This is a genomic window from Micromonospora sp. NPDC048986 (assembly GCF_040649335.1).
In the GTDB taxonomy this organism is placed as follows: domain Bacteria; phylum Actinomycetota; class Actinomycetes; order Mycobacteriales; family Micromonosporaceae; genus Micromonospora; species Micromonospora alfalfae.
On record NZ_JBEZFJ010000011.1, the window covers coordinates 229086 to 286756 of the forward strand.

The 57671-nt window shown below is 71.5% G+C and carries 41 protein-coding genes (1 of these 41 only partly in view); 13 read left to right on the forward strand and 28 right to left on the reverse strand.

What is annotated here, in order from left to right; all coding sequences use genetic code 11:
• Positions 1-553 carry the 5' portion of a peroxide stress protein YaaA gene (gene yaaA, locus AB0B94_RS23015; RefSeq protein ID WP_238669357.1) on the reverse strand. It extends 245 nt beyond the left edge of the window, so only the first 553 of its 798 coding nucleotides appear in the window; its start codon is at positions 551-553; the stop codon falls past the left edge of the window.
• Positions 554-618: 65 nt separating this feature from the next.
• Positions 619-2274, reverse strand: coding sequence for a hypothetical protein (locus AB0B94_RS23020; protein ID WP_357283568.1), 1656 nt, complete (start codon positions 2272-2274; stop codon positions 619-621).
• A 174-nt stretch (positions 2275-2448) separates the two neighbouring features.
• On the opposite strand from AB0B94_RS23020, the gene AB0B94_RS23025 reads away from it, so the two are divergent.
• The gene (locus AB0B94_RS23025; RefSeq protein WP_238669359.1) at positions 2449-3489 is read left to right on the forward strand and encodes a phosphatase domain-containing protein; all 1041 of its coding nucleotides are present in this window, start codon (positions 2449-2451) and stop codon (positions 3487-3489) included.
• A gap of 13 nt (positions 3490-3502) precedes the next feature.
• On the opposite strand, the gene glgB is transcribed toward AB0B94_RS23025, so the two are convergent.
• Positions 3503-5605, reverse strand: coding sequence for a 1,4-alpha-glucan branching protein GlgB (gene glgB / locus AB0B94_RS23030; protein ID WP_357283573.1), 2103 nt, complete (start codon positions 5603-5605; stop codon positions 3503-3505).
• Positions 5593-7773: a maltotransferase domain-containing protein gene (locus AB0B94_RS23035; protein WP_357283576.1), complete on the reverse strand. Its 2181-nt coding sequence runs from the start codon at positions 7771-7773 to the stop codon at positions 5593-5595. Before AB0B94_RS23035 ends, glgB begins: the two co-directional genes overlap by 13 nt.
• Before the next feature lie 390 nt (positions 7774-8163).
• Between AB0B94_RS23035 and AB0B94_RS23040 the strand changes: the two genes are divergently transcribed.
• On the forward strand, positions 8164-9108 hold the full coding sequence (locus tag AB0B94_RS23040; protein WP_357283580.1) for an inositol-3-phosphate synthase: 945 nt from the start codon (positions 8164-8166) through the stop codon (positions 9106-9108).
• A 12-nt stretch (positions 9109-9120) separates the two neighbouring features.
• Here AB0B94_RS23040 and glgA read toward each other — a convergent pair whose 3' ends face one another.
• Positions 9121-10338 (reverse strand): glycogen synthase, encoded by a 1218-nt coding sequence (gene glgA, locus AB0B94_RS23045; RefSeq protein WP_357283584.1) that lies wholly within the window; start codon positions 10336-10338, stop codon positions 9121-9123.
• 70 nt (positions 10339-10408) lie between these two features.
• On the opposite strand from glgA, the gene glgC reads away from it, so the two are divergent.
• The gene (gene glgC / locus AB0B94_RS23050) at positions 10409-11641 is read left to right on the forward strand and encodes a glucose-1-phosphate adenylyltransferase (protein ID WP_357283587.1); all 1233 of its coding nucleotides are present in this window, start codon (positions 10409-10411) and stop codon (positions 11639-11641) included.
• 31 nt (positions 11642-11672) lie between these two features.
• Positions 11673-13316, forward strand: a complete 1644-nt coding sequence (pgm, locus tag AB0B94_RS23055; protein WP_357283593.1) for a phosphoglucomutase (alpha-D-glucose-1,6-bisphosphate-dependent) — start codon at positions 11673-11675, stop codon at positions 13314-13316.
• A 134-nt stretch (positions 13317-13450) separates the two neighbouring features.
• Here pgm and AB0B94_RS23060 read toward each other — a convergent pair whose 3' ends face one another.
• From AB0B94_RS23060 to AB0B94_RS23105, 10 genes are all read right to left on the reverse strand, one after another.
• Positions 13451-14383 carry an NAD(+)/NADH kinase gene (locus tag AB0B94_RS23060; RefSeq protein WP_357283596.1) on the reverse strand — a complete coding sequence of 311 codons (933 nt, stop codon included), beginning with the start codon at positions 14381-14383 and terminating at the stop codon, positions 13451-13453.
• Positions 14384-14474: 91 nt separating this feature from the next.
• Positions 14475-17582, reverse strand: a complete 3108-nt coding sequence (locus tag AB0B94_RS23065; RefSeq protein WP_357283599.1) for a M14 family zinc carboxypeptidase — start codon at positions 17580-17582, stop codon at positions 14475-14477.
• A 254-nt stretch (positions 17583-17836) separates the two neighbouring features.
• A complete protein-coding gene (locus tag AB0B94_RS23070) occupies positions 17837-19720 on the reverse strand; it encodes a nucleoside-diphosphate sugar epimerase/dehydratase (protein ID WP_357283602.1) in 1884 nt (627 codons plus the stop codon).
• A gap of 105 nt (positions 19721-19825) precedes the next feature.
• Positions 19826-21076: a glycosyltransferase family 4 protein gene (locus AB0B94_RS23075; protein WP_357283606.1), complete on the reverse strand. Its 1251-nt coding sequence runs from the start codon at positions 21074-21076 to the stop codon at positions 19826-19828.
• A complete protein-coding gene (locus AB0B94_RS23080) occupies positions 21073-22341 on the reverse strand; it encodes a glycosyltransferase family 4 protein (RefSeq protein WP_357283609.1) in 1269 nt (422 codons plus the stop codon). The genes AB0B94_RS23075 and AB0B94_RS23080 overlap by 4 nt, the downstream gene beginning before the upstream one ends.
• 17 nt (positions 22342-22358) lie before the next feature.
• Positions 22359-25232 (reverse strand): O-antigen ligase family protein, encoded by a 2874-nt coding sequence (locus AB0B94_RS23085; RefSeq protein ID WP_357283613.1) that lies wholly within the window; start codon positions 25230-25232, stop codon positions 22359-22361.
• Positions 25229-26452 carry a glycosyltransferase family 4 protein gene (locus AB0B94_RS23090; protein WP_357283617.1) on the reverse strand — a complete coding sequence of 408 codons (1224 nt, stop codon included), beginning with the start codon at positions 26450-26452 and terminating at the stop codon, positions 25229-25231. The genes AB0B94_RS23085 and AB0B94_RS23090 overlap by 4 nt, the downstream gene beginning before the upstream one ends.
• Positions 26453-26526: 74 nt before the next feature.
• Positions 26527-27171: an acetyltransferase gene (locus AB0B94_RS23095; RefSeq protein ID WP_357283620.1), complete on the reverse strand. Its 645-nt coding sequence runs from the start codon at positions 27169-27171 to the stop codon at positions 26527-26529.
• On the reverse strand, positions 27168-28316 hold the full coding sequence (locus AB0B94_RS23100; protein ID WP_357283624.1) for an aminotransferase class I/II-fold pyridoxal phosphate-dependent enzyme: 1149 nt from the start codon (positions 28314-28316) through the stop codon (positions 27168-27170). Before AB0B94_RS23100 ends, AB0B94_RS23095 begins: the two co-directional genes overlap by 4 nt.
• The gene (locus tag AB0B94_RS23105) at positions 28313-29023 is read right to left on the reverse strand and encodes a sugar transferase (protein WP_357283627.1); all 711 of its coding nucleotides are present in this window, start codon (positions 29021-29023) and stop codon (positions 28313-28315) included. The genes AB0B94_RS23100 and AB0B94_RS23105 overlap by 4 nt, the downstream gene beginning before the upstream one ends.
• Before the next feature lie 238 nt (positions 29024-29261).
• Here AB0B94_RS23105 and AB0B94_RS23110 point away from each other — a divergent pair, with 238 nt between their 5' ends.
• Positions 29262-30209: a DUF389 domain-containing protein gene (locus AB0B94_RS23110; protein ID WP_357283631.1), complete on the forward strand. Its 948-nt coding sequence runs from the start codon at positions 29262-29264 to the stop codon at positions 30207-30209.
• Here the strand turns inward: AB0B94_RS23110 and AB0B94_RS23115 are convergent.
• The 3 genes from AB0B94_RS23115 to AB0B94_RS23125 all read right to left on the reverse strand — a co-directional run bounded on the left by AB0B94_RS23115 (position 30139) and on the right by AB0B94_RS23125 (position 34233).
• The gene (locus AB0B94_RS23115) at positions 30139-30606 is read right to left on the reverse strand and encodes a hypothetical protein (RefSeq protein WP_357283634.1); all 468 of its coding nucleotides are present in this window, start codon (positions 30604-30606) and stop codon (positions 30139-30141) included. The two genes, AB0B94_RS23110 and AB0B94_RS23115, sit on opposite strands and share 71 nt — an antisense overlap.
• Positions 30607-30630: 24 nt before the next feature.
• Positions 30631-31515 carry an aminoglycoside phosphotransferase family protein gene (locus tag AB0B94_RS23120; protein WP_357283719.1) on the reverse strand — a complete coding sequence of 295 codons (885 nt, stop codon included), beginning with the start codon at positions 31513-31515 and terminating at the stop codon, positions 30631-30633.
• 264 nt (positions 31516-31779) lie between these two features.
• On the reverse strand, positions 31780-34233 hold the full coding sequence (locus AB0B94_RS23125; protein ID WP_357283637.1) for a Tex family protein: 2454 nt from the start codon (positions 34231-34233) through the stop codon (positions 31780-31782).
• 172 nt (positions 34234-34405) lie between these two features.
• On the opposite strand from AB0B94_RS23125, the gene dgt reads away from it, so the two are divergent.
• Positions 34406-35917 carry a dGTP triphosphohydrolase gene (dgt, locus tag AB0B94_RS23130; RefSeq protein ID WP_357283642.1) on the forward strand — a complete coding sequence of 504 codons (1512 nt, stop codon included), beginning with the start codon at positions 34406-34408 and terminating at the stop codon, positions 35915-35917.
• A 54-nt stretch (positions 35918-35971) separates the two neighbouring features.
• On the opposite strand, the gene AB0B94_RS23135 is transcribed toward dgt, so the two are convergent.
• The 7 genes from AB0B94_RS23135 to AB0B94_RS23165 form a co-directional block, all read right to left on the reverse strand.
• On the reverse strand, positions 35972-37120 hold the full coding sequence (locus AB0B94_RS23135; protein ID WP_357283645.1) for an MBL fold metallo-hydrolase: 1149 nt from the start codon (positions 37118-37120) through the stop codon (positions 35972-35974).
• A 124-nt stretch (positions 37121-37244) separates the two neighbouring features.
• The gene (locus AB0B94_RS23140; protein WP_357283648.1) at positions 37245-38249 is read right to left on the reverse strand and encodes a serine hydrolase; all 1005 of its coding nucleotides are present in this window, start codon (positions 38247-38249) and stop codon (positions 37245-37247) included.
• A gap of 112 nt (positions 38250-38361) precedes the next feature.
• Entirely contained in the window at positions 38362-39291 is a 930-nt protein-coding gene (locus tag AB0B94_RS23145; RefSeq protein WP_357283653.1) for an SDR family NAD(P)-dependent oxidoreductase, read from the reverse strand.
• A 55-nt stretch (positions 39292-39346) separates the two neighbouring features.
• Positions 39347-40531 (reverse strand): zinc-dependent alcohol dehydrogenase, encoded by a 1185-nt coding sequence (locus AB0B94_RS23150; RefSeq protein ID WP_357283656.1) that lies wholly within the window; start codon positions 40529-40531, stop codon positions 39347-39349.
• 330 nt (positions 40532-40861) lie between these two features.
• Positions 40862-41626 carry a succinate dehydrogenase/fumarate reductase iron-sulfur subunit gene (locus tag AB0B94_RS23155; RefSeq protein WP_238672004.1) on the reverse strand — a complete coding sequence of 255 codons (765 nt, stop codon included), beginning with the start codon at positions 41624-41626 and terminating at the stop codon, positions 40862-40864.
• Entirely contained in the window at positions 41623-43560 is a 1938-nt protein-coding gene (locus tag AB0B94_RS23160; protein ID WP_238672005.1) for a fumarate reductase/succinate dehydrogenase flavoprotein subunit, read from the reverse strand. The genes AB0B94_RS23155 and AB0B94_RS23160 overlap by 4 nt, the downstream gene beginning before the upstream one ends.
• A 1-nt stretch (position 43561) precedes the next feature.
• On the reverse strand, positions 43562-44245 hold the full coding sequence (locus tag AB0B94_RS23165; protein WP_308193583.1) for a succinate dehydrogenase cytochrome b subunit: 684 nt from the start codon (positions 44243-44245) through the stop codon (positions 43562-43564).
• 83 nt (positions 44246-44328) lie between these two features.
• Between AB0B94_RS23165 and AB0B94_RS23170 the strand changes: the two genes are divergently transcribed.
• On the forward strand, positions 44329-45261 hold the full coding sequence (locus AB0B94_RS23170) for a LysR family transcriptional regulator (protein ID WP_357283662.1): 933 nt from the start codon (positions 44329-44331) through the stop codon (positions 45259-45261).
• A 51-nt stretch (positions 45262-45312) separates the two neighbouring features.
• Here the strand turns inward: AB0B94_RS23170 and hrpA are convergent, their stop codons facing one another.
• The gene (hrpA, locus tag AB0B94_RS23175) at positions 45313-49377 is read right to left on the reverse strand and encodes an ATP-dependent RNA helicase HrpA (protein ID WP_357283668.1); all 4065 of its coding nucleotides are present in this window, start codon (positions 49375-49377) and stop codon (positions 45313-45315) included.
• Positions 49378-49520: 143 nt separating this feature from the next.
• Here hrpA and AB0B94_RS23180 point away from each other — a divergent pair, with 143 nt between their 5' ends.
• Complete coding sequence (locus tag AB0B94_RS23180; RefSeq protein ID WP_357283672.1) at positions 49521-49913, forward strand: cytidine deaminase; 393 nt, start codon at positions 49521-49523, stop codon at positions 49911-49913.
• Positions 49914-49917: 4 nt separating this feature from the next.
• Here AB0B94_RS23180 and AB0B94_RS23185 read toward each other — a convergent pair whose 3' ends face one another.
• Positions 49918-50277: a YciI family protein gene (locus AB0B94_RS23185; RefSeq protein WP_357283676.1), complete on the reverse strand. Its 360-nt coding sequence runs from the start codon at positions 50275-50277 to the stop codon at positions 49918-49920.
• 118 nt (positions 50278-50395) lie between these two features.
• Here AB0B94_RS23185 and AB0B94_RS23190 point away from each other — a divergent pair, with 118 nt between their 5' ends.
• The 5 genes from AB0B94_RS23190 to AB0B94_RS23210 are packed head-to-tail and all read left to right on the forward strand — an operon-like array spanning position 50396 to position 56499.
• Positions 50396-52354 (forward strand): multicopper oxidase domain-containing protein, encoded by a 1959-nt coding sequence (locus tag AB0B94_RS23190; protein WP_357283680.1) that lies wholly within the window; start codon positions 50396-50398, stop codon positions 52352-52354.
• Positions 52355-52414: 60 nt separating this feature from the next.
• Positions 52415-53461: an iron ABC transporter permease gene (locus AB0B94_RS23195; protein ID WP_238672011.1), complete on the forward strand. Its 1047-nt coding sequence runs from the start codon at positions 52415-52417 to the stop codon at positions 53459-53461.
• Positions 53458-54630 (forward strand): iron ABC transporter permease, encoded by a 1173-nt coding sequence (locus tag AB0B94_RS23200; RefSeq protein ID WP_357283686.1) that lies wholly within the window; start codon positions 53458-53460, stop codon positions 54628-54630. Before AB0B94_RS23195 ends, AB0B94_RS23200 begins: the two co-directional genes overlap by 4 nt.
• 19 nt (positions 54631-54649) lie before the next feature.
• A complete protein-coding gene (locus tag AB0B94_RS23205; protein WP_357283689.1) occupies positions 54650-55552 on the forward strand; it encodes an ABC transporter ATP-binding protein in 903 nt (300 codons plus the stop codon).
• The gene (locus AB0B94_RS23210) at positions 55552-56499 is read left to right on the forward strand and encodes an iron-siderophore ABC transporter substrate-binding protein (RefSeq protein ID WP_357283692.1); all 948 of its coding nucleotides are present in this window, start codon (positions 55552-55554) and stop codon (positions 56497-56499) included. The genes AB0B94_RS23205 and AB0B94_RS23210 overlap by 1 nt, the downstream gene beginning before the upstream one ends.
• Before the next feature lie 225 nt (positions 56500-56724).
• On the opposite strand, the gene AB0B94_RS23215 is transcribed toward AB0B94_RS23210, so the two are convergent.
• The gene (locus AB0B94_RS23215) at positions 56725-57627 is read right to left on the reverse strand and encodes a hypothetical protein (RefSeq protein WP_357283695.1); all 903 of its coding nucleotides are present in this window, start codon (positions 57625-57627) and stop codon (positions 56725-56727) included.
• Positions 57628-57671 lie beyond the last annotated feature (44 nt).

Consider the following 57671-nt stretch of genomic DNA (forward strand, 5'->3'; position numbering starts at 1 on the left):
GCTCGGCCGCTTCACCGCGCGGCGTCCAGGTGGCCGCGTACGCGCCGGAGCGAAGGTCCAGCACCGGGCCGCGCCCCGCGGCGGCGTCCACCGCCGGCGTCAGCTCCCTGCGCCAGTACGTCGACAGCGCCCCGACGTCGGGCAGGCGGGCGCCGATCGGGCAGCGGTACGGCGGGATCCGGTCGGCCAGTCGGACCGCGCCCCACAACCCGGAGCTGATCAGGATCGACCGGCGGGCCGCCCGTTGCGCAGTGGGCGGCAACGAGGCCAGGTCCAACGCCTCGTAGAGCACCCCGGTGTAGAGCCGCTCGGCCGGCGCGGTGGCCGCCTCCCGCAGGCGGGCGTTGCGCCGCAGCTCGCCCCGCTGGCCCTCGCTGAGGCCGAGCGCCGCTCGCGCGGCCTCCTCGTCCGGCCCGGCGCACAGCGCCACCAGGGCGTCCAGAACCCGTTGGCGGGCCGGGTTCAGCTCGGGCAGCGAGAGCCGGTCCGGGGCCCAGCGCCGTCCGGTGCCGGCGTCGGCTTTCCCCTCCGAGGGCGGCAACAGGATGAGCATGGGTCTCCTCGACTGGCGCAGCGGCGGCGCCCCACGCGCCGGCCCGGCCAGCGTACGACCAGCCCCTACCGCCAGGGCCGCACCGGGGTGTCGGGGTGGTACACGCGATAGCCGCCGACCTCCCGCACCGGCGCGGCGTCGGCCCGGTCGGCGAGCAGCCTGCGCAACCGCCGGTCCATCGGCGAGTCGATCTCCACCACGTAGCCCGGCCGGTCGGCCCGCCCCACCTGCCGCCAGTACGGCCGGTAGCGGTTCTGCCCCGGCGACAGGTCACCGTCGAGCACCCCGCAGACCACCGACTCATCCGTGTTGAAGATCAACCGATTGCAGGTCCAGTAGTCCCCGTACACCTCGTGGGGTCCGTCGGCGCGCAGCGCGGCGGCCAACTCCCGGGCCTGGCGCTCCTCGGTCCGCGACGCCGCGGTGCCGGTGGCCGCGAACAGCACGGTGATCACCAGGGTGGTCACTGTCAGCGCGGCCAGGACGGCGGCGGACAGCGCGCCGGTGAACCGCCCCAGCACGCTGCTGGTGCCCCGCCAGGCGGTCAGCGCCGCCACCCAGAGCGGCCAGAGCACCGCCGGCAGCGACAGTTGCAGCACCGACAGGTAGCGGGCGTTGTCCAGCGGGCTGGTCGCGGCGAGCGGACTGCGCACGTACGACAGCAGTGTCAACGCCGCGCCGGCGATCAGCGCGAGCTGCACGACCGGCCCGACCCGCTCGCCGCGCAGCCCTCCGGCCCCGCGTCCGGCCCGCTCCCCGCGAGGTGCCCCGGCGGCGCGACGGTACGCGAGCACAGCGAGTGCGGCGCCGGCCAGCAGCACCACCGGGTACAGCACGCCGAACCACTGTTGCCAGCGTCCGCAGCCGTCCACCGGACAGAGCCCGTGCGCCAGCGGCACCCCCTCCAGCAGGCCGCCCCGGATCCGGTCGGACCACTGCGGTTGCGGCCCGGCCTTGGTGCTGACCTCCCGGAACACCGACAGCGAGTCCTCACCGGGCCCGGCCCGCAGGTTGTCGACGATCATCGGGGCCACACCGACGACCACCCCCGCCGCCAGCAGCAGACCGGACCATCCGAGCAGTTCCCGCCGTACCGCCCAGACCAGTGCCAACCCGGCCACCGCGAGGTACGGCAGGATCAGCCAGTCCGACCAGACGGCAAGTCCGACGAGCAGCCCGAACAGGCCGATCGCGAGCCGACGGCGGTGCACGGTGCCGGTCGCCAGTCCCACGGTGATCAGCAGCATCAGCAGCACCGCCGGCTTCACCTCCGGCCTCCCGCCGACGACGGTGAGCTGGTCGCGCACCACCCGCTCCGGTCCGAGCGCGAGCAGACCCACCACGAAGGCGGCGAACCACGGGGTGCCGAGTCGGCGGGTCAGCCGGTGGATCAGGTAGAGGAAGATCGCGTACAGCGCGAGCATCGGCAGGCGCAGCACCGGCCAGCTCGGCCCGGTCAGCGCCACCAGGGGAGCGGCCAGGTACGACTCCAACATCCCCATGTAGTGCTGGCCGTAGAGAAAGACCGGGTGTTCCCGGCCCTGCCCGATGTGCAGGGCCGCGAGGCCGAAGGTCGCCTCGTCGCTGTTCGACACCGGCACCGTGAACAGCGTCAGGACCAGCCGGTAGACGACACCGGCGAGCCCGAACAGCAGCGCGACGAGCGCTGGCCGATCGAGTCGCGGGCGCCATCGCCCACTGTGCTGCTCTGGATGCGACACGACCAGCGCCCCCGTCGTCGTCCCGACCGGAGTGTTTCACGTTCGGCCGGGTCGCCGAGGTGGATCGGCGCAGCCGGGGTGGGGCTGTACCGACTCCACGGCGGCCGGGCCGCGGCGGCGCGGCCGGGGTCGGCTCGCGTGGCCGTGGCTGTCGACGTGTGGCAGGGTTGGCGCGTGCCACCCACTCCCGCCGGCCAACTGGCCGTTCCGAACCTGCACCGGGCTGCGCGGATCGAGGACGCCGTGCACCAGCTCGTCGAGCGCCGGCTGCGGCGCACCGGCTGGCGGGTCAACATCGTCGCGTACACCGGCTACGGCGCGCCGGGTTGGGTGCGGGTGATGTGTCGGGTGCTGCTGGGCCGTCCGGACACCCGCCAACGGGGTCGGCTGGACAAGGTCCGTGGCTGGCGCAGCTTCACAACGCTGCCGAACAAGCACGTCACGGTGACCATCGAGGCCGGCGGGGTGCGGCACGAGACGCGGGCCGACCGCAGCGGCTTCGTCGACACGCTGGTCGAGGCGGACCTGCCGCCCGGTTGGGGCACGGTCCGGCTCAGTGTCCCGGACGCCGAGCCGGTCGACGCCCCGGTGCGCATCCTCGACCCGGAGGTCAAGTTCGGCATCATCTCCGACATCGACGACACGGTGATGGTGACCGCGCTGCCCCGGCCGCTGCTCGCCGCATGGAACACGTTCGTGCTCGACGAGCACGCCCGCAACGCGGTGCCCGGCATGGCGGTGCTCTACGAGCGGCTGGTCACCGCGCACCCCGGCGCACCGGTCTTCTACCTCTCCACCGGGGCCTGGAACGTCGCGCCCACGCTGACCCGCTTCCTGTCCCGGCACCTCTACCCGGCCGGGCCGCTGCTGCTCACCGACTGGGGCCCGACCGCCGACCGCTGGTTCCGCAGCGGCATGGAACACAAGCGGGTCACCCTCGCACGGTTGGCGAAGGAGTTCCCCGACGTGCGCTGGCTGCTCGTCGGCGACGACGGCCAGCACGACCAGGAGATCTACCGGGAGTTCGCCGCCGCCCACCCGGAGAACGTCGCCGGGGTGGCGATCCGCAGGCTCTCCCCGACCCAGTCGGTGCTGGCCGGCACCCTGCCCGCCCCAGCCGGCCGCCCGTCGTCGGGGCCGGTGGGGCAGAAGTGGCTGTCCGCCCCCGACGGCGCCGGCTTGTGGCAGTTGCTGCGCGACGCCGGCCTGGTCTGACGGTCCGGCCGCGTCAGCTTCGGCGCAGCCAGATCGCGCCCAGTGGCGGGACCTGGAGGGCCGCCGAGGCGACCATCCCGTGCCACGGCACGTCCTCGGCGCGTACCTCGCCGAGGTTGCCCACCCCGGAGCCGCCGTAGTGCTGCGCGTCGGTGTTGAGCACCTCCTGCCAGGTCCCGCCGGCCGGCAGGCCGATCCGGTAGTCGTGCAGCGGCTGGGCGGAGAAGTTCGCCACGCAGACCAGCGTCGAGCCGTCCGGGGCGATCCGGACGAACGACACGGTGTTGTTGGCGACGTCGTCGCCGGCGATCCAGCGGAACCCGGCCGGTTCGGTGTCCTGTGCCCAGAGCGCCGGGGTGTCCCGGTAGACCCGGTTGAGGTCACCGACGAGTCGTTGCACTCCGGCGCGGGCCGGGTCGTGCAGCAGGTACCAGTCGAGGCCGCGCTCCTCGCTCCACTCCCTGTCGTCGGCCAGTTCGGAGCCCATGAAGAGCAGTTGCTTGCCGGGGTGCGCCCACATGTACGCCAGCAGCGCCCGTACGTTCGCCAGCCGCTGCCAGGTGTCGCCGGGCATCTTGCCGGCCAGTGAGCCCTTGCCGTGCACCACCTCGTCGTGGCTGATCGGCAGCACGTAGTTCTCGCTCCAGGCGTACGCCAGGGAGAAGGTGAGCTGGTGGTGGTGGTGTTGGCGGTAGATCGGGTCCTTCGAGGTGTAGAGCAGGGTGTCGTGCATCCAGCCCATGTTCCACTTGAAGCCGAAGCCCAGCCCGCCGTCGGCGGTGGGGCGGGTGACCCCCGGCCAGGCGGTGGACTCCTCGGCGATCATGACGACGCCGGCGTGGTGCTTGTAGACGGTGGCGTTCACCTCCTGCATGAACGCGATGGCCTCCAGGTTCTCCCGGCCGCCGTACTTGTTCGGGGCCCACTCGCCATGGTTGCGGGAGTAGTCCAGGTAGAGCATCGAGGCGACAGCGTCGACCCGCAGCCCGTCGACGTGGAACTGGTCGCACCAGTAGAGCGCGTTGGCGACCAGGAAGTTGCGGACCTCGTTGCGGCCGAAGTCGAAGACGTACGTGCCCCAGTCGGGGTGCTCGCCGCGCCGCGGGTCGGGGTGCTCGTAGAGCGGGGTGCCGTCGAAGCGCGCGAGGGCCCACTCGTCCTTGGGGAAGTGCGCGGGCACCCAGTCCAGGAGTACGCCGATGCCGGCGGCGTGCAGTTGGTCGACGAGGTGGCGGAACTCGTCAGGGTCGCCGAACCGGGAGGTCGGCGCGTAGTAGCCGGTGACCTGGTAGCCCCAGGAACCGCCGAACGGGTGCTCCATCACCGGCAGGAACTCCACGTGCGTGAAGCCCAGCTCGGCGACGTACGCGGTGAGCTGTTCGGCCAGTTCGCGGTAGCCCAGGCCGGGCCGCCACGAACCGAGGTGCACCTCGTAGACGCTCATCGGCTCCTGGTGCGGCTGCCGTTCGGCCCGCCGGGCCAGCCAGTCCGCGTCGTTCCACCGGTACGTCGAGTGGTGCACCACCGAGGCGGTGGCCGGCGGCACCTCGGCGTACGCCGCGAGCGGGTCGGCCTTGTCTCGCCACTGCCCGTCGGCGCCCAGCACCCGGTACTTGTAGCGGGCCCCGACCCGGGCGTTGGGGACGAACAGCTCCCACACCCCGCTGGAGCCGAGCGACCGCATCGGCCAGCCGTCGTCGGGGCCCCAGCCGGTGAAGTCGCCGATCACCCGAACCCCACTGGCGTTGGGCGCCCAGACGCTGAACGCCACGCCCTCGTCGAAGACCCGGGCGCCGAGCGCTTCCCACAGCCGCTCGTGGCGGCCCTCGCGGATCAGGTGCAGGTCCAGTTCACCGAGGGTCGGCGGGTAGCGGTACGGGTCGTCGTGGGTGGTGCCGTCGACCTCCACCCGGTAGTCGAGCACCGTGCCGTCGACCTGCGCCTCGAAGACGCCCACGTCGTGCACCCGCTTCATGGGGTGCCGCTCGTCGCCGACGAGCAGCGCGACGTCGCCGGCGCCCCGGCGCATCGTGCGGATCGTCGTCGAGCCGTCGGCGGGGTGCGCGCCGAGCAGCGCGTGCGGGTCGTGCGTCGCGCCGGAGATCAGCTGGTCCATCGGTCGTCCTTCGGGGCGGGAGCGGTCGGCGCGGAACGGGACGAGCGGGCGGCAGCCGAACGGGCGGCGGTCAGCCGGGACGCCACGGTGGCCGGGGTCGTCGCGGCAGCGGTCGTCGCGGTCGGGGTCGTCGGCGCGGTGCCGCCGGAGAGGTCGTCCGGCACCTCGGCGACCGTGAGGTCGGCCGGCTCGGCGCCCGCCGGCTGCGGCGCGGTCGGCGGGGTCGGGCGACGCACTGTCAACACGTGCGCGGGTTGCAGGTACGGGTCGAGCCGTACCGCGTTGCGCTGACCCCAGTCGTAACTGGTGCCGGTCAGCTCGTCGTGCACAGTGAACCGTTCGTGCCAGTCGAAGCCCAGCGCCGGCATGTCGAGCGTGGTGTTGCCCCACTGCACGATGCGCGGGTCGAACGAGCAGATCACGATGACGGTGTTGCCGGTCTCCGGGTCGTGCTTGGACCAGCAGAGCAACGCCGGGTTGTCGATCTCGTGGAAGCGCAGGTTGCGAAGCTGGTGCAGGGCCGGGTTGTCCCGGCGTACCCGGTTGAGGGTGGTCAGGAACGGCGCCAGCGAGCGGCCCTGCGCCTCGGCGCCGGCCCAGTCCCGCGGTCGCAGCTCGTACTTCTCGTTGTCCAGGTACTCCTCGGCGCCCGGTCGGGCCACGTGCTCGAACAGCTCGTAGCCCGCGTAAAGGCCCCAGGAGGGGGAGAGCAGCGCGGCCAGCACCGCCCGGATCTTGAACATCGGCGGGCCGCCGTGCTGCAACGACTCGTGCAGGATGTCCGGGGTGTTCGGCCAGAAGTTCGGCCGCATGTAGTCGGCCGCCTCGATCAGCTCCTCGCAGTACGCCCGCATCTCGGCGGCCGTCGTGCGCCAGGTGAAATAGGTGTACGACTGGGTGAAGCCGATCTTGCCGAGGCCGTGCATGATGGCCGGCCGGGTGAACGCCTCGGCCAGGAACAGCACGTCCTCATCGACCGCCTTCACCTCCGCGATCAGCCAGTGCCAGAAGTCGAACGGCTTGGTGTGCGGGTTGTCCACCCGGAAGATCCGGATGCCCTCGCCGACCCAGTGCAGCACCACCCGCAGCACCTCGGCCCGGATGCCCTCCGGGTCGTTGTCGAAGTTGACCGGGTAGATGTCCTGGTACTTCTTCGGCGGGTTCTCCGCGTACGCGATGCTGCCGTCGGCCCGGGTGGTGAACCACTCCGGGTGCTCGGTGACCCACGGGTGGTCCGGTGCGCACTGCAACGCCAGGTCCATCGCCACTTCCAGGCCCTGTGCCGCCGCCGCCTGGATGAAGGCCCGGAAGTCCGCCGGCGTACCCAGGTCGGGGTGGATGGTGTCGTGGCCGCCCTCGGCGGCGCCGATCGCCCACGGCGAGCCCACGTCGGTCGGCCCGGCGCTCAGCGCGTTGTTCGGACCCTTGCGGTTGACCCGGCCGATCGGGTGGATCGGCGGCAGGTAGAGCACGTCGAAGCCCATCGCGGCCACCCCTGGCAGCCGCTCGGTGGCGGTCGCGAAGGTGCCGGACCGCCCGCCCTCCGCTCCTTCGGAGCGGGGGAAGAACTCGTACCAGGCCGAGTAGAGCGCCCGCTTGCGGTCAACCCAGATCGAGTACGTGTCACCGGCGGTGACCAGCTCCCGTACCGGGTGCTCCCAGAGCAGGTCGGCCAGGGCCAACGCCCTGTCGACCCGCTGCGCCAGCGGCAGGTCGGTGTCGACGAGAGCGGTGAGCGCGTCGGCGACCCGGGGCCGGTCGGCGCTCGGGACGAGCTCCCGGGCGGCGGCGAGCACCCGGGCGCCCTCGGCCAGGTCGTTGGCCAGGTCCTCCGGCCCCTGCCCGGCGGCGATCTTCTTGGTCACCGCGTTCTGCCAGGTCAGGTACGGGTCCTGGAACGCCTCGACGGAGAAGGTCCACGAGCCGACGGCGTCCGGTGCGATGGTGGCGTGCCAGCGGTCCTGGCCGGGCTCGCCGGGGCGCATCCGGGTGAACGGCCGGCTCGCGCCGTCCGGACCAGCCCACACCACGTTGCAGCCCAGCGCGTCGTGCCCCTCCCGGTAGGCGCGCGCCGACACCGGAACCGGTTCGTCGATCACCGCCTTGGCCGGGTATCGCCCGCACGAGACGACGGGGGAGACGTCTTCGATCGGGAACCGTCCAGTCACCCCGCCAACCTACTGCGCGAGATCCGTTCGCGCGCGGCCAAGCCGTCAAGATCCACACGGGTTCCCGGAATGGGCGGGTCCGCGGCCGTCCTGGTTCATGCCCGGACCGCCTGCGCGGCGGCGGCCCGGTGGCGGCCCGGTGGCGGCCCGGCGGCGGCCCGGCACGATTGGCTGGTGGCCGGTGAGGAATGGCGGTCGGACTCTCCCTGAACCAGGCTCGTTGCTCGCTTCGGCGGGTCGAGCCCTGGGGACGGACGTTGCGGTGAGCGTGATGACACAGAGGCATATTGATGACTCAGGGGCATCACGCTCGCCGTGGTGTTCCCTCGCGCGGAGATCACCCACCGTTCCGCACCGCCGCAACGCGCGGACGTGACGTAGCCTCCGGCCATGATCGAACGGGTGAGAGTCGCGGTTGTCGGCGTCGGTAACAACACCTCGGCACTGGTGCAGGGGCTTGCTCTCTACCGCCAGAGCGGCAGCCTGGTCGGCATCCGCAGGCCGACGATCGACGGGCTCGGGGTGGGGGACATCGACATCGTGGCAGCCTTCGCCACCTCCGCGGAGAAGATCGGTCAGGACCTGACCGAGGCGATCTTCCTGCCGCCCAACAACTTCCCTCGGCTGAACTGCGATCTGCCCCGGGCGGGTGTGCCGGTCACGAAGGGCCTCATCGACGCGAGCGGGGTACAGCGGGTGGCGGCGGCGCTGGCAGGGGCGGAGGTGCTGCTCTACTCGGCACCCAGTGGCCGGCCGGAGACCGCCCAGGCGTACGCCGAGGCGGCCCACACCGCTGGCGTCGCCTTCATCAACACGACCTCCGACCCGGTCGCCCGCGACTCACGGCTGCTGGGCAGGTTCGAGTCAGCCGGGCTGCCGTTGCTCGGTGACGACCTGGCCAGCCAGTTCGGCACCTCGGTGCTGCACAACGCGCTGCTGCGGCTGCTCCAGGAGCGGGGCCTCACCCTGGTCAGCTCCTACCAGGTCAACCTGGGCGGCACCGAAGACTTCCGCAACCTGGTCGAGAACCCCGACAGCAAGAAGCAGTCCAAGCTCAACGCCCTGTCGGCCGGTGGCGACGTCGAGGTGGCCCCGCTCGGGTACCTGCCGCATCTCGCGTCGCAGAAGGTGGCTCACCTCAACCTTGAGGCGCAGGGCTGGGGTGAGACAGCGGTGAGCCTCGACGTGAAGCTGAAGGTGCACGATCCGAGCGGTGCCGCCGGCGTCAACATCGACCTGATCCGCATCGCGGCCAGCGCGCTACGCAACGGGCGTGGTGGTCACGCTGCCGAGGCGACGTCGTTGCTCAAGTCGCCACCGGGAACGGCGATCTGAAATCCGTCCCGCTCAGGCCGCGCCGACGGAGCGGTAGACCTCCACTGTCTGTCGGGCGATCGCGTCCCAGGAGAAGTGCTGCACCGCGCGCCGCCGGCCGGCCAGCCCGAACCGCTCGGTGCGCGCCGGGTCGGCGAGCAGCGTGTTGATCGCGGCCGCCAGGTCGGCCACGAAGCGGTCCGGGTCCAGTGGGGTGCCGGAGCCGTCGGTGGCCTGCGCGATCGGCACCAGCAGGCCGGTCTCGTCGTCGGCCACGACCTCGGGGATGCCGCCGGTAGCGGTCGCCACCACTGCCGTCTCGCAGGCCATCGCCTCCAGGTTGACGATGCCCATCGGTTCGTAGACCGACGGGCAGACGAAGACCGTGGCGTGCGTGAGCACCTGGATCACCTCGGGCTTGGGCAGCATCTCGGCCACCCAGACCACGCCGGAGCGGTTGGCCCGCAGCTCGGCGACCAGCTCCTCCACCTCGGCGGCGATCTCGGCGGTGTCCGGCGCACCGGCGAGCAGGACGAGTTGGGTGTCCGCCGGCAACTCCCGGGCGGCCCGCAGCAGGTACGGCAGCCCCTTCTGCCGGGTGATCCTGCCCACGTAGACCACGCTCGGGCGGGACGGGTCGACGCCGAGCCGGTCGAGCACGTCGGTGCCCTGATCCGGGGCGTACTGGATGGTGTCGATGCCGTTGTAGACCACCCGGACCCGGTCGGGGTCGATCTGCGGGTACGCGGTGAGCACGTCGTTGCGCATCCCGCCGCTGACCGCGATCACCGCGTCGGCGGCCTCCATCGCGGTGCGCTCGATCCAGGAGGAGAGCGCGTAACCGCCGCCGAGCTGCTCGGCCTTCCACGGCCGCAGCGGCTCCAGGCTGTGCGCGGTCACCACGTGCGGCACCCCGTGCAGCAGCTTCGCGGTGTGGCCGGCCAGGTTCGCGTACCAGGTGTGGCTGTGCACCACGTCGGTGCCGGCCGCGCCGGCGGCCATCTCCAGATCCACGCCCATCGTGCGCAGCGCGGCGTTCGCGCCGGTCAGCCCCGGCGGTTCGGCGTACGCGGTGACGCCCGGCTCGGTGCGTGGCAGTCCGAAGCAGTGCACCCGTACGTCGGCGAGGCGGCGCAACTCCCGAGCCAGGTACTCGACGTGCACGCCCGCGCCGCCGTAGACCTCCGGTGGGTACTCGCGGGTGAGCAGATCGACGCGCAGGGATCCGGTGGCCGGGGAGGAGTCGGTCATGTGCGCACCCTAGTGCAGAAGACTCCCCGTACGAGTGGTGAAGTGGGACGCGGGTGGATAGCGTCGGGGCATGGCTGCCAAGGTGCTCGCGATCGTCCTGGCGGGTGGGGAGGGCAAGCGCCTGATGCCACTCACCACGGATCGGGCCAAGCCGGCCGTCCCGTTCGGCGGGATGTACCGCATGGTCGACTTCGTCCTCTCCAACCTGGCCAACGCCGGCTATCTCAAGATCGTCGTGCTGACCCAGTACAAGTCCCACTCCCTCGACCGACACATCACCAAGACCTGGCGGATGTCCACGCTGCTCGGCAACTACGTCACCCCGGTGCCGGCGCAGCAGCGTCGTGGCCCGTGGTGGTTCGCCGGCTCGGCCGACGCCATCTACCAGAGCTTCAACCTGATCAACGACGAGCAGCCCGACTACGTGATCGTCTTCGGCGCCGACCACATCTACCGGATGGACCCGCGGCAGATGGTGGAGGACCACATCGCCTCCGGCGCGGCGGTGACGGTGGCCGGCATCCGCCAGCCGCTGTCGATGGCCGACCAGTTCGGCGTCATCGAGGTCGGCGAGGACGGCAAGCGGATCCGGGCGTTCCGCGAGAAGCCCACCGACGCTGTCGGTCTGCCCGACGCGCCGGACGAGATCTACGCCTCGATGGGCAACTACGTCTTCACCACCCGGGCGCTCTGCGAGGCGGTCGAGCGCGACGCCGACGACAAGTCCAGCAAGCACGACATGGGCGGCAGCATCATCCCGATGCTCGTCGAACGCGGCGAGGCCAACGTCTACGACTTCCGCGACAACGAGGTGCCGGGCAGCACCGACCGTGACCGCGGCTACTGGCGGGACGTGGGAACGCTCGACTCGTTCTACGACGCGCACATGGATCTGATCAACGTGCACCCCGTCTTCAACATGTACAACTTCGACTGGCCGATCTACACGGAGCAGCCGCCGTGGCCGCCGGCGAAGTTCGTGCACCAGTGGGGTGAGCGGGTCGGCCGAGCGGTCGGCTCGATGGTTTCCCCTGGTGTGGTGATCTCCGGCTCGTTGGTGGAGAACTCGATCGTCTCGCCGAAGGTGCGGGTGCACTCCTGGGCGCACGTCGAGGGCTCGGTGCTGATGGAGGGTGTGGAGATCGGCCGGCACGCTGTGGTCCGGCGGGCCATCCTGGACAAGAACGTGTTCGTCCCGGAGGGCGTCGAGATCGGCGTCGACCTGGAGAAGGACCGGCAGCGTTACACCGTTTCCGACAACGGCATCGTGGTGATCGGCAAGGGCCAGAAGGTCGTGCCGTGACCGACAGGCACTCCCCGAGGAGGATCCCGCAGTGACCCACCCCCGTGCCGGCCAGCCCGCCGAGCCCGCCGACCTGGTCGACGTGCCGCGCCTGGTGACCGCCTACTACGCCGAGCATCCGGATCCCGCGGACCCGGCCCAGCAGGTCTCCTTCGGCACCTCCGGCCACCGCGGCTCCAGCCTGCGCAACGCGTTCAACTCCGACCACATCCTGGCGGTCACCCAGGCGCTCTGCGACTACCGGCGCGACCAGGGGCTGGACGGGCCGCTCTTCCTCGCCCGGGACACCCACGCGCTCTCCGCGCCGGCCGCTGTGGACGCCCTGGAGGTGCTCGCCGCGAACGGGGTCACCGTGCTGGTGGACAGCCGCGACGGTTACACCCCGACCCCGGCGCTGTCGCACGCGATCCTCACGCACAACCGTGGGCGGACCAGCGGGCTCGCCGACGGCATCGTGATCACCCCGTCGCACAACCCGCCCGACGACGGCGGTTTCAAGTACAACCCCACAAACGGCGGGCCGGCCGACACCGACGTGACCCGGTGGATCCAGGACCGGGCCAACGCCATCCTCGCCGCCGGGCTCAAGGAGGTCCGCCGGATCACCTACGCGCGGGCGCGGGCCGCCGACACCACAGGGAAGTACGACTTCCTCGCCAACTACGTCGACGACCTGCCGGCGGCGATCGACATCGACGCGATCCGCGATGCGGGGATCCGCATCGGCGCGGACCCGTTGGGCGGGGCGAGCGTGGCGTACTGGGGTGAGATCGCCGAGCGGCACCGCCTGGACCTGACGGTGGTCAACCCGACTGTCGACCCGACCTGGCGGTTCATGACCCTGGACGGCGACGGCAAGATCCGGATGGACTGCTCCTCGCCGAACGCGATGGCGTCGCTGATCGCCGCGCGGGCCGACTACCAGATCTCCACCGGCAACGACGCCGACGCCGACCGGCACGGAATCGTCACCCCGGACGCCGGGCTGATGAACCCCAACCACTACCTGGCGGTGGCGATTCGTCACCTGTTCCGCACCCGCACCGAGTGGGGGCCGGACGCGGCGGTGGGCAAGACACTGGTCTCCTCGTCGATGATCGACCGGGTCGCCGCCGACCTGGGTCGGCCGCTGCTGGAGGTGCCGGTCGGCTTCAAGTGGTTCGTCCCCGGCCTGCTCGACGGCGCGGTCGGCTTCGGTGGCGAGGAGAGCGCCGGGGCGTCGTTCCTGCGGCGCGACGGCTCGACCTGGACCACCGACAAGGACGGCCTGCTGCTCTGCCTGCTCGCCGCCGAGATCCAGGCCACCACCGGCCGCAGCCCGAGCGAGCACTGGGCGGAGTTGGCCGAGCGTTTCGGCGCGCCCGCGTACGCCCGGATCGACGCTCCGGCCACCCGGGAGCAGAAGGCGGTGCTCGGCAAGCTCTCCCCGGAGCAGGTCACCGCGACCGAGCTTGCCGGTGAGCCGATCACCGCGACGCTGACCACCGCACCCGGTAACGGCGCGGCGATCGGCGGCCTCAAGGTCAGCACCGAGTCCGGCTGGTTCGCCGCCCGTCCGTCCGGCACCGAGGACGTCTACAAGATCTACGCCGAGTCCTTCCAGGGCCCCGACCACCTCAAGCAGATCCAGGAAGAGGCCAAAACCCTGGTAGACCAAGCCCTAACCCAGGCCTAACCCCACCCCCCACCCCTCCCAGCCTCCACCTCCCGGTGATCAAGAGGTTTGCGTCACGACACGCCGGTCGGCATGACGCAAACCTCTTGATCAACGGTGCCGGGGCGGGGGCGGGGGGAGCAGGGTGGGGGGGGTTAGCAGGGTGGGGGGTCGGCGGGTGGGGGTAGTTGTTGGCCGCGTCGGCGCAGCTCTTCGGGGAGCAGCTCGCGGAGTTGCTCGGGGAGGAACGGCAGGTCGAGCAGCGTCATCTTCAACTGGTTGCGCTCCTGGTAGCGCAGCGGGTCGAAGCGGACCACCAGACCGGCATCGCGGCGGTACGAGATGTCCACCGTCCCCTCCGTCGCCGCGTCGCGGAACACCAACCCGTCCATCTCCACGACCACCGGCGACGAGTTGGGCTGCAGCTCCAACCGGATCTTCTCGTCCGGAGAGAGCACCACCGCCCGGGAGATGCCGGCCATCGGCGCCGCCGGCGTGATCACCACCGAGTCCGCCGCCGGGGAGATCAGCGGACCACCGGCGGCGTAGCTGTACGCCGTCGAGCCGATCGGAGTGCTGACCACCACGGCGTCGCTGCGGTAGTAGCCGTACTGCTGGCCGTCGATGGCGAGCGTGACGCTGACGAAGCCGGCGCCCGGTTGACGAACCAACGCGATGTCGTTGAACGCCACGATGTCGTCGCCGCAGACGTCGCAGGCGAGGCAGGCGTGCGACTCGATGGTGAAATCCTTCGACAGCAGCCGGCTCAGCGCTTCGGGCAACTCCGGCGGTTCGACTTCGACGAGAAACCCCAGACGACCCAGGTGTACGCCGAGAACCGGCTTGGGGTCGCCGATGGCGGAGCGCAGCGCACCCAGCATCGTGCCGTCACCGCCGATGCTGATCAACGCGTCGGCGCGGGTCGCGACCTCACCCGCCGGCACCGGCTCGACGCCGGACGGGACGCGGTGCTGGTCCTCCTCGCGCACCATCAGCGTCTTGTGGTGACGCGTCGCCCACCGCTCGATGATCCCGACCACCTCGGTGACATCCCGGGTGGGGTGCAGCACAAGTCCCAGCCCCGACACCCGTACAGCTCATCACATCGCTGGCGGGCGCACCCGGCGTACGGCAAAGGTGTGCCGGCGGCCCGCGGACCGCCGGCACACCTCGCCGCCATCAGGGGCGGGGCTGCCCGGTGAGGTGGGTCAACGAGCGGGCGACCAGGTCGTCGCGGTCCGCCGGAGGGAGACCCTCCAACCCGAAGCCCAGGTACACCGTGTCCCCGGTGACCACCACCGAGCCCTCCTCGAACGCCTGCTGGCTGCGCGACCAGTCGTTGGCGTTGCCGGCGGAGCCGGGCGGTGGCCCGGCCACCGTCCAGCCACCCAGGTCGGCCGACTCGAACGAGGTATCCGCGACCGTCGACCCGTCGACCAGCACCCGGGCGTCGTCCACGAAGACGCCGAGACCCTGGGTGCTCCAGTCCGAGGCGTACGTGATCGACACCTCGACCTGCTTACCGGCGTAGCCCGACAGGTCGGCCACGAACTCCTTCCAGCCTCCCGACGATCCGCTCGCCGCGTTCCAGCTGCCGGTGCTCCCGGTGGGGGAGCAGTCCGCGCCCTGGTAGTGCGCGAGGAACGGGTGCAACTGCTCCACCCAACCCTCGACGCAGCTCTCCCCGGTGACAGCGCTGGTCTTGCCGTTGGCGTCCGGCAGGGTCGTCCAGTCGTCGCTACCCACCTCGTGCGCCTCGACGAACATGAAGTCCCAGTCCTGCTCGATCTCGTAGGAGGTGAAGAAGCGCAACTCCGCGCTGCTCGCCCCGGTGAGATCCACAGTGCGCGTGAGTCGCTTGTACGACTCGTCGGTCTGCCCGCTGTACAGGTACCACTCACCCGTGCGCGGATCGAACGGCGCGCCGCCCGGTCGGGTCCAGCCCACCGGCGCGGAGCTGGCGAACTGCGGGAACTCGTCCGGCGGCAGGAAGCTCGACGTGGTCAGGAACGAGGCGGTGTGCGCCTGGTTCTCCGCCGAGCCGGAGGCGTTCAGCTGCCCGTCGAAGCCGGTGAACGCCGCGTCGGTCCCGGCGACCGGGTACGGCTCCCCGTCCGGGCTGGTTCCGCCGTCGCTGACGTAGCTGTGCGCGCCCAGCCAGTACTGCTGGAAGTCGTTCAACAGCGGCAGACAGCTGGCGGCCTCGGCGTCGGTGCACTCCGGTGGCGCGTCCGGGTGATAGACGTACGATCCGTTGGCGCCCTGCGCGAACAACGCGTACTGGCCGCTGACGAGCAGTTTGCCGCCCTCGTTCAGGTAGTCCCGGACGGCCAACTCGGTCTCCAGTGCCGCCCTGGCCGTCGTGCCGGCCACCTGACCGGGGGAGCGCAGGATCACGTCGTCGCCGGTCTCCCAGACCACCGCCTCGTAGTGCGACAGCACGCCGAGCGGGTGCGGCGCCGTGCGGCCCATCGCGTCGAAGTCGTACACGTCGCTGCTGCGCCCGGCGGCGCCCAGCGACGCCGCGACCTCGTCGGCGTACTTCGCGGTGGCGCCGGTCTGCGCCGGACTGAGGCCGGTGACGTCCTCCACCGCGAGGACCAGCACGTCACCGCCGATGTCGTTGTGCACCCGGTAGGTGAAGTGTTCGCTGGCCACCACCCCGGCACGCGGCTTGTTCCCGGTGAACCAGACCTCCACCCGGTCGCCCGGCTTCGCGCCGCTGACAGTGCCCCGTAGCTCGGCGTAGTAGTCGTCGTGGGTGTCGCCGTACCGCTCGCCGCCGCGCCACTCGCGGACCGCTACCGTCTTCGGTCGCGCACCGTTGACCGTGTAGTGCATCCGCACGTTCCTCAGCGCCCGACGGGTGATCGCGGCGACCTGCTGGGTGCGCCCGTACGAGGTGTCGAAGGCGTCGACAACGAAGTCCGGAGTGCTCCTACCGACCACCGAGACCGGGTCGTCCGGGTCCGCCGCCGACCGGGCCACGGCCAACGCGAACGGTAGGTTCTTGTTCACCTCGCCAGCGATCAGCGCCTCGTCGTCGGGGAAGATGAAGCCGCTGACGCAGTCCTCGGGGCGCCACTGGTCGTCCGGGTCGACGGCCGAGGCGGCCTCGCAGGTGGACATCTCCGGGGTGAAGCCCAGCGTGCCGTACCTGACGGTGGCGTGACTGTCGGTGTCACCGTTTGTGGTGTACAGCTCCGCGGAGATGTCCGGGTCGTAGCCGGGCACCGCGGGGTGCGCGTCGTCCCCGACCATCGCCTTGTAGATCTCGTCGTCCGGGCTGGGGGTGCTCACCTGCCAGCCGATGCCGTAGAGCAGCAGTTCGGCCGCCGAGTGGTAGTTGACGAAGAACTCGAACCCGACCCGCTTGAAGAGCCGGTCCAGCGCCTTGGTCTCCGGCTCGGAGTTGGGGCCCGGGCCCCGGTAGGTCTCGCTGTTCGGCTCCGGCGACGAGCCCTCGTTGTCGTAGCCCCACTTGTAGCTGAAGTTGCGGTTGAGGTCGACGCCGTCGCCGGAGCCGACCTGCCCGTCGCCGTTGTTGTCCCGCAGGTTCTTGCGCCACAGACGGTTGCCGGGGGTGAACGTGAAGTCGTAGCCGTCCGGGTTGGCGACCGGCAGGAACCACAGCTCGGTCGTGTCCAGCAGTCGGGTGATCTCCCGGTCGGTGCCGTAGCTGTCCAGCACGTGATGCATCAGCCGGCGGGTCATCTCCGGTGTGATCCACTCGCGGGCGTGCTGGGCACCGGCGTAGAGCACCGCCGGTCGCCGGCCGTCAGCGACGGTCCGCGCGTTCTTGGTGACCTTCACGGCGACGATCGGTTGCCCCTGCTGGCTGCGACCGATCGTCTCCACCTTGGTCAGCTTGGGATACCGGGCCGCTGTGGCGTTCAACTCGTCTCGCAGGCCGCCCGGCTCACCGTAGGGACGGAAACTCGTCCAGCCGGCGGCGGCCTGCTCCCGCAGCGCCTGCGACGCGTCCTTGCCTCGCACCTTCTTCACCGACAGCGGTACGCCCTTGTCGGTCAACCGCTTCGCCTGCCGTCTGCTGAGGACCGTCTCGACAGTGGTACGGCCGGACGCGTCCGTCTTCGCGTCGTGTCCGAGGTCGACCCCCGCCGCGCGCAGTTGCTCGCGCTGTTTCGCGTCGACAGTGCCGACGTACACCTCCAGGCCGTCGCGCGCGCCCGGGTCGGACGGCGGCCGCGCGCTGGCCGGTGGGGTCAGTGCCAGTGCGCCGAGCAGGGTGAGCACGCCGGCGATCGCCAGTCGTCTCGGTCTCATCGCGCCTCCTTGGGTGAAGGACCTGTAGGCGCGAGCCTTCGGTGTGCCGCTATCGATGTCAATCAGTCGATGGGAGCTTCGTTGCTGACCGTGTCGACTTTGGTGCCGGGTGTGACGCTCAACGCGAGGCGGACCCGCGTCGTGGGTGGCCGCTCGTCGGAGCACCTCACGATGGTCGAGTCGGGCCGGCAAGCCGTACCCCGCAGGCGCGTCGAGGATTCATCCGGGACGCCACCTGCGGGGTCGGCGTCGACTCAGCTCGCGCTGGGTGCCGGAGCTGTCGACTTGACGGCCTGCTGCGCGACGATGCCGGTCGACTGGCCGCACAGCCACGCCAGGCGGTCGATGATCTTCTCTGGGTCTTCGAACGGGTCCAGCGTGGTGATCTCGATGGGGTCGAGTGGGGGCACCGCCACGTGCGAGATGAGCGGGTGCAGCGGACGGAGGTCCCGCTCACCAGCGCCGATCAGAGCCTCGTGGAGTTTCTCACCCGGCCGGAGCCCGGTGTAGACGATCTGGACCGGCCCCGGCGCCTGGCTCGCCAACTGGCGAGCGATGTCGTCGATCCGTACCGGCTCACCCATGTCGAGGACGAGCGCCTCGCCGTCGCGGCCGATGCCGGCGGCCTGCAGCACCAGGTGCACCGCCTCCTGCACTGTCATCAGGTAGCGCGTCACGTCGGGGTGGGTGACGGTGATCGGCAGTCCCGCCTCGATCTGGGCCCGGAACGCCGTGACCACCGACCCTCGGCTGGACAGGACGTTGCCGAAGCGGACGCTGAGGAACGTGCCGCCGTGCGTCGCGGCGGCGTTCGCTGTCAACCGCTCCGTGATCCGCTTGGAGTAGCCGAGAACACTGACCGGGTCAGCGGCCTTGTCGGTCGAGATGTTGACGAACCTCGCCACGTCGCGGCACGCGTTGAGCACCGTCTGCGTGCCGAACACGTTCGTCTTCACCGCCTCGCCCGGGTGGCGTTGCAGCAGTGTCAGGTGTTTCAGGGCCGCGGCGTGGAACACGATGTCGGGTCGGCGTTCCGCCATCACCCGCCGGATCCGTTCCTCGTCGCGCAGGTCGGCGAGAATCAGCTCGGGGCTGTCCAACATCGCGCGACCCGACATCGACAGTTGCAAGGCGTGCAGGGCCGACTCGTCGCGGTCGAGCATCATCAGCTCGCCCGGATCGGCCCGCATGATCTGGCGGCACAGCTCGGAGCCGATCGACCCACCGGCGCCGGTCACCAGGATCCGGCGTCCGCGCAGCTGGGACTCCGCATCCCGGAGGTCGCCGATCACCTGTCGTCGGCCGAGCAGGTCCGCCATGTCCGGGTCGCGGACGTCGCTGACCGTGATCCGATGGTCGACCAGTTCCCGTACCGAAGGAAGGATCTTGAACGTCGCTCCGGTCTTCAGGGTGCTCTCGCGGACCTCGTTGATCAGTTCGGAGTCGGCGTTGGCGGCGGAGAAGATCACCATTTTCGCGCCGGTACGCCGCACGACAGTGTCGATGTCAGAGCGACGGCCGAGCACGCGCACGCCCGCCAGCGACAGGTGGCGTTTCTGCGGGTCGTCATCGAGCATCCCGACCGGCAGGAACTGCCCTGCCGGGTCACTCAGCATGGCCCGCAGGAGCCCCTGACCGGCTGAGCCCGCGCCGAAGAGCAGGACCGGTTCCGCTCGGCCGGCGTCCGGGCGCAACGTCCGGTCGCTGCGGCTGCGGTACGCCAGACGGGTGCCGAGCATGACGGTCAGCGCGATCGCCGCGCCGACGAGTGGCGTGCTCGCGGGCACCGGTCGGGACGTCATGGGCACGAGTGCGATCAGCAGGAGCACGCCGGTGGTCAGGGCCGTTTTGGCGAGCCCCTGCATCTCCTCGACGCTGCCCAGGGGGTGCCGGCCGGACAGGTTGCGGCGAACGGCGGACACTGCGACGTGCGCGGCCGCGGCGACCACGCCCATGCCGATCGCACGGGCCAGGGCGGGACCGGTGAGCGAGAACTCGAAGCGCACCCACGCGGCGACGGCGAAACCCGCGATCCAGGCGAGGGCGTCCGCTGCGAGGAGGCTGCCGGCCAGTCGGACGTTGCGGTGCGACCGAACGAGGCGTGTGGACTCGCTGGGGCTTGTCCCCAAAAGTGGCATGTGGAAACTCCTGCTGCGATAGCGGCCCATCCCGGGGTAAACCACCAAGATGGTCTTATTAACGTCCTACCAAAACTAATCACTTTATGACTGATTTTTGGCTATTCACGAAGTTTGTCCCGCTATTGACCTGGTTGGTTGGCGTGGCACCACCGCCCCCCGCAGCACGTCCTCGAACCGTTCGAAGAGCAGGTCGCGGTCGAACTCGTTGGCCGCGACCACCCGTGCCGCGGCCCGCGCCGCAGTGGTCCGGGCCGGATCACTGACGAACGCGCCAGCGAGCGTCGCCGCGGCGGCCGGATCTCCCGCGGGCAGCACGACTCCGGCCCCGCTGCGGCGCAGGATGTCGGCGATCCACCCCTCGTGGTTGACCGCTACCGGTCGACCGGCGGCCCACCCGTCGAAGACCTTGTTGGCCGAGTTGGCGTGCAACGCGGGCTCGTCGCGCACCGTCGACACGGCGAGATCGCAGGCACCGAAGAACGCCACCACCTCGGCCTTCGGCACCTGGTCGACCATGAACAGGTTTCGGTCCAGGACGTCGGACGCGGCTGCCTGTGCGCGCACCTGTGCCGCCTCCGCGCCCTGCCCGACGAGCGCGATCCGCACGTCGGGGTGGTCACGGCGCAGCGTCGCGGCCATCCGCACCAGATAACCCACGTCGTTGACGAACCCGAGCGTCCCCGCGTACAGGATCAGCGGACGGTCGCCCAACCACGGCGTGCGATCCCGTAGCGCCCGACCGGCAGCGTCCGCGTCGGCGAACAGCTGACGGTCGCAACCGTTGGGAATGACTGTCACCGCAGCCCCGGGGTGCCGCGCCCGAACGCCCGCCGCCATCCCCGGCGACAGCGCCAGGATGTGTGCGGCGTTGCGGTAGGCCCATCCCTCCAGGCCGGTGGCCGCACGCCGCGTCAGCGGCGACCGCAACGCGCCCAGCGCGATAGGCACCTCCGGCCAGAGATCGCGTACCTCCAGCACCATCGGCGTCCGGCGGCGGCGGGCGGAGTAGACAGCGGGCAACGCGATGGTCAGCGGAGTGCTGGTAGCGAAGACGACGTCCTGCTCCAGCGACGCCGCACGCGGCGCCGCCAACCGGGCGAACTGCCCGAAGGCCGAGATCCGTTCCCGAATGGACATCGCGTTGCGATAGGGGACGGCCGCCCAGTGCACCACCACGCCCGCCTCGACAGTGGTCCGCCAGGTCTGCCTGGCGTCCGACGAGGACTCGGTGTCGCTGGTCACCACGTGCACGTCGTGGCCGTTGCGGACCAGACGCCTGGCGAACTCGTAGGACCGGGTGCCCCCGGACATGGCCGGTGTGCGGAAGTACTGGTGCAGGTAGACGATCCTCACCGGGCCGCCCCGTCCCGCCGTTGTCCGGCTCGGTCGGTGCTCAGCCGCCGGTAGCACTCCTGCACTACGGAGACCTGGCGTGACCAGGACTCCGACGTCTCGATGAAGCGCCTGTTGCGCTCTTGCAGAGCCGGCTCCAACGGGCGGGCGGCCATGAGCTGGTCCGCCAGCGCGGTCTCCAACGGCCCGCTGACGATGTCGGCCGCCATGCCGTCCTCGACCATCTCGCGATACGGCGGCAGATCCGCGAGCAGAAGCCGGCAACCGGCGAGCGCCGCCTCCAGCACAGTGCAGCTGCGCTGGTCGAAGCGAGGAACCGAGATGCTCACCTCACTCGCCCGCATCAGCCGGAAGGTGTCCTCGGGTGTCAATGACCGGTCCACCACCGTGACTCGTCCGGGTAGGCTCGCGGCGAGCTCGTGGGCTTGCGCGACGCACCGCCGCTGCGCCTGAGCGGCCGCCGCCTCGGCCGGACGGTGCCCGGCCAGGACGACGAGGTGAAGGTCCGGACGAGCGGCGGCCACCCGGGCGAACGCCCGCAGGACCTCGGGCGTGCGGTAGACGGGACCGGCCGTCCGGGCGGCGAACAGCACTGTCGCGTCGGCCGGGATGCCGAATTCGGCCCGCACCGACGCTGGCGTCACGGTGTCCCGGAGCGCGAACAGCTTGTCGTCCACGCCCCACGACACGGTGCGGGTGCTCTCCGCCGGTATCCGGTAGCGCTCGATGATCTCCGTACGGACCGACTCCGCGGTGGGGAGGACGAGGTCGGAGCGGCGCAGGGCGGCTCGGGCGACCCACCTGCGGACCCTGGACCGACGCGCCGACTGCAGGTCGACCCCCCAGGGCGTGACCACCCGGGCGGGTCGACGCGGGGCCAGCAGCGACAGCAGACCCGCCATCCCTACCGAGTGCACGTGCAGCACGTCGGGGCGAACCTCGCGAGTCTGCCGGCGCAGCCACCAGCCGGCGGCGGCGAGCTGCCACACCGCCCCCCACCGCCCGTTGCGGGTCCGGCCGGTCCCGGGCGCCACGCGCAGTTCGACGCCGTCGATCGGCTCCGCGTCGATCCAGCTGACGGCGATGACCGGATGACCGCGTTCGGCCAGCGCGACAGCCCACTTGCGGGCGTGCAGCGAACTCGCGCCGCAGAGCAACATCACCGACGGAAGCACGGGCGTGGGGGCCGAGTCCGGGACGGCCCGCTGCCGACGCGGCTGGTCGTGGCTCTCGACCCTCGGTGTGTCGGGACGTGTCGCTGTCACCTTCGTCTCCTTCATGATCACGTCAGGACCTTCTCGGCGGTGGACCGTCCGCGGCGCACGCCGTAGCCGCTCTGGCCGGGCGTCCACGCCGGTCGGGTCCGCACCGAGTGCTTCGCCCCGGCGGGACGCCTGTCGGTCACGCGCTTCGGCTCGGCCTGCGAACGGGCCGTGGCGACGGCAAGGAGGAGCACGAACGGGATGAGCACCGGGAGGGTGAGCAGCGGCTCCCCGAAGAGGCTGCACCCGCCGATCGCGGCCATGCCGAGCACTGCCGCCTCGGCGCTCTGGTCTCCGTCGCGCAGGCGTCGACGGACCTGGCGGATCACGATGAACAGGAGCCCGCCCACCAGGAGGACGCCGACCAGCCCGGTCTGGGCCAGCACCGTGAGGTAGGTGTTGTGCGCGTGGTTGAGGCTGTCGAGCTGGACGTCGACAGCGGCCACTGTGACCTCGGGTTGGAAGTACTCCGGCAGGTGGGTCCGGAAGTTCTGGAAACCCACGCCGGCGAGAGGGTGGTCGGCGGCCATCCGCAGGGCACTGAGCCAGAGGTCCAGGCGCACGCTGCTGGAGCTGTCCAGTCGTCCGTCCACCGTGGTGTACGCGATCCGCTCGGCCACCTGATCCGGCACCAGTTGCACCCCGGTCAGGCCGACGGTGAGGACGACGACGATGCCGGTGAGGGCCAGGGCCACCGTGCGCCGTCGCTGGATCACGAAGCAGAGCAGGAGCAGCGCTCCGCCGATGTACGTGGAGCGGCTGTACGACAGCACCACGCTGACGACCACGGCGGCGATCCCCGCGACTGTCAACACGCGGGCTGTGCCCGACAGGCCCGGTCGCAGCCTGGCCAGCAGCACGGCGAGCGCCAGCAGCAACATCGGCCCCCACGCGTTGTGGTTCAGGCTGCTGAGGGATTCGGCAAGGGCCGGGTTCTCCTCGGCAAGCACCGGTGTTCCGATCAGGGCGAGCGCGGCGTGGAACAGGCCGACGCCGGTCGCCGCGACCGCGAACACGAGGAGGACGGACCGTGAGCGGGCTCGGGCGGTGTCGATCAGCGGTATGCAGGCCAGGGGTATGGCGATCGCGGCTACCGACCGGAACGCCTGGTTGGGTTGGCCGCCGACCGTCACACCGAGAGCGAGGACGCAGGTCAGGCCGGCCACGATGAGGACGGCGGGGGTGCTGCGGCGGGTGGTGCGGCCGCGGAGCAACGTGCCGACCAGAGTGCAGAGGATCAGCGCCAGCAACGGCGTGGTGCTGCTCGCCGCCGGGGCGATGGGCAACTGCGATGCGGGCACCGCCAGCGCGATGCAGTAGAGGCCGAAGCCGGGCAGGGTGACGACGAGCACCACCACTGCCAGAGCGGCCAGCCGGAGCAGGAGCGACGTGTCCTGCACCGCCACCACACCGGCGGCCACCCCGGCGACGAGCACGCCGGCCGCTCGTCCCCACGCCGGCAGCAGGGAATCGCGGTCCCGTGTCGTTGGCCTCGCGTGCCGGCCGCCGCGTTCAGTCGTCATTCTGGTCGGACCGTTTCTCCGACCCTGCACAGGCCGGTGATCGAGGAAGGCCCAGCCGACGACCAGGCCGTAGAGGACGTATCCGGCCGACACGGCGAAGCCCGCGCCGAGCGTGCCGAAGCGTGGGATCAGGACGACCATGGCGAGCAGCCCGCCGATGGCGGCGCTCACGGCCGCCAGGGTTGGCGGGCCCGGACGGTCGACGGCCGTCAGGTAGCTCTGCGCGGTGCGGGCGACCGCGAGCACGATGAGGCCGGGCAGCATCGCCCAGAGCACCGGTACGGCCTCGGCGAACTGCCTGCCGAACAGCAGCGGGAAGGCCAGCGGCGCGACCGCGGCCAGCAGCCCCGCCCCGACGGCGGTGATGAGCAGTGTCTGCACCGACATCCGACGGACCGTGTGCCAGTCGGCGCCGCCGTGCGCGACTGCCGGCACCAGGATGAGGCTGAGCGCCACCGGGAGCACCAGGAGCATCTCGGCGAACGGCACCGCCACCGAGTAGACGCCGACGGCGCCCGCGCCGGCCACCAGGTGGATGGCGGGGACCTGGCTGCGCACCATCGCGAACTGGGCCAGGTTGGGTGCGTACACCCGGCGGGCGAACGCCCGGTACGCGGCCGCGTCCTGGGGTGTGCCGGGATGGCGGCTCAACGGCAGAGCGCGGACGAGCAGCACCGCCGCGGCGCACACCTGGCCCACGAGGTACGCGCCGATGACGGTGTCGGTGTCCGCGCGGTCGGTCACCGCCAGGGCGACGAGCAGCAGGCCGTAGACGAGCAGCCCTCCGATGACGGTCCAGTTGTAGACCGAGGCGCGGCTGCGGCCGATCTCGGCAGTGCCGAGCAGGGAGGAGAGCAGCACCACGGGGCCGAGGCTGAGCGCGAGGGCGAAGGTGACCGGGTCGAGCCCGATCCGAACGGCTGGCCCGACCACCAGCGCCAGCGCCCCCCAGGCGGCTGCCACGCCGACTCCGACCGTTGCGACGTGGCGCAGACTCCACCACACGGTTCGTCGGTGGGCGGCGACCGAAGCCCCCGCGTAGCGGAGGTTGGCCGTCTCCATTCCCACTGTGAGGAGCGCTCCGAAGATCGCCGCACAGGCGAGCACGACCGCCACCACGCCGCGGTCGTGCGGGCCGAGGACCCGGGCCGCCAACACCCCGGTCGCCAGGCTGATGGCCAGGAGCACGACCCTGGTCCCGACGGATCCGGCGGCGGCGGCCGACACACTCTGCTGCGAGACCCGCGCCGAAGCGCCCGGACCGGTGGTGGGTCGGCCGCTTTCGGCGAGGTCCCGACCGCTTGTCACCGCCGGCCCGGCATCCGCACCGGGGTTGGCGCTCGGGCCGAGGGGCGGCGTCGCGGCCGTCATCGGGCCACCTCGGACAGGCGTCCGGCCCGCGGCAGTGGACGACCGTCGAGCGCCGCCCGGTAGATCGCCTCGACGTCGGCGACCGTCCGCTGAATGTCGAACAGGTCCAGGCAGCGGCTGCGTCCGAGCCGAGCCATGGCAGCCCGGCGCTGAGGGTCCTCCAGCAGGTCGGCGACGGCGTCGGCCAGCGCGTCCGGGTCCGCCGGAGGCACCAACAGGCCGCTCTCGCCATGTTGCACGGTGTCTGGCAACCCGCCGACGTCGCTGGCCACCACGCCCCGCTCCATCAGCAGCGCCTCGATGGTGGCGTACGACGCGGACTCCTCGAGCGACGGTGTGACCGCCACGTCGAGACCGGCCAGAACGCCCTGCACGTCGCTCCGGCGACCGGTGAAGTGCACGCGCTCGGCCACGCCCAGTCGGACGGCGCGTTCCTCCAGCTCACGTCGGTAGCCCACGTCGCCGGTGAACTCGTCGCCGACGACGAAGAGGTGGGCCGCCGGCACCCGAGCCAGCAGGCGCGGGGCCGCGTCGAGGAAGACCTCGTGGCCCTTGAAACCGATGTCCTGGAACGCCTGGAGTCGGCTGCGGTACATGTGGGCGAGCATTCCGACGGTGGGGGTGCCGGCGGCCAGCCCGAACTCCGCCCGGAACGACTCCCCACTCGCGGTCGGGTCGAGCCGGTGCACGTCGCACCCGTAGTGACTGACAGTCACCGCCCGTGCGCCCAAGCGCCGGTACTGTTCGGCGAACGCGTGGCACGACCCGATCAGGACGTCCACCCGGCGCACTGTCGCGCGGTCGATTCTGTTGAACAGTGGGCTGCGCAGGTGGACGACGCCGGCGATCTGGTTGACAAGCAGCGGTCGGCGGGCGGCCAGACTGGCCAACCGGCAGACGATGTTGGCCTTCACCAGATGGCCGTGCACCACATCGGGGTCGAAGCGCCGGACCAGGCGGACGAGACGCAGTTGTGCCGCCGCGACCCGGGGGAGCTGCCGCGGGCGCCAACCCGACATCGACACGATCTCGGTGCGGACCCCGGCCGTCCGGAGGCGGTCGGTGAGCGGACCCTCGCCCGGTACGACCGCGCAGACGTCGTGCCCCAGCCGCGCCAACCCGGTCACCTGGTCGTAGAACCAGTCACCGCCGACGGCCGTGCTTGTCACCTGGAGAACGCGCAGTGGCCGGTTGCCGGCACTGCGGCGGTTTGTGCTCACGTCCTGCTCCTCGTGCCGGACCACATGGGCGCGCGGCGTCGGTGTCGATCCCGTCTGGTCTCGGTCAGTGCTGGTCAGCGCGCCGGTACGCCCTTGACCACGGCATCGGCGGGGACGTCTCTGGTCACGCAGGCGCCCGCGCCGACTGTGGCGTCGCTACCGACGCGCAGCCCCTGGAGCACCGCCGCGGTGGTGCCGATCAGCACTGCCTCGCCGAGCTGGCAGTCGCCCGAGACGGCAGCGAGTGGGTTCACCGAGACGAAGTCGGCGAGAGCGGTGTCGTGGCCGACCGTCACGTTCTGGTTGAGGTGCACGTGCCGGCCGATTGTCACGTTCGTGGTGACCCGGGCCCCGGCGAACGCCACGAACCCGGGGCCGTGTTCCGTGTCCGGCCCGATCGTCGCGGCCGGGTGGATGAGGCTGGTGGCCGGCGTCGCGTAGGCGTCGACGCGCTGGGCCACGGCCCGTCGGATCCGAGGGTCCCCGATGCCGATGACGTGATGGGTGTCGGCAGGGGCGTCGCGCAGCCACGGCAGCCCGCCGAGGTACGGCACGTCCAGTTTCTGCACCCGTTTGAGGTTCGTCTCGCTGGGGCGGTCGTCGACGAAGCCGATCAGGTGCCATTGGGGTCGGCCCGCGGCGGCGTTCATCGCTCGGGCGATGCCCAGGGCCTCGCGGCCGTGGCCACCGCAGCCGACGATCACCAGTGGAATCGTCATGCCGTCCGTACCCCGCTGTGGCTGGTCAGGAACTCGTCGATGGCCTCGAAGACCCGCCCGACCTGTCGCTCGGTCAGGGCGCTGCCGCTGGGCAGGGCGAGCCCGTTGGTGAAGAGTCGGTCCGAGGCCCCGGTGAGCAGACTTTCGGCGCCGGCGAAGACGGGCTGGCGGTGCATCGGATTCCAGACGGGCCGCGTCTCGATGCTGCCGGTGGCGAGGTGGGCTGCCAGGTCGGCGGCCCGCCAGCCACAGTGCTCCTCGTCCACGGTGATGACGGTGAGCCAGCAGTTCGAGTCGACGTCGTCGATGCCGACCAGCTCGACGCCGGGCACCGGTGCGAACACCTTGGCGTACTGGTCACGCAACTGGCGTCGGCGGGTGATCATCCCGTCCAGCCGGACCAACTGGGCCCGGCCGAGCGCGGCCAGGAGGTTGCTCAGCCGGTAGTTGTAGCCGATTTCGCGGTGCTCGTAGTGCGGCGTCGGTTCCCGCGCCTGCGTGGCGAGGTGGCGGGCCTTGGCGAGCAGTGCCGCGTCGTCGGAGACGAGCATCCCACCGCCGGAGGTGGTCATGATCTTGTTGCCGTTGAAGGAGAGCGCCGCGACCTGACCGAAGGACCCGGCCGGGCGGCCTCGATGGTGCGAGCCGAGCGCCTCGGCGGCGTCCTCGACCACCGGGATACCGGCCTCGGCGCAGAGCGGGACGAGTCGGGTGTAGTCGGCGCAGCTGCCGAACATGTCGACAGGCACGACAGCGCCGATCCGCTCACCGCGGGAACGCAGCCGTCGCACCAGGTCGTCGACAAGGTCCACGTCCACGTTGCCGGTGCGGGGGTCACAGTCGACGAAGGCCGGACGGGCTCCGATGTAGCGGACCGCGTTGGCGGTGGCGACGAAGGTCAGGGTAGGCACTATGACCACGTCGTCGGGCCCGACGCCGACGCCGAGCAGCGCCAGGTGCAGGGCGGCCGTCCCGGAGTTGACGGCGACGGCCCCTCCGGTGCCCACCCGCTCGGCGACATCGTGTTCGAACGCCTGCAGATCGGGGCCGACGGGGGCAACCCACCCCGAGCGGAGGGCTGCGACCAGGTACGACTCCTCCAGCGGCCCGATGTCCGGCGGGGACAGGTACACGGTGTCACTCATCGGGCACCGCCCGAGCCTGTGGTCGCGGTGTTCGAGTTGCTGCGTGGGGGCGGCGACCAGTGCGGCGTACCAGTGAACTCGGGAGCCGTGACGAACCCTGCCGCGGAGATCCCCTCGCGACGCAGCACGGTCCGCACGGTCGCGGCGAGAATCGACAGGTCGGTTCTCATGTTGTGGCTGTCCACGTACCGCACGTCGAAGTCCAGCTTCTCCTCCCAGCTGAGGCTGTTGCGTCCCCGCACCTGGGCCAATCCGGTGATGCCGGGCCGCACCTCGTGCCGTCGGGCCTGGTGGGGTGAGTAGCGACCGAGGTATTCGGGCAGCAGTGGCCGTGGGCCGACCAGGCTCATGTCGCCACGCAGCACGTTCCAGAGCGTGGGCAGTTCGTCGAGGCTGCTGGCGCGCAGCCAGCGTCCGAGCGGAGTGAGTCGGTCCCCGTCGCCGAGTAGGCCGAGGCTCAGGTTGGGTGGCCGCATGGTGCGGAACTTGACCATCTCGAAGGGCTGGCCGTGCAGGCCGGCGCGGCACTGGCGGAACAGCACCGGGCGACCGAGGCCCACAGCTACCAGCACCGTCACCACGATCAACGCCGGTGACGCCAGGATGAGAAGGACCGCCGCTACGACGACGTCGATGATTCGTTTTCCCCGCTCCGGGCTGGTCCGGGGCAGCGACAGGTCGTCGACGAGACCACCAGGCACCGGCACGTTGTGACCTCCCACGCGATCGAGAAAAGGTATGTATTCGTCATACCAGGACAGACCGTACGTCGGTGCTGATTAGCGACGGTCGGTCCGCATTCCCCCGATCAACCCCGAAACCCCGTAGTCGGACACGGCCAGATCCGTGACCTTGTGCAGCTCCTGCCACCAATGGACCGAGCGGTAGAGTCGCGGCGGCCGGTCGGGCGAGGGAAGAACTAGCCGGTCGGGCGAGGGAGATGACGTGTTGCACCTGAGGGTTATCGCCCCGGTGGACCGGTCGGCGGAGGTCGTCGACCTGCTCGCCGAGGAGGCTGGGGTAACTCATCTGGCCGTGCTGCCCGGTGCTGCCCGGCAGCCACCGGGCGACCTGATCCTCTGTGACGTGGTGAGGGAGAGCGCCGACCGCGTACTGCGGCAGTTGCAGCAGATCGGCGTGGACACCACCGGCGGCATCGCGGCCGAAGACGTCGAGTTGACCGTCTCCGCGGCGGCCGACCGGGCGGCGGACAGAGCGCCGGGCAGCGGCGCGGACGCGGTGGTCTGGGACGAGATCGCCGCGAAGACCGGCGAGCAGACCGAACTGTCCGGCACCTACCTCGTGCTGATCGTGGTGGCCACCATGATCGCCGGCATCGGTGTGCTGCTGGACCAGCCGATCCTCATCGTCGGGGCCATGGTGGTCGGCCCGGAGTTCGGCCCTCTCGCCGCGCTGTGCGTGGCGCTGTTGCGCCGCCAACTCGGGGTGGTCGGCCGCTCGGTGCAGGCTCTCGCGGTCGGCTTCCTGGCGGCCATGGTGGCGACCGTGCTGAGCACCTGGGCGCTGACCGCCGTCGGTCTGGTCAGTCGGGAGATGCTGCTCACCGAACGTCCGCTCACCGACTTCATCTGGCGGCCGGACGCGCTGTCCTGGGTGGTCGGGTTACTCGCCGGTGTCGCCGGCATGCTCTCGCTGACGTCGAAGAAGTCCGGCAGCCTGGTCGGCGTGCTGATCTCGGTCACCACGGTTCCGGCGGCGGCGAACGTGGCGGTGGCGGCCGCCTACGGAGTGTGGGACGAAGCGGGCGGCTCGGCCCTCCAACTGGTGATCAACCTGTCCGCGATCGTCCTCGCCGGCCTGCTCACCCTCGTGGTGCAGCAGGCCTGGTGGTGGAGCCTGGCTCGCCGGACTCGTCGCCCAACAGCCGGTTGAGCAGCGTCCGCAGCGGAATCGACTCACCGTCGCGGCCACCCGCTCCGACGACCAACGGCGCCGGGCTGGGCTGCGGGTCGACGCCGAACAGTCGAGCCCGCAAACCGCCGGGCACGGTCAGCAGGTGGAACCGGCCGTCCACGTCCACCGCCCGGGTCTCGGCCCGGTCGACGTACCAGCCGGTCAGCCCGGTCCGGTAGCGCCCACGCCCGTCGTAACCCCGGGCGACCAGCCGGGTGGTAGGCAGCCCTCGACTGGTCGCCTCGGCCACGAACCAGGCCACCAGCTCCGCCGCCTCCGCGTGCTCGGCGGCCCGCCGCCGCGCGTCCGCGTCGGCGTGCGCCCGCACCGCGTGTCGCTGCTGATCCCGCCACGTCCGGCCGTCCGGCTCACTCACGACGCCGACGGTACGCGAGCCGAGTCAGTCGAGCACGGCCCGCAGGGTGTACCGGGCGATGCCTGCCATGACCGGGTTGGTCTCCACGTAGTACGGCAGCGCGTTGATCGCCTGCTCCAGGGCCCAGCCGCGCCCCCGCTCCCAGGTCGCGTCGTCCACGCCCAACGCCCGCCGGTACGTCGCCCGGGAAGCCGCGTCGAACAGGTTCCACGCCGGCATCAGGTCCACCGCCGGGTCCCCCACGCCGACCGAGCCCAGATCGATGACGGCGGCCAGCCGGCCGTCACGGACCAGCAGGTTGCCCGGCATCAGGTCACCGTGGATCCACAGGTCGGCCGGGTCGTCCCGGGGCGCGTCCCGGCACCGGTCCCACACCCCGGTGAGCGCGGCGGTGTCGGTGAGCGCGCCGCTGACCGCGAGTGCCGCCCGTACGTCGGTGTCCTCGGCGGCCAGCCGCCCGCCGCGCCCGGTCCCGGACCAGACCCGCCCGCCGGTGTCGATGCCGCGCAGGGCCGTCACCACCTCGGCCAGGTCACCGGCGAAGACGTCGAGGTCGCCGATCCGGTCGAGCTGGGCCGTGTCCCCCGCAATGAACTGGTATGCCGTCCACGGCCCCGGATACCCGTCGCCCGGCTCGCCCAGGCCGAGGGGTTCGGGCACCGCGACCGGCAGGTGCGCGCCGAGCAGCACGGCGTGTTCCTGCTCGTGCCGCAGCTCGGCGCGCAGCTCGGGGCCGGTCGAGGGGAGCAGCGGGAACCGCAGCACAATGTCCGGGCCGAGCCGGAACAGGGCGTTCACGGTGCCGGTCGACGGGAGCGGCCGGACCGGCCGGCCCCGCCACTGCGGAAACTGCTCGGCCACCAGCGCGGACACCACGTCCACGCTCACGTCCACCTGATCGGCGTGCATCTTCACCGCGAGATCATCACCCCGACCCTCGCGACCACGCGATCGGATTTCCCCGCCGCCGCGCCTCGCCGCCGCCGCGCCTCGCCGCTCTCGGCCCGTGCCGCCGTCTCCCGAACGTCTGCGGCCTGCGGCCCGTGCGACCGTCCCGGCCGAGGTTCGCCCCGCCGAGTCCAGATCTTGGACAGTTTCCGTTCCGTCTGAACGGAAACTGTCCAAGATCTGCTGTGGCTGGGCGTTGCGGTGGCGGGCGCCGCGCTGACGGGGTCAGGCCAGTCCGGCGCGGCGCAGGGCTTCCGCCATCGCGTCATTGGCCGGCGCCGGCGCGCCCTGCCGCTGCTGCCCGCCACGACCGTCCTGGCCGCCGCCGCGACCGCCCTGCTGCGCGCCGCCACGACCGCCCTGCTGCCCGCCGCCGCGACCACCCTGCGGGCCACGGCCGTCGGGCTGTCCGCCGCCGCGACCACCCTGCGGCGCGCGCTGCGCCGGGCCGCCACGCCCCTCCTGGCTCGTCCGACCACCACCACCGGCGGCGGGCTCGTCGTCGAGGCGCAGGGTCAGCGAGATGCGCTTACGGGGTACGTCCACGTCGAGCACCCGGACCTTGACCACGTCACCGGACTTCACCACGTCGCGGGGGTCCTTCACGAAGGTCCGGGACAGCGCCGACACGTGCACGAGACCGTCCTGGTGCACCCCGACGTCGACGAACGCGCCGAACGCGGCCACGTTGGTGACCACGCCTTCGAGCACCATGCCCGGGTTCAGGTCGCTGATCTTCTCCACCCCTTCGACGAAGGTGGCGGTGCGGAACTCCGGGCGGGGGTCGCGGCCCGGCTTCTCCAGCTCGGCGAGGATGTCGGTGACGGTGGGCAGGCCGAACCGGTCGTCGACGAAGTCGGTGGCCCGCAGCCCGCGCAGGATGCCGCTCTTGCCGATCACCGAACGCAGGTCCTGCCCGGTGGTGGAGAGGATGCGGCGCACCACCGGGTACGCCTCGGGGTGCACGCTGGAGGAGTCCAACGGGTCGTCGCCGCCGGGGATGCGCAGGAAGCCGGCGCACTGCTCGAACGCCTTCGGCCCGAGCCGGGCCACCTTCTTCAGCTCGGTCCGCGTCCGGAACGGCCCATTGGCGTCCCGGTGCAGCACGATGTTCTCGGCCAGGCCGGCGCCGATGCCGGAGACCCGGGTCAGCAGCGGCGCGGAGGCGGTGTTGACGTCCACGCCGACCGCGTTCACGCAGTCCTCCACTACCGCGTCCAGCGACCGGGACAGCTTCACCTCGGACAGGTCGTGCTGGTACTGGCCGACGCCGATCGAGCGCGGGTCGATCTTGACCAGCTCCGCGAGGGGGTCCTGGAGGCGGCGGGCGATGGAGACCGCGCCGCGCAGCGACACGTCCATCCCGGGCAGTTCCTGCGAGGCGTACGCGGAGGCGGAGTAGACCGACGCGCCGGCCTCGGAGACCATCACCTTGGTCAGGTTGAGCTGCGGGTGCCGGGCGATCAGATCACCGGCGAGCTTGTCGGTCTCCCGGGAGGCGGTGCCGTTGCCGATCGCGATCAGCTCCACCCCGTGCGCCCCGGCCAGCCGGGCGAGGGTCTCCACCGACGCGTCCCACTGCCGGCGCGGCTCGTGCGGATAGATCGTGTCGGTGGCGACCACCTTGCCGGTGGCGTCCACCACCGCCACCTTCACGCCGGTCCGCAGGCCCGGGTCCAGACCCATTGTGGGCCGGGTGCCGGCCGGCGCGGCGAGCAGCAGGTCCCGCAGGTTGGTGGCGAAGACCCGGACGGCCTCCTCCTCGGCCGCCTGCCACAACCGCATCCGCAGGTCCGCGCCGAGGTGGATGAGGATCCGGGTACGCCACGCCCAGCGGACCGTGTCGGTCAGCCACCGGTCGGCCGGGCGGCCCGCGTCGGACACCCCGAACCGGCCGGCGATGGCCGCCTCGTACCGGGTCGGGCCGGTCGGTACGGCGTCCGCCTCACCAGCCTCCTCCGACTCCATGGTCAGGTCGAGCACGCCCTCCTTCTCGCCCCGGAACATCGCCAGGATCCGGTGCGAGGGCAACTTCGGGTACGGCTCGGAGAAGTCGAAGTAGTCGGCGAACTTCGCGCCGGCCGTCTCCTGACCCTCGCGTACCCGGGAAACCAGCCGGCCCCGCGACCACATCTGCTCGCGTAGCGTGCCGATCAGGTCGGCGTCCTCGGCGAAGGTCTCGATGAGGATGGCCCGCGCGCCCTCCAGCGCGGCGGCGGCGTCGGCGATGCCCTTCTCCTCATCGACGAACCCGGCGGCGGTGGCCCGCGGGTCCTGGCCGGGGTCGGCCAGCAGCGTCTCGGCCAACGGGGCCAATCCGGCCTCGCGGGCGATCTGCGCCCGGGTCCGTCGCTTCGGCTTGTAGGGGAGGTAGATGTCCTCCAGCCGGGACTTCGAGTCGGCGGCCATGATCTGCGCTTCCAGGGCCTCGTCCAACTTGCCCTGGCCGCGGATCGACTCCAGCACCGCGGCCCGGCGCTCGTCCAGCTCGCGCAGGTAACGCAGCCGCTCCTCCAGGGTGCGCAGCTGGGTGTCGTCGAGCAGGCCGGTGGCCTCCTTGCGGTAGCGGGCGATGAACGGCACTGTGGCGCCGCCGTCGAGCAGCTCCACGGCCGCCCGCACCTGACGCTCGGCCACGCCGAGCTCGTCGGCGATCCGCTGATGAACAGACTGGGTCACGATCTCGATCCGCCTTCAACTCGATCCGCCTTCAAAGAGCGGGTACCGCCTGCATTCTGCCGGGCGGCCCCCAGCGCTGTCGCCGCGCCCGGCCGGGGCGGAGGACCGAACCGCCGCGTCCGGCCGGGGTGACCGGCGGCGGTCCCGTCGGGCCTGCGCTAGCGTGGCGATCATGGAATCTGCTGCGGAGCCGCGCGCCCGGCGGCTCTTCGGCGGCAGCGCCCGGGCCCTCGGCGACCTCACGGCCAACCCGTTCCGTGCCGACCGGGACCGGATCGTCGGCTCGCCGTTCTTCGCCCGCCTCGGTGGTGTCACCCAGGTGATCAGCCCGGTCGGCTCCGGGCTGCTGGTGCACAACCGGCTCACCCACAGCCTCAAGGTCGCCCAGGTGGCGCGGGCGGTCGCCGAGCGGTTGACCGCCGACGAGCGGTGGCGTGACCTGCTGGACAAGCTCGGCGGTTGCGACCCCGACGTGGTGGAGGCGGCGGCGCTCGCCCACGACCTCGGCCACCCACCGTTCGGGCACCTGGGGGAGCGGGTGCTGGACCGGCTGGCCCGCCAGCGCCTGGGCCTCTCCGACGGTTTCGAGGGCAACGCGCAGTCGTACCGGATCGTCACCAGCACCGAGATCCGCGGCGCGGCCACCACCGGGCTGGACCTGACCGCTGCGGTCCGCGCGGCCATGCTGAAGTACCCGTGGACCCGCCTGGACCACCCCGACCCGCACCCCCGCACCATGGACCCGCCGCCGCGCGGCGCCACCCCGCCGCCGGACGACCCGGAGAGCGGCTCCTCGAAGTTCGGCGCGTACCGCACCGAGCTGGACGACCTGCGGCAGGCCCGCGCGCCGTTCGCCGGTCGCATCCCGGACTGGCAGCAGACAGTGGAGGCGTCCGTGATGGACACCGCCGACGACATCGCGTACGCCATCCACGACGTGGAGGACTTCTACCGGGTCGGAGTGCTCCAGCAGGGTTCGGTCTCCGCCGAGTTGATGGCCTGGCAGCGCGAGAGCGGGCAGCTGCGGGCGATCACCGACGCGGCGCTGGCCACCGCGGCGCGGCGACCCGGGGCGGCGATCGAGCGGCTACGCCGGCAACTGCACCGCAAGGACGCCTGGATCGCCGACGACGACGCGTTCGCCGCCGCCGTCGAACACGTCCGCGAGGAGTTGGTGGACGGGCTGCTCGCGATGCCGTTCGACGGCTCGATCGAGGCCGAGCAGTACGTGGCCCGGTTCTCCGCCCGCTGGTCCACCCGCTTCGTCGAGGCGATCACTGTCACCGAACAGCCGTCGGTGCGCTCCGGGCACGTGCTGCTGGGCTGCGCCCAGTGGCACGAGGTGCAGGTGCTCAAGTTCGTCCACCACCGGTTCGTGCTGGCCCGCCCCGACCTCGCCCTGCACCAGCGCGGCCAGGCCCGGCTGCTGGGCACCCTGGTCGAGGCGCTCTGGGAGTGGCTGCTCGATCCGGAGGAGGAGTCCCGGCTGCCCCGGCGGCTGCACGACCTGGTCGAGTTGGCCGAGGCGGAGCTGCACCCGCGTACGCCGGACCGGATTGGGCGTGCCCGGGGCCGAGCCATCGTGGACTTCGTCGCGCAGCTCACCGACGGGCAGGCGGTGGCCATGCTGGACGCGCTCTCCGGCCGGTCCGGCGCGCTCTGGACCGACGCGTTCGTGCTCTGACCCGACGCCAGGCCGCGTCGGCCCGACGTCGGGCGACGGCCTGCTCGGCCTGAGTCAGGCCACGGCCTGCCACCAGCCGTCGACGGCGGGCGGCTCGTCGACCACCACCCGCTCGCCCGGCCGGGGCACGGCGAGCCGCACGTCGCGGGCCTTCGCCTCGGCCCACAGCCGGTCGACCGGCTCGGACCAGTCGTGCAGGGCCAGGTTGAACGTCGCCCAGTGCACCGGCACGAACAGCCCGCCGCGCAGGTCGAGGTGGGCGTCGACCGCCTCCTCGGGGAACATGTGGATCGTCGGCCAGGCCCGGTCGTACGCGCCGATCTGCATCAGCGTCACGTCGAAGGGCCCGTGCTCGGCGCCGATCTCGGCGTACCCGTCGAAGTAGCCGGAGTCGCCGGTGTAGAAGACCTTGCGGCGGGCCCCGGCCACCACCCACGAGCTCCAGAGCGTGCCGTCACGGCGCAGCCCGCGTCCGGAGAAGTGCTGGGCGGCGGTGGCGGTGATCTCCAGGCCGGCGACCCGGTGCGACTCGGACCAGTCCAGCTCGACGATCCGTTCGGCGGGGACGCCCCAGCGGTCCAGGTGCGCGCCCACGCCGAGCGGCACCAGGAACGGCGCTGACTGCCCGGCGAGCAGCGCCCGCACAGTGGCCATGTCGAGGTGGTCGTAGTGGTCGTGCGAGATCAGGATGGCGTCCAGCGGGGGCAGCTCGTCGATGCCGACCGGTGGTTCATGCAGCCGGCGCGGGCCGACCAGGCCCGAGGGGGAGCACCGCTCGCTCCACACCGGGTCGAGCAGCACCCGGCGGCCCTCGATCTCGATCAGGGTCGAGGCGTGGCCGTACCAGACGATGTTGAGCTCGTCGGCGGTGTCGGCGGCCGTCGGCCCGCCGACGCTGGGGCGCAGCAGTGGCACGGCTACCGTCGGACGCCGCTTCTGCTTGCCGAAGATCAGCTCGCGGATCAGGTTGCGCCCCGGCTCGGCGATCATCGTGCGGGTGCCGGCCCGGTTGTGGAAGGTGCCCTCGCGGAACTGCGGCGAGCGGGCCGCCCGCTCGGCCCGCGCACCGCTGAGCCGGCCACCCAGCGCTGCCGGCACATCCCGGGCGACCCAGGCCAGGCCGGCCAGCGCTGCCAGGCCGGCGGCGCCCCGCATCCGCCGCCCGAGCGACCGTTCGACGTCCGTGTTCTGCGCTCGTGCCATTGCCGTCCCTCCGACGTGTCCGCCCTACACGGTAGTCACCCGGACCGACCCGTGCCTCGGTGGTCGCCACGCCGGGTCGGTCGCCGGCAGCGGCGACCGACCCGGGACGAGCTGACGATGTGTCTCAGCCGCCGTTGCTGGGGCGTCGGGCGGTGATCCGGAACGTCCTGCCGACGCCCGCGATCCGGTCCACAGCGGCCAGGAACTTCGGGCCCATGGCGGCCCGGGCCTGCACTGCCGGGTGGGTCGCGCCGAAGTCCTCCGGGTCGGCCTGCCCGTCGGCGAAGAGGGCGTAGGTGAGCACCGCCGCGCCGGAGCGGTCGAAGATCACACCGGCCTCGTGCCGGGCGTCGGCGAACCAGCCGGCCTTGGTGGCGATCCGGGCCCGCTCGTCGGAGGACATGGTGCGCCGGATGCCGTCGGTGAACGCCACCGGGGAGCGCAGGATGCCCAACAGGTACGTCGTCGAGGCGGGGGAGAGCAGCGTGCCGGCGACCAGGGCGCGCAGCAGGTCGTGCGTTTCCCGGGGGGTGCTGGTGCCGAGGAAGAACCGGTTCGGGTTGGCCACCGGCTGGACCTGGGTGTTCGGGAAGCCCTTGGCGACCAGGATGGAGTTGATCTCGGCCGCCGGGGCGACCAGCCCGCACAGCCGCACCGCCGTGTCGTCCGAGACGGTCAGCAGGTTGGCCAGCACATGCCCGATGGTCACCAGACTCGGGTACGCGCCGTCCAGGCTGAAGATGCCGTCACCGCCCGGTACGACGATCGCGGCGCTCACCTCGACCTGCTGGTCCAGGGTGAGCAGCCCTCGGTCGACCTTGTCGAGCACCGCCGTGGCGACGGCGATCTTGTTGACGCTGTACGCCTCGATCCGCCGGTCCGCGTCAGCCTCCACCGCTACCACCGGCGCGCCGGCCGGGTCGGCGACGCTGACGTACGCCTGCCAGTTGCCGCCGGCCTCGGCGCTGTGCTTGGTGAAGATGGAGGAGACCCGACGGGCGGCCCGTGCGGGGGTGGTCGGCGACGCCTCGGTGCTCTCGGCGGCACTCGCCGGGGTGGCGGCGCCCAGCACCGTGCCGGCGGTGGCCACAGTGCCCAGCCCGAGCGCGGTTCTGCGGTTCAGTCGCATTGTCAATCGTCTCCCCGATCGTGGTGTGCCATAGCGCTTGCTGGCCCACCACCCTAGGCGAGTTGATCGATGCACGATGCCCCCGAATCTGTGCCGAACAGTCCCGAACAGGTCAACCGAACCGTCGGCGCAGCGCGTTGCCCACCGCACCCGCTGGCCCGGACACGAGTTGCCGCAGGTCGGGCAGGTGGCCGCCGCGGACCGCCTCGCCGGCCGGGTTCGGAGCGAAGACCGAGCCGTCATGCGCGGCGACCGACCGTCCACTCAGGCCGGCGGCCCGCATCAACGGCCCGACGAGGACGTCGTAGACACTCGGCAGGACGGTGAAGCCGGCCCGCAGCACCACGTTGAGCCGGCCCACCGACACCTCCCGGCGGGGCCGGTCCGCGCAGTCCACGATGGCCCTCGCCACCCGCTGCGGGCCGGCGACCGGTGGCGGAGGTCGGCCGATCCGGCCCAGATAGTTGGCCGCCTGCTGGTACACGGGTGTGTCCACGCTGCCCGGGTTGACCAGACACAGCCGGATCTGCGGGCTGTCGCGCAACTCCTGCTGCACAGTTCGGGCCAGCCCCTGCAACCCCCACTTGCTCGCCACGTACGCGCTCATGTAGGGCGCGGTGATGTGCCCGAGCACCGAACCGGTGAGGATAAGCGTGCCCGCCCCGGTGGCCCGAAAGTGTCGCAGCGCCACCCGCACCGAACCGGCGGCGCCGAGCAGATCGGTCCGTACCACCTGGTCGAAGACCCGTTCCGGCAGTTCGTCGAAGCGACCGTAGGCCATCACCGCCGCCGTGTGCACCCACACGTCGACGCGGCCGAAGCGGTCGATCGCGGCGCCCGCGAGCGCGTCGAGCGCGCCCGGCTCGGTCACGTCGGTCGGCACTGTCAGCACGTCGACGTCGGCGCACTCCGCGCGTACCTCGGCCAGGGTCGTGGTGGCGCGAGCGGCGAGGACCAGGCGGTCGCCGCGCTCGGCGAACGCCCGGGCCGTCGCCCGGCCGATCCCGCTGCTCGCGCCAATGATCACGACCACCCGGCTCACGGCACCGGCTGCGTTCGTGACTGCGGGGCTCGCAACCCCGGCTCGCTCCTCGCACTCATGGTTCGAGCACGACCTTGATGCAGCCGTCCTCCTTCTTCTGGAACATCTCGTACGCCTGCGGCGCCCGGGCCAGCGGCAACCGGTGGGTACGCAGGTCCTCCACGCCCAGTGGGTCGTCGTCGCCGGAGAGCAGCGGCATGATCTCGTCGGTCCACCGGCGCACGTGACACTGCCCCATCCGCAGCTGGATGCCGCGGTCGAACATCTCCATCAGCGGCATCGGGTCCGCCTCGCCGCCGTACACCCCGGAGACCGACACGGTGCCCCCGCGACGAACCCCCTTGACCGCGGCGTGCAGGACTGACAGCCGGTCCATGGCGGCCCGGTCGGTCACCGTCTGGGCCAGCTTGTCCGGCAGCAGCCCGACGGCGGCGTGGGCGAACTTGCCGACCGGCGAACCGTGCGCCTCCATCCCGACCGCGTCGATCACGGCGTCCGGGCCGCGACCGTCGACCAAATCGATCAACGCGCCCGGCACGTCGGACAGTTGGCTGACGTCGAGCACCTCGATGCCGTGCCGGCGGGCCAGCTCCAGCCGCTCGGGCACCAGGTCCAGCCCGATCACCCGGCCCGCGCCGAGGTGGCGGCCGATCCGCGCGCAGAACTGCCCGACCGGGCCCAGGCCGAAGACGGCCAGGGTGCCGCCCTGCGGGGTGTCCGCGTACTTCACCGCCTGCCAGGCGGTGGGCAGGATGTCGGACAGGTAGAGGTAGCGCTCGTCCGCGCCGGTCTGCGGGATCTTGATCGGCCCGAAGTGGGCCTGCGGGACGCGCAGGTACTCGGCCTGCCCGCCCGGCACCGAACCGTAGAGCGAGGTGTAGCCGAACAGGGACGCGCCCTTGCCCTCGCTGGTGACCTGGGTGGTCTCGCACTGCGCGTAGAGCTGGCGTGAACACATCCAGCAACTGCCGCAGGCGATGTTGAACGGCACCACCACCCGATCGCCCGGCTTGAGCCCGGTCACCTCCGACCCGACCTCCTCGACGATGCCCATCGGCTCGTGGCCCAGGATGTCGCCGGGCTTCAAAAACGGCCCGAGCACCTCGTACAGGTGCAGGTCGGAACCGCAGATCGCGGTGGAGGTGATCTTCACGATCGCATCGGTCGGTTCCTCGATCCGAGGGTCCGGGACCTCCTCGACCCGTACGTCTCGCTTGCCCTGCCAGGTGAGCGCCTTCATGTCCCTCATCCCTTCTCACTGCCGTCTGCGAAGACTGCTACCCGGGCGCGGGCACTTGAACCGGCCACCCGGCCCTGGCCTGTCTCCGGCCCGTGGGGGAGCGGTGTGGGGCACTTTCGGCGGACATCGAGTTGATCCACTCGCGTTCCTTGAAGCCGCGGTATCCGAGGCCCGGCGACAGGCCGACTTCCTGGAACTCGCAGCGGGAGCGCAACCCGCGGACAGGCCCCGACCGCACCAAGGACCAAAGACCAAAGACTGCCCAAACGCCAGACCGCCGTACCCCCAGGAGAGCGCGGGGTACGGCGGTCTGGCGTGCTGCGGTGAACCTCAGGAACCGGGGGTGTTGTTGGCTCCCTTGGCGGTGGCCGCGAGGTAGTCGCGGTTGAGCCGGCCGATGGTGTTCAGCGGGATGCCCTTCGGGCAGGCCGGGGTGCATTCGCCGGCGTTGGTGCAGCCGCCGAAGCCGGCCTCGTCGTGCGCGTCGACCATGCCGATCACCCGGGTGTAGCGCTCGGGCTGGCCCTGCGGCAGCAGCGAGAGCTGGGTGAGCTTGGCGGCGGTGAAGAGCATGCCGGAGCCGTTCGGGCAGGCTGCCACGCAGGCGCCGCAGCCGATGCAGGCCGCCGACTCGAAGGCGGCGTCGGCGTTGGCCTTGGCCACCGGGGTGGAGTGGGCTTCCGGGGCGCTGCCGGTCGGCGCGGTGACGTAGCCGCCAGCCGCGATGATCCTGTCGAAGGCGCTCCGGTTGACGACCAGGTCCTTGACCACCGGGAAGGCGCTGGCCCGCCACGGCTCGATGTCGATGGTCTCGCCGTCGGTGAACTGCCGCATGTGCAGTTGGCAGGCGGTGGTGCCGCGCTGCGGCCCGTGCGCGTCGCCGTTGATCATCAGGCCGCACATGCCGCAGATGCCCTCGCGGCAGTCGTGGTCGAACGCCACCGGGTCCTCGCCAGCGAGGATCAGCCGCTCGTTGAGCACGTCGAGCATCTCCAGGAACGACATGTCCGGGGACACGTCGTCGACCGGATAGGTCACCATCCGACCCTTGTCCTCAGGGCCCTTCTGGCGCCAGATGCGCAGGGTCAGGTTCACTTGTAGCTCCGCTGCGTGGGGTGGACGTATTCGAACTTCAGGTCTTCCTTGTGCAGCACCGAGGGCTCGCCATCGGCGGTGAACTCCCAGGCCGCCACGTACGCGAACCGGTCGTCGTCGCGCTGCGCCTCACCGTCGGGGGTCTGGTGCTCGGCCCGGAAGTGGCCGCCGCAGGACTCCTCGCGGTGCAGGGCGTCGATGCACATCAGCTCGGCCAGCTCGAAGAAGTCGGCCACCCGGCCGGCCTTCTCCAGCGACTGGTTGAGTTCCTCGCCGGTGCCGGACACCTTGACCCGCTGCCAGAACTGCTCGCGCAGGGCACGGATCTCGTCGATCGCCTTGCGCAGCCCGGCCTCGCTGCGCTCCATGCCGCAGTGTTCCCACATGATCTGGCCCAGTTCCCGGTGGAACGAGTCCACGGTCCGGTCGCCGTTGACAGCGAGCAGCCGCTGGACGCGGTCCTCGACGTCGGTGCGCGCCTCGACGGCCGCCGGGTGGCTGGCGTCGACCTTCTCCAGCGGACCGGAGGCCAGGTAGTTGGCGATGGTGGTGGGCAGCACGAAGTAGCCGTCGGCGAGGCCCTGCATCAGCGCCGAGGCGCCGAGCCGGTTCGCGCCGTGGTCGGAGAAGTTCGCCTCGCCGATCACGAACAGGCCGGGGATGTTCGACTGGAGGTCGTAGTCGACCCACAGGCCGCCCATCGTGTAGTGCACGGCGGGGTAGATGCGCATCGGCACCTCGTACGGGTCCTCGCCGGTGATCCGCTCGTACATCTCGAAGAGGTTGCCGTACTTGGCCTCGATGGCCTTGCGGCCCAGCCGGCCGATCGCGTCGGCGAAGTCGAGGTAGACGCCGAGCTTGGTCGGCCCGACGCCCCGACCCTCGTCGCACACGTTCTTCGCGGCGCGGGAGGCGATGTCGCGGGGGACCAGGTTGCCGAAGGAGGGGTAGATCCGCTCCAGGTAGTAGTCCCGCTCGTCCTCCGGAATGTCCTTCGGGCTGCGGTCGTCACCCTTGGTCTTCGGCACCCAGACCCGGCCGTCGTTGCGCAGCGACTCGCTCATCAGGGTCAGCTTCGACTGGTGGTCGCCGGAGACCGGGATGCAGGTCGGGTGGATCTGCGTGTAGCACGGGTTGGCGAAGTACGCGCCCTTGCGGTGCGCGCGCCAGGTGGCGGTGACGTTGCAGCCCTTGGCGTTGGTGGAGAGGTAGAAGACGTTGCCGTAGCCGCCGGAGGCGAGCACCACGGCGTCGGCCATCTCGGTGCTGATCTCGCCGGTGACCAGGTCCCGGACCACGATGCCACGGGCCTTGCCGTCCACCAGGACCAGCTCCAGCATCTCGTGCCGGGCGTTCATCTCGACGTTGCCCAGGCCGATCTGCCGCTCCAGGGCCTGGTACGCGCCGAGCAGCAACTGCTGGCCCGTCTGGCCCCGGGCGTAGAAGGTGCGCTGCACCTGGGCGCCACCGAAGGAACGGGTGTCCAGCAGGCCGCCGTACTCGCGGGCGAACGGCACCCCCTGGGCGACGCACTGGTCGATGATGTTGACAGAGACCTCGGCGAGCCGGTGCACGTTCGACTCCCGGGAGCGGAAGTCGCCGCCCTTGACGGTGTCGTAGAAGAGCCGGTGCACGGAGTCGCCGTCGTTGCGGTAGTTCTTCGCCGCGTTGATGCCGCCCTGTGCCGCGATGGAGTGCGCCCGGCGTGGGCTGTCCTGGTAGCAGTAGGACTTGACGTGGTAGCCCTGCTCGGCCAGGGTCGCGGCGGCCGAGCCGCCGGCCAGACCGGTGCCGACCACGATCACCGTCATCTTGCGGCGATTGGCCGGGTTCACCAGTTTGGCCTCGAAGCGCCGGGTCTCCCAACGCTTCTCGACCGGGCCGGCGGGAGCCTTGGTGTCGGCGAGCGGGTCGCCCTCGGTGAAGAGTTCCATGTCAGGACACCAATCCGGTGAGTACGGCGAACGGGACCACCAGGTACCCGGCGCAGAGCAGCACGGCGAAGATCAGAGCCGCGGTACGCGCCCTGCGCTCGCCGCGCGGCGTCTGCTGGCCGAGGCTGCGGAACGCGCTGAACGCGCCGTGGCGCAGGTGGAAGCCCACCGCGAGGATGGCGAGGGTGTAGAAGAGCGTGACGTACCAGCGCTCCGGGGCGAAGTCGGCGACGACGTTGCCGTACGGCTTGCTCTCGTTGCCGACCGGGTTCAGCGTCCCCGTGGTCAGGTCCAGCAGGTGGTAGATCACGAAGAGCAGGATGATCACGCCACCCCAGCGCATCGTGCGGGCCGCGTAGCTGCCGTTGACCTTCTTGCGGTGGGCGTACTTGACCGGCCGGGCGGCGCGGGCCCGCCGGGCCAGCACCGTGGCGGCCACGATGTGGGCGACGACAGCCACCACCAGCACGGTGCGCAGGATCCAGAGGAACCAGACGCCGGGCAGCAGTGGCTTACCGATGTCGCGCAGCCAGTGCGCGTAGTGGTCGAACGAGGTCTCCCCCGTGAACACCTTGAGGTTGCCGAGCATGTGGGCGATGAGGAACAGCGCCAGCAGGATGCCCGTCACCGCCATGACGGCCTTGAGGCCGACGTTCGAGCGGATGGGCGACCGAGTCTTCGTGATTACCACAGGACCGACGCTAGGAGCACTTCGATCAGTCGTCCAATGCATCAAACTCGCAGTGTTGATAGCCGTAAGCTATTTAGATGCAGCTCCATCAGCTCCGGTACTTCGTCGCGGTGGCCGAAGTACGACATTTCACCCAAGCCGCCGACCTGGTGGGCATCACTCAGCCTTCTCTCAGTAAGCAAATTCACGCTCTGGAGGCCGACCTCGGAGCCCCACTGTTCGAACGGCTAAGGGGCAACATCGCGCTCACCGCGGCGGGTGAGGTGCTGCTGCCGCTGGCCACCCGGATCCTCGCCGACGTGGAGACAGCGACCCGGGAGGTCCAGGAACTGGTCGGGCTGCGCCGGGGCCGCGTCCGCCTCGGGGCCACCCCCAGTCTGGCCACCTCGCTCGCCCCGCCGGTGCTGCGCCGCTTCCGCGACGCGCACCCCACCATCGACCTGCGCGTCGAGGAGGGCGGCTCCCAGGACCTGGTCCGCGACCTGCTCCGCGGCGACCTCGACCTGGCCCTGATCATCATGCCGGCGCAGGGGGCCGACCCGGGGCTGCGGGTCGACCCGATCCTGCGGGAGAGCCTGGTGGTGGCCTCGGTGGGGGAGGTGGCGACCGCGTCGACGACAGGGGAGCTGCGCATCACCGACCTGCGGGACCAGCCGATGGTGATGTTCCGGGAGGGGTACGACCTGCGCGACGCGACCATCCAGGCGTGTCGGGAGGCGGGCTTCGAACCCACCTTCGCAGTGGACGGCGGCGAGATGGACGCGGTGCTCAGCTTCGTCGAGGCGGGGCTCGGCATCGCTCTCGTGCCCGGCATCGTGCTGGCCCGCCGGCCGGGCGTGCGGATCACCCCCCTCGCCCCGCCCGGGGTGCGGCGGACCATAGCGGTGGCCCGTCGGCGCGACGTCGTACCCACCCACGCCGGTCGGGAGCTTCGACGCATCCTGCTCGACTACATCCAGTCGGCGATCGACCTCGGCGAACTGCCCCCGGGCGTCGAGCCACTGACCTGACCCGCCACGGGCCGCCGCCGCGAAGAGGCCGGCAGCGGCCCGTCCGTCGGCTCAGCGGCCCTCGGCGTCGTCCATCGCCCGGTAGATCCGCTGCTCGGAGACGGGGTACGGGGTGCCCAGCGCCTGGGCGAACACGTTCACCCGTAGCTCCTCGATCATCCAGCGGATCTGCCGGACGGCCGACTCCTGGCGACGGGCCGGCGACAGGTTGGCGAGCAGGTCGGCGTACTCCTTCTGCACCACGGCGATCCGGTCCTGCTGCTGGCGGTCCCGCTGCGGGTTGCCGCCCAGCCGCTCCAGCCGACGCTCGATGGCGGTGAGGTAGCGCAGCAGGTCGGGCAGGCGCGCGTACCCGGTCTCGGTGATGAAACCGGCGTGCACCAGCCCGGCGAGCTGGTTGCGGATGTCGGCCAGCGCCGCCACCACGGCGAGGTTACGGGTCGCACCGAGCCGCTGCTCGACGGCGTACGCGGCGGCGAGGACCTTGCGGACCCGCTCCATCACCTCGACGACGGTGTCGACCAGGTCGGCGCGGACCTTCTCGCGCAGAGCCGCGAAGCCGTCGGCGTCCCACGCCGGCCCGCCCGCCACACCGATCAGCCGGTCGATGGCGGCGCCCGCCGCGTCCTCGATCAGCTCCTGCACGCCGCCGTGCGGGTTGCGACTCAACGCCAGCTTCGCCTCGTTGTCCAGCCGCCCCTGCAGGAACCGCGCCGGGGACGGCACTGTGAGCCGCAGCAGCCGGCGGGTGCCGGCCCAGTGCGCCGCCTGCGCCTCGGCGGGGGAGTCGAACACCTTCACCCCGACCGTGGCGCCCTCGTCGACCAGCGCCGGGTACGCGGTGACCGCGTAACCGGCGCGGACCTGCTCGATGGTCCGGGGCAGCGTGCCGATGCTCCACTCGCGCAACCCGGTGCGGGCGATCTCCGGTGCAGCGGCCGCCACCACCTGGCGTACCTCCTGGCGGAGTTGGCGTTGCAGGGCCGGCAGGTCCTTGCCCTCGGCGACCGGCTTCTCGTCGTCGCCGAGGATCCGGAAGGTCACCCGCAGGTGCGCCGGGAGCCTGCCCGGCTCCCAGGCGTCGCGGGGCACTGTCACACCGGTCATCCGGCGCAGCTGGCGGGTGAGCGCGTCCAGCAGCGACTCCTCGCCGGGGGTGATCGCCGCCAGGGCGGCCCGGGCGTAGTCCGGCACCGGAACGAAGTTGCGGCGGATCGCCTTCGGTAGCGAGCGGATCAGCGCGATCACCGTCTCCTCGCGCAGCCCCGGCACCTGCCAGTCGAAGGTCTCCGCCGGCACCTGGTTGAGCAACGGCAGCGGAATGTCCACTGTGACGCCGTCGTCGGGCGTGCCCGGCTCGAACCGGTAGGTCAGCGGCAGGCTCACCCCGTCGGCCTGCCACTCGTCCGGGTAGTCGTCCTCGTCCACCCCCGGTCGGCCGTCGTTGATCAGCAGGTCGCGGGTGAAGGTGAGCAGGTCGGGTTGCTCGCGGCGGGTCTTCTTCCACCAGCTGTCGAAGTGCCGGCCGGAGGACACGTCGGCCGGGATCCGCTGGTCGTAGAAACCGAAGATGGTCTCGTCGTCGACCAGGATGTCCCGGCGTCGGGCCCGGCTCTCCAGCTCCTCGATCTCGCTGAGCAGTCGTTTGTTGTCCGCCCAGAACTGGTGGTGGGTCTGCCAGTCACCCTCGACGAGGGCGTGCCTGATGAACAGCTCCCGGCTCAGCGTCGGGTCGATCCGCCCGAAGGTGACCTTGCGGGAGGCGACCAACGGGACGCCGTACAGGGTGACCTTCTCGTAGGCCATCACCGCGGCCTGCTTCTTCTCCCAGTGCGGCTCGCTGTAGCTGCGTTTGACCAGGTGCTGCGCCAGCGGCTCGACCCACTCCGGCTCGACCCGGCCGGCGATCCGACCCCACAGCCGGGAGGTCTCCACCAGCTCAGCGGCCATCACCCAGCGCGGCGGCTTCTTGAACAACGCCGACCCGGGGAAGAGCGCGAACTTCGCGCCCCGCGCCCCCAGGTACTCGTGCTTCTGGGCGTCTTTCAGGCCGATGTGCGACAGCAGGCCGGGCAGCAGCGACTGGTGCACCTTCGGGGTGTCGATCTCCTCCGGCAGGTCCGCGCCGCCACGGCGGCCCCGGCCGGCGTCCGCGTCGTCCGAGGTGTCGCGGGCCGGCCGCCCACCACGCCGGTCGCCGTCGGAGGGGGTACGCAGCACCTGGCGCAGCTGGCTGACGATGTCCTGCCACTCGCGGATCCGCAGGTAGTTGAGGTACTCCGCCTTGCACATCCGGCGGAACGCGCTGGAGGAGAGTTCCCGCTGCTGCTCGCGCAGATAGCGCCACAGGTTGAGGTAGGCGACAAAGTCCGACTCCTTGTCGGCGAACCGGGCGTGCGCCTGGTCGGCCTGGGCCTGCTTCTCCGCCGGTCGCTCCCGCGGGTCCTGGATGGAGAGCGCGGCGGCGATCACCAGCACCTCGGTGGCGCAGCCGTTGCGTTCGCCCTCGACCACCATCCGGGCCAGCCGCGGGTCGACAGGCAGCTGGGCCAGCCGCCGGCCGAGCGCGGTGAGCCGCTTCGCCGGGTCGGCCTCGGTCGGGTCCAACGCGCCCAGCTCGTGCAGCAGGTTGACGCCGTCGGTGATGTTGCGCTTGTCCGGTGGGTCGATGAACGGGAACGCGGCGAGGTCGCCGAGCCCGATCGCTGTCATCTGGAGGATGACCGACGCCAGGTTGGTGCGCAGGATCTCCGGGTCGGTGAACTCGGGGCGGGATCCGAAGTCCTGCTCGTCGTAGAGGCGGATGCAGATGCCGTCCGAGGTGCGGCCGCACCGGCCCTTGCGCTGGTTGGCCGACGCCTGGGAGATCGGCTCGATGGGCAGCCGCTGCACCTTCAGCCGGCTGGAGTACCGGGAGATGCGGGCGGTGCCCGGGTCCACCACGTACTTGATGCCGGGCACTGTCAGCGAGGTCTCCGCGACGTTGGTGGCGAGCACCACCCGGCGTGAGGAGTGCGCGGCGAAGACCCGATGCTGCTCGGCGGAGGAGAGCCGCGCGTACAGGGGCAGGATCTCGGTGCCGAGTAGCGTTCGCTTCTTCTGCACCAGCTTGCCCAGCGCGTCGGCGGTGTCGCGGATCTCCCGTTCACCGCTGAGGAAGACCAGGATGTCGCCAGGGCCCTCGGCCGCCAGCTCCTCGACGGCGTCGCCGATGGCCTGGATCTGGTCGCGGACGGTCTCCTCGTCGCCGTCGCTGTCCTCCTCGCCCTCGGCGAGCTCGACGAGGGGCCGGTAGCGCACCTCCACCGGGTAGGTGCGCCCGGAGACCTCGACCACCGGCGCTGGCACGCCCTCGGGCTCGTCGGCGGTGGGTGGCCCGGCGAAGTGCCTGGCGAACCGGTCGGTCTCGATGGTCGCCGAGGTGATGATCACCTTGAGGTCGGGTCGTCGGGGCAACAGCTCCCGCAGGTACCCGAGGATGAAGTCGATGTTGAGGCTGCGCTCGTGCGCCTCGTCGATGATCAGCGTGTCGTACTGGCGCAGCATCCGGTCGGTCTGCAACTCGGCCAGCAGGATGCCGTCGGTCATCAGCTTCACCAGGCTGCGCTCGCTGACCTGGTCGGTGAAGCGCACCTTGTAGCCGACCACGTCGCCCAACTCGGTGCCCAACTCGTCGGCGATCCGGTCGGCCACCGTGCGGGCGGCCAACCGCCGGGGCTGGGTGTGCCCGATCAGGCCGTGCACCCCGCGCCCCAACTCCAGACAGATCTTGGGGATCTGGGTGGTCTTGCCGGAGCCGGTCTCGCCCGCCACGATCACCACCTGGTGATCGCGGATGGCATCGGCGATGTCGTCCTTGCGCTCACTGACCGGCAGACCCACCGGGTACGTGATCACGGGCACCGCCGCCTGCCGGGCGGCGAGCCGCTGCTCGGCCCGGACCAGGTCGGCGGTGATCTCGGTCAGCGCCGCCTCCCGACGCTGCGGGTCGCGCAGCCTGCGGACACCGTCCAGTCGCCGCTGGAGCCGGCGCTGGTCGCGGAACATCAGAGGTGTGAGGCGGCTGTGCAGCTCGCGAACGGGGTCGGACGCGACTGGGGCGGTTGGATTCTGCATGTCGTGCCCAAGGATAGGCAGCCCGGCGGCGCACCGCCCCTGGGTTACCGAGCGGCCGGCTCTCCGACGGCCACCTCCGGTCCCTCGACAGCCACGACCGGGCCCTAGAGTTGGCGGCCGACGTCGAGCGCTGGGGGAGCCGGATGGAGATGCGCGACACCGACCGCGCGTTGGTGCAGGCCGCCACGGCGGTCTCCAAACTGCGCTGCCGCAGCCAGCACCACACTGTCGCGTCGGCGGCCCGGACTACGGACGGGCGGGTCTTCACCGGCGTGAACGTCCAGCACGCCACCGGGGGTGCCTGCGCCGAACTTGTCGTGATCGGCACGGCCGCCACGCAGGGCGTCACCGCGCTGGAGACGATCGTCACGGTCGCCGACCGTGGCCGCGAGGTCGTCGCGCCCTGTGACCGGTGCCGGCAGGTGCTGCGGGACTACTTCCCGCAACTGCGGGTGATCGTCGGCCCGATGGACGCCCTGCGGGTGGTCCCGCTCGGTGAGTTGTCGGCGGAGGCCGGCAGCGGCTCGGCCGGCTGACCGGTCAGTCCCCGGAGGCCGCCTCCAGCATCGACTGCGGCACCGGCACGCTCTCGAACCGCAGGGTGCCCTCCGGAAGCAGCCACGACGTGACCCGCGCGACAAGGTGACCGGCCCGCACGGCGGGGTCGTTGGCGAACAGCCCGCGTGCCTCGTCCGGGGCGATGGACAGCACCACGAAACCGCGTAGCTGCTCGTCGTCGGGGTGCAGGAACGGTCCGGCCGCGAGCACCAGCCCCTGCTGCACGAGGCCCGCCTGGTGGGCCAGGTGCGCGTCCCGCAACCGGTCGATCGCGTCCTGCGGCAGCTCCGGCGGGTCCGACGGCCGGCTCAGCAGGACGACCGTGTGCTGGTCGAATCGCATGTCTCCACCTTATGAGGGGAATGTCCCCCTTCTGGGTGTCATCCGTCATCTGTCCGTCCTGTGGTCGTCCGCGAATCTCATTCTCATATCGAGGTGCGGAGCGATTGGGAGGTGCGGCATGGTCACCAGACGTGGGCTGCTCGCGGCCGGCGCCACCGGCGGCGCGGCGGCGCTGATCCCGGCGGGCTGGGCGGCCTCGGGCCGGGCGCTCGCCGCGGCCGCGCCGCTGGACGCCCGGGACATCCCGAAGTACGTCACGCCGCTGCGGATCCCCACGGCCATGCCGACGGTGGCTACCGATCCCGAGCGCGACACGTACGAGATCGCGGTGCGACAGTTCCGCCAGCAGATCCTGCCGCCGTCGTGGCCGCGCACCACGGTGTGGGGTTACGGCTCCACGGCGCATCCGGGCAGCTTCGGCTACCCGGCGCCCACCGTCATGGCGCGGGTGGGCCGCCCGGTACGGGTGACCTGGGTCAACCAGCTCGTCGACGAGCGGGGCGACTACCTGCCGCACCTGCTGCCGGTGGACCCCACAGTGCACTGGGCCAACCCGGCCGGTGGCATCGAGCGTCGGGACCACCACGGGCAGTGGGACGGCAGCCCGCAGGGCTATCGCGGCCCGGTGCCCCAGGTGGTGCACCTGCACGGTGCGCACAGCACGCAGGAGAGCGACGGACACTCCGAGGCGTGGTACCTGCCGGCTGCCCGGGACCTGCCGCCCGACTTCGCCGTTTCCGGCAGCGCGTACCGGGAGTTCCGGTCCCGCTTCGCCGAGCGGTCCGGCCTGCGCTGGGCGCCGGGCTCGGCCACCTTCGAGTACGCGAACGACCAGCGGCCGTGCACCCTCTGGTACCACGACCACGTGCTCGGGCTCACCCGGGAGAACGTCTACGCCGGGCCGGCAGGGTTCTACCTGCTCGGTGGTGGGGACGAACCGCCGGAGGGAGTGCTGCCCGGCCCGGCGCCGACCCGCGACGATGCGCCGAACGCCTCGTACCACGACATTCCGCTGATGATCCAGGACCGCAGCTTCACCGCCGACGGTGAACTGCGCTATCCGACGAGGTACTCCGGCGGCGGTGACGGGCCACCGACCTGGGTGCCCGGGTTCTCCGGCTCCACGATCGTGGTCAACGGCCGCACCTGGCCCTCGTTGACCGTCCAGCGTCGACGCTACCGGTTCCGGCTGCTCAACGCCTGCAACAGCCGATTCCTGCTGCTCAGCGTGGCCGCCCACGCCACGGCACGGCCGGCCCGGCCGGTGCTGCCGGTCTGGCAGATCGGCAGCGACGGCGGTCTCCTGCCCGAGCCGGTGCCGCACGAGCGGGTGACCCTCGGCCCGGCCCAGCGGGTCGACGCGATCGTCGACTTCACCGACGTTCCGGTCGGTACCGAGCTGTACCTGGTCAACGAGGGGCCGGACGGGATGTACGCAGGCGGTCGGCCCGGGGTGGACTTCGACCCCGCCGACCCGCACACCAGCGGGCAGGTGCTGCGCTTCGTGGTCACCGACGCGACCGGCGCGGATTTGAGCGTGCCACCGGAGCAGCTGCGGCTGCCGTCACACCCGCGCCTCGGCCCGGCCCGGCGGGTACGCCGGTTGTCGCTCAACGAGCGGATGTCCGGCGGGTCGATGATCATGCTGCTGGGTGTCCTCGACGAGCGCGGCCGGGGTCTGCCGTTGCGCTGGAGCGACCCGGTGACCGAGCAGCCCGTCCTCGGCGACACCGAGGTGTGGGAGGTGCGCAACTTCACCCGGCACGTGCACCCGGTCCACTTGCACCAGGTCCAGTTCGAGCTGCTCGGCCGGGGGCGTTCGGGCCGGTCGCTGCCGGGCTCGGGCGAGCGGGGGTGGATGGACACCGTGCTCGCGTACCCGTGGGAGGTGACCCGGATCAAGGCGCACTTCGACCTGCCGGGTCGCTACGCCTGGCACTGCCACCTGCTGGAGCACGAGGACAACGAGATGATGCGGCCGCTGAACGTCCTGCCGCGCGGGGCCGCGGCGGCCGGGGACGGTGGCTCGCGAGGCGCACCAACGGAGCCCGGGACGGTATCGACAGACGCCAGTTAGGCCTCTTTCTGCAGCTCGGCTAAGGTTAGGCGAACCTAAGCATGAACGTGCAGGAGATTCGTGACCACCCTCGCCACCCGGCCGACCCCGGCCCGCAACCGGCCCGGCACCCGCACCGGTCGGCGAGTCGCTGTCACCGTCGGGGCCGCGCTGGTGCTGCTGCTCACAGTGCTGGCCAGCTTCGCGCTCGGCAGCCGGCAACTCGGCGTCGACCAGGTCTGGCACGCGCTCGTCGCGCCGGACGGCGGCGACGCCAGCACCATCGTCCGTGAGCTGCGGATGCCCCGGACCGCGCTCGGCCTCGCCGTCGGGCTAGCGCTCGCCGTGGCCGGGGTGCTGTTCCAGGCGCTCACCCGCAACCCCCTCGCCGAGCCGCGCATCCTCGGCATCAGCGCGGGCGCGTCATTCGGTGTGGTGCTCGCGATCTCCGTCTTCGGCGTCGGCACGCTCGCCGGCTACGTCTGGTTCGGCATCGCCGGGGCCCTGATCGCCGGGCTGCTGGTCTTCGCCATCGCCACCCGGGCCCGCGAGGGCGCCAGCCCGGTGACTCTCGCGCTGGTCGGCGCGGCGCTCGACGCCAGCCTGGCCTCCGGGGTGTACGCGCTCCTCAGCATCGACGCCCGCACCTTCGAGGAGTACCGCTTCTGGGTGGTCGGCGGGCTGGCCGGCCGGGACCTGTCGGTCGCCGCGCAGGTGCTGCCGTTCGTCCTCGCCGGACTGGTGCTGGCCGCCCTGGTCGCCCGGGGCCTGGACGCGCTGGCCCTCGGCGACGACGTGGCCCGGGGCCTCGGCCACCGGATCGGTCTGGTCCGCCTCGGTGGCGGCCTCGCCGCCGTGCTGCTGACCGGCGCCGCGGTGGCCGCCGCCGGCCCTGTCGCATTCGTCGGGCTGGCCGTGCCGCACCTGGCCCGTGCCCTGGTCGGCGCGGATCACCGCTGGACCCTCGCCGTCTCCGCACTGCTCGGGCCGGCGCTGCTGCTCGCCGCCGACATCGTCGGCCGGCTCGTCGCCCCACCCGGCGAGATCCCGGCCGGGATTGTCACCGCGCTGATCGGCGCGCCACTGCTGGCAGTGCTGGTCCGCCGCGCCCGGGTGGTGACCGCGTGACCACCACCCGCCGTTCCTCCGGCCCCGCTGACCCGCCCAGCCCCGCCGACCCGGCTGGCCCCGCTGACCCGCCCGGCTCGGCTGGCCCCGCTGGCTTGTCGACCGTCGTGCCCGCCGGCTCGCCTGGTGCCGACGGCGCCCGGCTGGCCGGGCGGTCGCTGCTGCGGATCGGCCCGGTCAGCCTGCTGATCCGCCGACGCGCGGTGCTGGTGGCCGCCGTGCTGACAGTGCTGCTCCTGCTGGCCGTCGTGCTCAGCCTCTCGCTGGGCACCCCGTACGTCGCCCCGGCCGACGTGCTGCGCGCCCTCTCCGGTGCCGGCACGCCGTACGACCTCGTGGTCTTTGATCTTCGGCTGCCGCGGGTCGTGCTGGCGGCGGTGGCCGGCGCCGCCTTCGGCGTGGCCGGCACGCTGATCCAGAGCGTGGCCCGTAACCCCCTCGCCAGCCCGGACGTCATCGGCATCACCCAGGGCGCCGGCCTGGCCGCGACAGTGGCCCTGACCAGCGGAATGGCCGCGGTGCTGGTGGCGCCCACCGCGCTGGTGGGCGGGCTGCTCGCGGCGGTGCTGCTGTTCGCCCTCGGCGCCCGGCACGGGCTGGCCGCACAGCGGTTCGTGCTCGCCGGAGTGGCGGTCGCGTTCGGCTTCCGGGCGCTCACCGAGGTGGTCATGCTCACCGCCGATCCGATCGACGGACTGCGCGCGCAGATCTGGCTGATCGGCACCCTGGCCGGCAAGGGCTGGACCGAGGCCGCCTGGATCGCCGGCACACTGCTGGTGCTGCTGCCGGTGCTGGCCTGGGCCGGCTGGGCGTTGAACAGCACCGCCCTGGACGACGACACCGCCCGGGGCGTCGGGCTGCGTCCGGTGGCCCGCCGGATCGGCCTCGCCGGCACCGGCGTCCTCGTCGCCGCGATGGTCACCGCCCAGGTCGGCGCCGTCGACTTCGTGGCGCTGGTCGCCCCGCAGGTGGCCCGTCGCCTGGTACGCGCCGAACGACCACCGCTGGTCTGCGCGGCGCTGCTCGGCGCTCTCCTGCTGGTGCTGGCCGACCTGGCCGGCCGGCGCCTGTTCGCACCCACCCAACTACCCGCCGGTGTGCTGACCGCCGCGATCGGCGGCCCGTACCTGATCTTCCTGCTGCTGCGCGGCCGGCGGCGGTCGTCGTGACGCCTCAAGGAGTCGTGTGATGCTCTCCACCCGCGACCTGGTCGCCGGCTACGACGAGCGGACCGTGCTCGACGGGCTCGACCTCGACCTGCCCACCGACGCGTTCACCGTGATCGTCGGACCCAACGCGTGCGGCAAGTCCACCCTGCTGCGCACGATGGCCCGGCTGCTCACCCCCCGCCGAGGCACCGTCCTGCTCGACGGCACCGCCATCCGCGACCTGCCGACCCGGGAGGTCGCCCGCCGCCTCGGCGTCCTGCCGCAGAGCCCGCTGGTGCCCGAGGGCGTCACAGTGGCGGACCTGGTCGGGCGCGGCCGACAGCCCTACCAGCGGTGGTGGCGGCAGTGGTCGTCGGAGGACGGCGCGGCGGTGGACCGGGCGATGGCCCTCGCCGACGTCACCGACCTGGCCGACCGGCCGGTGGACAGCCTCTCCGGCGGTCAGCGGCAACGAGTGTGGATCGCCATGACCCTCGCCCAGGACACCGACGCCCTGCTGCTGGACGAACCGACGACCTTCCTCGACCTGGCCCACCAGGTGGAGGTGCTGGACCTCCTGCACCGGCTGCGCTCCGAGCGGGGCCGCACCGTGGTCGCCGTCCTGCACGACCTGAACCAGGCCGCCCGCTACGCCGACCACCTGGTCGCCATGCGCGCCGGCGCAGTGGTCGCCGCCGGCCCGCCCCGGGAGATCCTCACCGCCGACCTGGTCCGCGACGTCTTCGGGCTGGCCTGCGTGGTGGTGCCCTGCCCGGTGACCGGCGCACCGCTGGTGGTGCCCGCGTACACGGCTGGTAACGCTCCGGCTCCGGCCGTCGCTGGTGACCACCTCTCGTCGACGGCGTCCGTGCCGGACGCCCGACCCTCCACCGGCGACGCGGCCAACCCGCTCGCCGGCTCGCACCCCTCGAAAGGACTCTGATGCGTCGTCTCGTCGCAGCTCTCGTCGCGGCCGTCGCCCTCGGTGCCGGCCTCACCGCCTGCGGTGAGAGTGACCCGGTCGCCGGCTCCACCACCGGGGAGACCCGGGAGATCACCCACGCCATGGGCACCACCAAGGTCCCGGCCGAGCCCAAGCGCGTCGTCGTGCTCGACACCGACAAGATCGACACGGCGCTCTCGCTGGGCATCACGCCCGTCGGCGCGGCCACCGCCGGTGAGGCGAAGAGCTGGCCCACCTACTTCGGCGCGGACAAGCTCGCCGGCATCAAGGAGGTCGGGGTGCTCACCGAGCCCGACCTGGAGGCGATCAACGCGCTGAAGCCGGACCTCATTCTCGGCAGCAAGTTCCGCCAGGAGAAGTTCTACGACGAGCTGGCCGCCATCGCGCCGACCGTGTTCACCGACAAGGTGGGCATCACCTGGAAGGACAACCTCCTCCTCGACGGCAAGGCGCTCGGCCGCGAGCAGCAGGCCAAGGATCTGCTCGCCACGTACGAGAAGCGGGCCAAGGACTTCGGCGCGACGCTCGGCGACGCCTCCGCGCGCAAGGTCTCCATCGTGCGGTTCCTGCCCGGCAACATCCGGGTGTACGGCCCGGACTCGTTCTCCGGCATCGTCATCGGCGACACCGGCCTGGGCCGCCCCGAACGGCAACTGCTCGCCAACAAGGAGGACAAGCGTTTCGACCTGGTCAGCCCCGAGCGGATCAACGAGGTCGACGGTGACGTCATCTTCGTGACCGCGTACGGCGACAAGGCCGCCGCCGAGCAGACCAAGGTCGCCGGCGGGACGCTGTGGAAGGGCCTCGGCGCGGTCAAATCCGGCAAGGCGTACCCCGTCTCCGACGAGGTCTGGATGACCGGCATCGGCGTCGGCGCGGCCAACAAGATCCTCGACGACCTGGCCAAGTACCTCCCGGCCGCCTGACACCCCCACCAGCGCCGCCCGGACGAAGGCACACACCCCGCGGTACCCGCGCGGGGCACGTACCCGGTCGAGGCGCGCACCCGCGCGGGGCACGCTCCCGCGGGAGGCGCGCACCCGCGCGATGTGTGCGCACCAGTGCGCCGGCTCATGATCGTGCTCGATCCAGGAAGTAGTGGCCTCCCCGTCCAGGGAGGCCACTACTTCCATGTTCGAGCGCGATCATCGTCAGCGGGGGGAGCGCGAGCGTGCCCGTAGAGCGGCCCGGACCTCGGCGAGGAACCCATCGAAGTCGTCCCGGAGGCGCTTGGCGGTCAGGTGCAGCACGATCCAGTGGCCGCCGAGCAGTCGGTTGAGGCGTTGGCGGTCCCGATGGAACTGCTCGGGGTCGTCGTGCCAGAGTCCGTCGTACTCCACCGCGACCTTGAACTGCGGCCACGCCAAATCCAGGCGGGCCACGAATCGGCCCTGCTCGGCCACTACCCACTGAGTCTCCGGCCTCGGCAGGCCGGCGAGCACCAGCCCGACCCGGGTGCGGGACTCCTGAGGGGACTCCGCGCCCGCGTCGGCGAGGTCGACCGCGCGTAGCAGCGATCGCCAGCCGCGTCGACCGGCCCGGCTCAGCGCGTACTCGCGCAGGGCCGGCACGGTCGTCAGCCGGTTGGCCAGCATGGCGTCGATGACGACCACCGCCTCGATCACATCAAGCCAACGGGCCAGGTCCCAGCAGGTACGCGCCGGGCTGGTCACCGTGACCCCGGCCCGGTCCACGGTGTCGCCGGAGTCGATCTCCCCGTGGTGGACCCGGATGCCGGCGCTCGGGCCGATCCGGCTGGCGGCGGGAACGAGGACGTCGACCGGCTCGCTCGCGCTGGGCTTCCCGCAGCCGTACAGGCCGGCGGCAGCGCGCCCCGCGATAGCCGCTCCGGGTGGGACCAGCCAGCGTCCGACGGCGGTGCATCTGATGGTGTGGGTGATCGCGATCTGGGCATCGGCGTAGACGTCGCGGAAGAGCGGTCGCCACGCCGAGCTGCGTAGCTCATTGCGGGTCAGTAGGCCTCGCGAGACGGCGGTCGAGCCACGGAAGACCCGACCCCGTAACTGCGGCGGCCGACGAGGAATTTTCGGCATGGGCCTCAGGCTGGCCGAACTCCCACGCGTCACGCTGCCCCTGT

What these genes read in the sequence shown, in the direction of transcription:
- glgB (WP_357283573.1), bottom strand. Translation starts at nt 5,605, where the DNA reads ATGGACCAGCTGATCTCCGGCGCGACGCACGACCCGCACGCGCTGCTC.
- AB0B94_RS23040 (WP_357283580.1), top strand. Translation starts at nt 8,164, where the DNA reads ATGATCGAACGGGTGAGAGTCGCGGTTGTCGGCGTCGGTAACAACACC.
- glgA (WP_357283584.1), bottom strand. Translation starts at nt 10,338, where the DNA reads ATGACCGACTCCTCCCCGGCCACCGGATCCCTGCGCGTCGATCTGCTC.
- glgC (WP_357283587.1), top strand. Translation starts at nt 10,409, where the DNA reads ATGGCTGCCAAGGTGCTCGCGATCGTCCTGGCGGGTGGGGAGGGCAAG.
- AB0B94_RS23065 (WP_357283599.1), bottom strand. Translation starts at nt 17,582, where the DNA reads ATGAGACCGAGACGACTGGCGATCGCCGGCGTGCTCACCCTGCTCGGC.
- AB0B94_RS23070 (WP_357283602.1), bottom strand. Translation starts at nt 19,720, where the DNA reads ATGCCACTTTTGGGGACAAGCCCCAGCGAGTCCACACGCCTCGTTCGG.
- AB0B94_RS23085 (WP_357283613.1), bottom strand. Translation starts at nt 25,232, where the DNA reads ATGACGGCCGCGACGCCGCCCCTCGGCCCGAGCGCCAACCCCGGTGCG.
- AB0B94_RS23095 (WP_357283620.1), bottom strand. Translation starts at nt 27,171, where the DNA reads ATGACGATTCCACTGGTGATCGTCGGCTGCGGTGGCCACGGCCGCGAG.
- AB0B94_RS23100 (WP_357283624.1), bottom strand. Translation starts at nt 28,316, where the DNA reads ATGAGTGACACCGTGTACCTGTCCCCGCCGGACATCGGGCCGCTGGAG.
- AB0B94_RS23120 (WP_357283719.1), bottom strand. Translation starts at nt 31,515, where the DNA reads ATGCACGCCGATCAGGTGGACGTGAGCGTGGACGTGGTGTCCGCGCTG.
- dgt (WP_357283642.1), top strand. Translation starts at nt 34,406, where the DNA reads ATGGAATCTGCTGCGGAGCCGCGCGCCCGGCGGCTCTTCGGCGGCAGC.
- AB0B94_RS23135 (WP_357283645.1), bottom strand. Translation starts at nt 37,120, where the DNA reads ATGGCACGAGCGCAGAACACGGACGTCGAACGGTCGCTCGGGCGGCGG.
- AB0B94_RS23140 (WP_357283648.1), bottom strand. Translation starts at nt 38,249, where the DNA reads ATGCGACTGAACCGCAGAACCGCGCTCGGGCTGGGCACTGTGGCCACC.
- AB0B94_RS23150 (WP_357283656.1), bottom strand. Translation starts at nt 40,531, where the DNA reads ATGAAGGCGCTCACCTGGCAGGGCAAGCGAGACGTACGGGTCGAGGAG.
- AB0B94_RS23160 (WP_238672005.1), bottom strand. Translation starts at nt 43,560, where the DNA reads ATGGAACTCTTCACCGAGGGCGACCCGCTCGCCGACACCAAGGCTCCC.
- AB0B94_RS23170 (WP_357283662.1), top strand. Translation starts at nt 44,329, where the DNA reads ATGCAGCTCCATCAGCTCCGGTACTTCGTCGCGGTGGCCGAAGTACGA.
- hrpA (WP_357283668.1), bottom strand. Translation starts at nt 49,377, where the DNA reads ATGCAGAATCCAACCGCCCCAGTCGCGTCCGACCCCGTTCGCGAGCTG.
- AB0B94_RS23180 (WP_357283672.1), top strand. Translation starts at nt 49,521, where the DNA reads ATGGAGATGCGCGACACCGACCGCGCGTTGGTGCAGGCCGCCACGGCG.
- AB0B94_RS23185 (WP_357283676.1), bottom strand. Translation starts at nt 50,277, where the DNA reads ATGCGATTCGACCAGCACACGGTCGTCCTGCTGAGCCGGCCGTCGGAC.
- AB0B94_RS23190 (WP_357283680.1), top strand. Translation starts at nt 50,396, where the DNA reads ATGGTCACCAGACGTGGGCTGCTCGCGGCCGGCGCCACCGGCGGCGCG.
- AB0B94_RS23205 (WP_357283689.1), top strand. Translation starts at nt 54,650, where the DNA reads ATGCTCTCCACCCGCGACCTGGTCGCCGGCTACGACGAGCGGACCGTG.
- AB0B94_RS23210 (WP_357283692.1), top strand. Translation starts at nt 55,552, where the DNA reads ATGCGTCGTCTCGTCGCAGCTCTCGTCGCGGCCGTCGCCCTCGGTGCC.
- AB0B94_RS23215 (WP_357283695.1), bottom strand. Translation starts at nt 57,627, where the DNA reads ATGCCGAAAATTCCTCGTCGGCCGCCGCAGTTACGGGGTCGGGTCTTC.